The 56,858-nt window shown below is 56.9% G+C and carries 56 protein-coding genes (2 of these 56 only partly in view); 34 read left to right on the forward strand and 22 right to left on the reverse strand.

Going from position 1 to position 56,858, the window contains the following annotated elements; translation table 11 throughout:
• The 4 genes from IFT53_RS12125 to IFT53_RS12140 all read right to left on the reverse strand — a co-directional run.
• Positions 1–171, reverse strand: the beginning of a protein-coding gene (locus tag IFT53_RS12125; protein ID WP_042618893.1) for an ABC transporter permease. It extends 825 nt beyond the left edge of the window; the window shows 171 of its 996 coding nt (coding positions 1–171); it begins with the start codon at positions 169–171; its stop codon lies beyond the left edge, outside the window.
• Positions 171–1,184, reverse strand: coding sequence for an ABC transporter permease (locus IFT53_RS12130; protein ID WP_042618892.1), 1,014 nt, complete (start codon positions 1,182–1,184; stop codon positions 171–173). The genes IFT53_RS12125 and IFT53_RS12130 overlap by 1 nt, the downstream gene beginning before the upstream one ends.
• Positions 1,177–2,667, reverse strand: a complete 1,491-nt coding sequence (locus IFT53_RS12135) for a sugar ABC transporter ATP-binding protein (protein ID WP_192064907.1) — start codon at positions 2,665–2,667, stop codon at positions 1,177–1,179. The genes IFT53_RS12130 and IFT53_RS12135 overlap by 8 nt, the downstream gene beginning before the upstream one ends.
• 118 nt (positions 2,668–2,785) lie before the next feature.
• A complete protein-coding gene (locus tag IFT53_RS12140) occupies positions 2,786–3,760 on the reverse strand; it encodes a substrate-binding domain-containing protein (protein WP_192064908.1) in 975 nt (324 codons plus the stop codon).
• A gap of 240 nt (positions 3,761–4,000) precedes the next feature.
• On the opposite strand from IFT53_RS12140, the gene IFT53_RS12145 reads away from it, so the two are divergent.
• Complete coding sequence (locus IFT53_RS12145; protein WP_192064909.1) at positions 4,001–5,080, forward strand: LacI family DNA-binding transcriptional regulator; 1,080 nt, start codon at positions 4,001–4,003, stop codon at positions 5,078–5,080.
• Between the two features lie 188 nt (positions 5,081–5,268).
• Here the strand turns inward: IFT53_RS12145 and IFT53_RS12150 are convergent, their stop codons facing one another.
• The 9 genes from IFT53_RS12150 to IFT53_RS12190 form a co-directional block, all read right to left on the reverse strand.
• On the reverse strand, positions 5,269–6,243 hold the full coding sequence (locus IFT53_RS12150) for a FecR family protein (RefSeq protein ID WP_244656295.1): 975 nt from the start codon (positions 6,241–6,243) through the stop codon (positions 5,269–5,271).
• Between the two features lie 103 nt (positions 6,244–6,346).
• A complete protein-coding gene (locus IFT53_RS12155; protein ID WP_192064910.1) occupies positions 6,347–6,889 on the reverse strand; it encodes an RNA polymerase sigma factor in 543 nt (180 codons plus the stop codon).
• Positions 6,890–7,169: 280 nt separating this feature from the next.
• Positions 7,170–7,964 (reverse strand): ABC transporter ATP-binding protein, encoded by a 795-nt coding sequence (locus IFT53_RS12160; protein WP_192064911.1) that lies wholly within the window; start codon positions 7,962–7,964, stop codon positions 7,170–7,172.
• Positions 7,951–8,937 (reverse strand): FecCD family ABC transporter permease, encoded by a 987-nt coding sequence (locus IFT53_RS12165; protein ID WP_192064912.1) that lies wholly within the window; start codon positions 8,935–8,937, stop codon positions 7,951–7,953. Before IFT53_RS12165 ends, IFT53_RS12160 begins: the two co-directional genes overlap by 14 nt.
• Positions 8,934–9,962 (reverse strand): FecCD family ABC transporter permease, encoded by a 1,029-nt coding sequence (locus tag IFT53_RS12170; protein ID WP_192064913.1) that lies wholly within the window; start codon positions 9,960–9,962, stop codon positions 8,934–8,936. Before IFT53_RS12170 ends, IFT53_RS12165 begins: the two co-directional genes overlap by 4 nt.
• The gene (locus IFT53_RS12175) at positions 9,962–10,849 is read right to left on the reverse strand and encodes an iron-siderophore ABC transporter substrate-binding protein (RefSeq protein WP_244656296.1); all 888 of its coding nucleotides are present in this window, start codon (positions 10,847–10,849) and stop codon (positions 9,962–9,964) included. The genes IFT53_RS12170 and IFT53_RS12175 overlap by 1 nt, the downstream gene beginning before the upstream one ends.
• A 152-nt stretch (positions 10,850–11,001) precedes the next feature.
• Entirely contained in the window at positions 11,002–13,308 is a 2,307-nt protein-coding gene (locus IFT53_RS12180) for a TonB-dependent receptor domain-containing protein (RefSeq protein ID WP_244656297.1), read from the reverse strand.
• Positions 13,309–13,864: 556 nt separating this feature from the next.
• Positions 13,865–14,014 carry a DUF2256 domain-containing protein gene (locus IFT53_RS12185; RefSeq protein ID WP_082249930.1) on the reverse strand — a complete coding sequence of 50 codons (150 nt, stop codon included), beginning with the start codon at positions 14,012–14,014 and terminating at the stop codon, positions 13,865–13,867.
• A 164-nt stretch (positions 14,015–14,178) separates the two neighbouring features.
• Positions 14,179–15,282: an aldo/keto reductase gene (locus IFT53_RS12190; RefSeq protein ID WP_192064916.1), complete on the reverse strand. Its 1,104-nt coding sequence runs from the start codon at positions 15,280–15,282 to the stop codon at positions 14,179–14,181.
• 96 nt (positions 15,283–15,378) lie between these two features.
• Here IFT53_RS12190 and IFT53_RS12195 point away from each other — a divergent pair, with 96 nt between their 5' ends.
• The 3 genes from IFT53_RS12195 to dinB all read left to right on the forward strand — a co-directional run bounded on the left by IFT53_RS12195 (position 15,379) and on the right by dinB (position 19,646).
• Positions 15,379–16,269, forward strand: coding sequence for a LysR family transcriptional regulator (locus tag IFT53_RS12195; protein ID WP_192064917.1), 891 nt, complete (start codon positions 15,379–15,381; stop codon positions 16,267–16,269).
• Positions 16,270–16,432: 163 nt separating this feature from the next.
• Positions 16,433–18,499: an ATP-dependent helicase gene (locus tag IFT53_RS12200; protein ID WP_192064918.1), complete on the forward strand. Its 2,067-nt coding sequence runs from the start codon at positions 16,433–16,435 to the stop codon at positions 18,497–18,499.
• A 73-nt stretch (positions 18,500–18,572) separates the two neighbouring features.
• The gene (dinB, locus tag IFT53_RS12205; protein ID WP_192064919.1) at positions 18,573–19,646 is read left to right on the forward strand and encodes a DNA polymerase IV; all 1,074 of its coding nucleotides are present in this window, start codon (positions 18,573–18,575) and stop codon (positions 19,644–19,646) included.
• Between the two features lie 124 nt (positions 19,647–19,770).
• On the opposite strand, the gene IFT53_RS12210 is transcribed toward dinB, so the two are convergent.
• Positions 19,771–19,917, reverse strand: coding sequence for a DUF1127 domain-containing protein (locus IFT53_RS12210; RefSeq protein ID WP_082249934.1), 147 nt, complete (start codon positions 19,915–19,917; stop codon positions 19,771–19,773).
• A gap of 406 nt (positions 19,918–20,323) precedes the next feature.
• Here IFT53_RS12210 and IFT53_RS12215 point away from each other — a divergent pair, with 406 nt between their 5' ends.
• The 6 genes from IFT53_RS12215 to IFT53_RS12240 all read left to right on the forward strand — a co-directional run bounded on the left by IFT53_RS12215 (position 20,324) and on the right by IFT53_RS12240 (position 26,685).
• Positions 20,324–21,016, forward strand: a complete 693-nt coding sequence (locus IFT53_RS12215) for a hydrolase (RefSeq protein WP_192064920.1) — start codon at positions 20,324–20,326, stop codon at positions 21,014–21,016.
• 61 nt (positions 21,017–21,077) lie between these two features.
• Positions 21,078–21,365, forward strand: coding sequence for a XapX domain-containing protein (locus tag IFT53_RS12220; protein ID WP_192064921.1), 288 nt, complete (start codon positions 21,078–21,080; stop codon positions 21,363–21,365).
• Positions 21,365–23,347, forward strand: coding sequence for an amidohydrolase (locus tag IFT53_RS12225; RefSeq protein WP_192064922.1), 1,983 nt, complete (start codon positions 21,365–21,367; stop codon positions 23,345–23,347). Before IFT53_RS12220 ends, IFT53_RS12225 begins: the two co-directional genes overlap by 1 nt.
• Positions 23,348–23,512: 165 nt before the next feature.
• Positions 23,513–23,953, forward strand: a complete 441-nt coding sequence (locus IFT53_RS12230; RefSeq protein ID WP_192064923.1) for a DoxX family protein — start codon at positions 23,513–23,515, stop codon at positions 23,951–23,953.
• Complete coding sequence (locus IFT53_RS12235; RefSeq protein ID WP_192064924.1) at positions 23,953–25,554, forward strand: MFS transporter; 1,602 nt, start codon at positions 23,953–23,955, stop codon at positions 25,552–25,554. The genes IFT53_RS12230 and IFT53_RS12235 overlap by 1 nt, the downstream gene beginning before the upstream one ends.
• 294 nt (positions 25,555–25,848) lie before the next feature.
• Entirely contained in the window at positions 25,849–26,685 is an 837-nt protein-coding gene (locus tag IFT53_RS12240) for an alpha/beta fold hydrolase (RefSeq protein ID WP_192065028.1), read from the forward strand.
• Between the two features lie 67 nt (positions 26,686–26,752).
• On the opposite strand, the gene IFT53_RS12245 is transcribed toward IFT53_RS12240, so the two are convergent.
• A complete protein-coding gene (locus tag IFT53_RS12245; RefSeq protein WP_192064925.1) occupies positions 26,753–27,646 on the reverse strand; it encodes a helix-turn-helix transcriptional regulator in 894 nt (297 codons plus the stop codon).
• 286 nt (positions 27,647–27,932) lie between these two features.
• On the opposite strand from IFT53_RS12245, the gene IFT53_RS12250 reads away from it, so the two are divergent.
• Positions 27,933–28,766 carry a helix-turn-helix domain-containing protein gene (locus IFT53_RS12250; protein ID WP_192065029.1) on the forward strand — a complete coding sequence of 278 codons (834 nt, stop codon included), beginning with the start codon at positions 27,933–27,935 and terminating at the stop codon, positions 28,764–28,766.
• Between the two features lie 138 nt (positions 28,767–28,904).
• Here the strand turns inward: IFT53_RS12250 and IFT53_RS12255 are convergent, their stop codons facing one another.
• Together IFT53_RS12255 and IFT53_RS12260 are read right to left on the reverse strand one after the other, a co-directional pair.
• The gene (locus IFT53_RS12255; RefSeq protein ID WP_192064926.1) at positions 28,905–29,609 is read right to left on the reverse strand and encodes an alpha/beta fold hydrolase; all 705 of its coding nucleotides are present in this window, start codon (positions 29,607–29,609) and stop codon (positions 28,905–28,907) included.
• Between the two features lie 87 nt (positions 29,610–29,696).
• The gene (locus IFT53_RS12260; protein WP_192064927.1) at positions 29,697–30,629 is read right to left on the reverse strand and encodes a VOC family protein; all 933 of its coding nucleotides are present in this window, start codon (positions 30,627–30,629) and stop codon (positions 29,697–29,699) included.
• Between the two features lie 120 nt (positions 30,630–30,749).
• On the opposite strand from IFT53_RS12260, the gene IFT53_RS12265 reads away from it, so the two are divergent.
• The gene (locus tag IFT53_RS12265) at positions 30,750–31,649 is read left to right on the forward strand and encodes a LysR family transcriptional regulator (protein ID WP_192064928.1); all 900 of its coding nucleotides are present in this window, start codon (positions 30,750–30,752) and stop codon (positions 31,647–31,649) included.
• 18 nt (positions 31,650–31,667) lie between these two features.
• Here the strand turns inward: IFT53_RS12265 and phnF are convergent, their stop codons facing one another.
• Positions 31,668–32,402, reverse strand: coding sequence for a phosphonate metabolism transcriptional regulator PhnF (phnF, locus tag IFT53_RS12270; RefSeq protein WP_192064929.1), 735 nt, complete (start codon positions 32,400–32,402; stop codon positions 31,668–31,670).
• A 97-nt stretch (positions 32,403–32,499) separates the two neighbouring features.
• Between phnF and phnG the strand changes: the two genes are divergently transcribed.
• The 12 genes from phnG (at position 32,500) to IFT53_RS23600 (ending at position 42,163) form a co-directional block, all read left to right on the forward strand.
• Positions 32,500–32,964 carry a phosphonate C-P lyase system protein PhnG gene (gene phnG / locus IFT53_RS12275; protein ID WP_192064930.1) on the forward strand — a complete coding sequence of 155 codons (465 nt, stop codon included), beginning with the start codon at positions 32,500–32,502 and terminating at the stop codon, positions 32,962–32,964.
• The gene (gene phnH / locus IFT53_RS12280) at positions 32,964–33,560 is read left to right on the forward strand and encodes a phosphonate C-P lyase system protein PhnH (RefSeq protein ID WP_192064931.1); all 597 of its coding nucleotides are present in this window, start codon (positions 32,964–32,966) and stop codon (positions 33,558–33,560) included. The genes phnG and phnH overlap by 1 nt, the downstream gene beginning before the upstream one ends.
• A gap of 3 nt (positions 33,561–33,563) precedes the next feature.
• The gene (locus IFT53_RS12285) at positions 33,564–34,652 is read left to right on the forward strand and encodes a carbon-phosphorus lyase complex subunit PhnI (protein ID WP_192064932.1); all 1,089 of its coding nucleotides are present in this window, start codon (positions 33,564–33,566) and stop codon (positions 34,650–34,652) included.
• Positions 34,649–35,530 (forward strand): alpha-D-ribose 1-methylphosphonate 5-phosphate C-P-lyase PhnJ, encoded by an 882-nt coding sequence (locus tag IFT53_RS12290; RefSeq protein ID WP_192064933.1) that lies wholly within the window; start codon positions 34,649–34,651, stop codon positions 35,528–35,530. The genes IFT53_RS12285 and IFT53_RS12290 overlap by 4 nt, the downstream gene beginning before the upstream one ends.
• Positions 35,527–36,300 (forward strand): phosphonate C-P lyase system protein PhnK, encoded by a 774-nt coding sequence (gene phnK / locus IFT53_RS12295; protein ID WP_192064934.1) that lies wholly within the window; start codon positions 35,527–35,529, stop codon positions 36,298–36,300. Before IFT53_RS12290 ends, phnK begins: the two co-directional genes overlap by 4 nt.
• A gap of 1 nt (position 36,301) precedes the next feature.
• Positions 36,302–37,048, forward strand: coding sequence for a phosphonate C-P lyase system protein PhnL (gene phnL / locus IFT53_RS12300; protein WP_192064935.1), 747 nt, complete (start codon positions 36,302–36,304; stop codon positions 37,046–37,048).
• Positions 37,045–37,659 carry a DapH/DapD/GlmU-related protein gene (locus tag IFT53_RS12305; RefSeq protein WP_192064936.1) on the forward strand — a complete coding sequence of 205 codons (615 nt, stop codon included), beginning with the start codon at positions 37,045–37,047 and terminating at the stop codon, positions 37,657–37,659. Before phnL ends, IFT53_RS12305 begins: the two co-directional genes overlap by 4 nt.
• Positions 37,660–37,743: 84 nt before the next feature.
• Positions 37,744–38,586 (forward strand): phosphonate ABC transporter ATP-binding protein, encoded by an 843-nt coding sequence (gene phnC / locus IFT53_RS12310; protein WP_192064937.1) that lies wholly within the window; start codon positions 37,744–37,746, stop codon positions 38,584–38,586.
• A gap of 24 nt (positions 38,587–38,610) precedes the next feature.
• Positions 38,611–39,609, forward strand: a complete 999-nt coding sequence (phnD, locus tag IFT53_RS12315) for a phosphonate ABC transporter substrate-binding protein (protein WP_192064938.1) — start codon at positions 38,611–38,613, stop codon at positions 39,607–39,609.
• Positions 39,610–39,672: 63 nt separating this feature from the next.
• Positions 39,673–40,491, forward strand: a complete 819-nt coding sequence (phnE, locus tag IFT53_RS12320) for a phosphonate ABC transporter, permease protein PhnE (protein WP_192064939.1) — start codon at positions 39,673–39,675, stop codon at positions 40,489–40,491.
• 48 nt (positions 40,492–40,539) lie between these two features.
• A complete protein-coding gene (locus IFT53_RS12325; RefSeq protein ID WP_192064940.1) occupies positions 40,540–41,679 on the forward strand; it encodes an alpha-D-ribose 1-methylphosphonate 5-triphosphate diphosphatase in 1,140 nt (379 codons plus the stop codon).
• Between the two features lie 184 nt (positions 41,680–41,863).
• Positions 41,864–42,163 (forward strand): hypothetical protein, encoded by a 300-nt coding sequence (locus IFT53_RS23600; RefSeq protein WP_192064941.1) that lies wholly within the window; start codon positions 41,864–41,866, stop codon positions 42,161–42,163.
• 98 nt (positions 42,164–42,261) lie between these two features.
• Here the strand turns inward: IFT53_RS23600 and IFT53_RS12330 are convergent, their stop codons facing one another.
• Entirely contained in the window at positions 42,262–42,957 is a 696-nt protein-coding gene (locus IFT53_RS12330) for a FadR/GntR family transcriptional regulator (protein WP_192064942.1), read from the reverse strand.
• Positions 42,958–43,111: 154 nt separating this feature from the next.
• On the opposite strand from IFT53_RS12330, the gene IFT53_RS12335 reads away from it, so the two are divergent.
• The 5 genes from IFT53_RS12335 (at position 43,112) to hydA (ending at position 48,141) form a co-directional block, all read left to right on the forward strand.
• Positions 43,112–43,909, forward strand: coding sequence for an ABC transporter substrate-binding protein (locus tag IFT53_RS12335; protein ID WP_192064943.1), 798 nt, complete (start codon positions 43,112–43,114; stop codon positions 43,907–43,909).
• Positions 43,910–43,973: 64 nt separating this feature from the next.
• On the forward strand, positions 43,974–44,645 hold the full coding sequence (locus IFT53_RS12340; RefSeq protein ID WP_192064944.1) for an amino acid ABC transporter permease: 672 nt from the start codon (positions 43,974–43,976) through the stop codon (positions 44,643–44,645).
• A complete protein-coding gene (locus IFT53_RS12345) occupies positions 44,645–45,394 on the forward strand; it encodes an amino acid ABC transporter ATP-binding protein (protein ID WP_192064945.1) in 750 nt (249 codons plus the stop codon). The genes IFT53_RS12340 and IFT53_RS12345 overlap by 1 nt, the downstream gene beginning before the upstream one ends.
• A 27-nt stretch (positions 45,395–45,421) precedes the next feature.
• Positions 45,422–46,687, forward strand: a complete 1,266-nt coding sequence (locus IFT53_RS12350; RefSeq protein ID WP_192064946.1) for a cysteine desulfurase-like protein — start codon at positions 45,422–45,424, stop codon at positions 46,685–46,687.
• Positions 46,688–46,716: 29 nt separating this feature from the next.
• On the forward strand, positions 46,717–48,141 hold the full coding sequence (hydA, locus tag IFT53_RS12355) for a dihydropyrimidinase (protein WP_192065030.1): 1,425 nt from the start codon (positions 46,717–46,719) through the stop codon (positions 48,139–48,141).
• Between the two features lie 66 nt (positions 48,142–48,207).
• Here hydA and IFT53_RS12360 read toward each other — a convergent pair whose 3' ends face one another.
• Genes IFT53_RS12360 through IFT53_RS12370 form a run of 3 tightly spaced genes read right to left on the reverse strand, consistent with a single transcriptional unit; the run spans position 48,208 to position 51,715 of the window.
• Positions 48,208–49,443, reverse strand: coding sequence for an amidohydrolase family protein (locus IFT53_RS12360; protein ID WP_192064947.1), 1,236 nt, complete (start codon positions 49,441–49,443; stop codon positions 48,208–48,210).
• Between the two features lie 8 nt (positions 49,444–49,451).
• Entirely contained in the window at positions 49,452–51,017 is a 1,566-nt protein-coding gene (locus IFT53_RS12365; RefSeq protein ID WP_244656298.1) for a gamma-glutamyltransferase family protein, read from the reverse strand.
• Positions 51,018–51,025: 8 nt separating this feature from the next.
• Positions 51,026–51,715 carry a GntR family transcriptional regulator gene (locus IFT53_RS12370; protein WP_042618851.1) on the reverse strand — a complete coding sequence of 230 codons (690 nt, stop codon included), beginning with the start codon at positions 51,713–51,715 and terminating at the stop codon, positions 51,026–51,028.
• Positions 51,716–51,953: 238 nt separating this feature from the next.
• On the opposite strand from IFT53_RS12370, the gene IFT53_RS12375 reads away from it, so the two are divergent.
• The 5 genes from IFT53_RS12375 to IFT53_RS12395 all read left to right on the forward strand — a co-directional run.
• A complete protein-coding gene (locus IFT53_RS12375; protein ID WP_192064948.1) occupies positions 51,954–53,510 on the forward strand; it encodes an ABC transporter substrate-binding protein in 1,557 nt (518 codons plus the stop codon).
• 66 nt (positions 53,511–53,576) lie between these two features.
• Positions 53,577–54,542 (forward strand): ABC transporter permease, encoded by a 966-nt coding sequence (locus tag IFT53_RS12380; protein WP_192064949.1) that lies wholly within the window; start codon positions 53,577–53,579, stop codon positions 54,540–54,542.
• Positions 54,543–54,555: 13 nt separating this feature from the next.
• Complete coding sequence (locus IFT53_RS12385) at positions 54,556–55,503, forward strand: ABC transporter permease (RefSeq protein ID WP_192064950.1); 948 nt, start codon at positions 54,556–54,558, stop codon at positions 55,501–55,503.
• A gap of 8 nt (positions 55,504–55,511) precedes the next feature.
• Entirely contained in the window at positions 55,512–56,705 is a 1,194-nt protein-coding gene (locus tag IFT53_RS12390; RefSeq protein WP_192064951.1) for an amidohydrolase family protein, read from the forward strand.
• On the forward strand, positions 56,702–56,858 hold the 5' portion of the coding sequence (locus tag IFT53_RS12395) for an amidohydrolase family protein (protein ID WP_192064952.1). 1,340 nt of this gene lie beyond the right edge of the window; only the first 157 of its 1,497 coding nucleotides appear in the window; the start codon lies at positions 56,702–56,704; its stop codon lies off the right edge, out of view. Before IFT53_RS12390 ends, IFT53_RS12395 begins: the two co-directional genes overlap by 4 nt.

Consider the following 56,858-nt stretch of genomic DNA (forward strand, 5'->3'; position numbering starts at 1 on the left):
CGTTAAAAGGCCAAGCTCGGGAAGTTGGAAGGCAACCGAACCAAACGTGCCAAGCGATAAAAAGTTATCCGCCAGCAAACCGAAAATAAGCATGACCGCAACGAAAGCGATGCAAGGGCCTGCCATATCGGCCCCGAAAATGGCGTTGAATTTTTGAACGAAGGACTTCATCAACGCTTGCTCCCTTTTCTGGAAGAACCCTTCAAGCTGGCTGGTAAAAGCTTGTCCAACCGTGTGGAAGAAAGCGTAATTGCAACCAGAATGATCGCGCCGACAATCATCTTGAAGGCGAAGGGCGAAACACCCATCAGGTTGAGACCGTTTTGCGTGATCGAGACCATCAGCACGCCGAGAACGCAGCCCAGGACAGAGCCCTTGCCACCGCCCAGCCGCGCGCCGCCAAGCACGGTTGCCGCAAGGACATCAAGTTCACGTCCATACAGAGCGTTGGGCACCACTTCCTGAGCGTAATGCGCCTGCATCAGACCGGCAATTCCGGCCATCAACCCCAGCCAGCCAAAGGAAATGTAGTGCATGGCACCGATATTGATACCGAAGCGGCGCGCACCTTCCGGATTATCGCCGAAAGCGTAGAGTTGCCGCCCGATGGTGGTGCGCGAGATCATGAACCATGTGGCCAAGCAGCAGAGGATCATCACCACGACGGGCAAGGTTAGCTCCACCCAGGAGCCGTCCGGCATCTCGCGCTCATAGAAGACGACACGATTGGAAAGCCAGTCCGGGAGATTGTAGATCGACACCCCCTTGGTGAAAAACATCAACAGGCCGAAGAAGATGTTGAATGTCGAGATGGTGGCGACGATCGAGATAATGCGGAAACGCCACACCAGGAGAGCGTTGATCAGCCCCAGCCCGATGCCAACGGCACCGGCAATGATGAAGCCCTCTGCCCAGTTACCGCCGCCCAGAGCAGTGAGCGCCAGAACCGTGACATACTGCACAACGGAAGCCGCAACCGCAAAGGAGATGTCGATACCACCGGATATGAGCACGACCAGTAGCCCGACAGCAAAGATGATGTTGACTGCCGAGACGTTCAGCACGTCGAACGCGTTCGCTACCGTCAAGAACCGGTCCGTGCCGAGCGAAAGCCCGGCGCATAGAAGGATCATCACCATGAGAAGTGTGAATTCGGTGGTATTTCCAAGAATTAGCCTACGCATAGATGGCAGACTCCAAGTTGGTCAGCGACACCTCACGCGGATCGTATGTCGCGTGGAACCGGCCCTCCACCATGTGGATGACCCGGTCGGTGTTGAAATAGACTTCCGGCGGCTCATCGGAAATTACGATGATGGAAAGGCCATCTGCTGCGAGTTTTCGAACGATCTCGAAGATACCGGCACGGGCGCCGACATCGACCCCCACTGTCGGCGCATCGAGGATGAGGATCTTCGGTCCAATCGCGAGCCATTTGGCAATGGCAATGCGCTGCTGGTTTCCGCCTGATAGCGTTCTAATGGGATCTTCCGGCAGGCCGATCTTGACGCCGAGCGCGGAAATCCAATTCGAGACGACGCTTTCCTTTTTTGACGGCGAGATAAGCCCGTTGTTCAGCAACCGGTCGAGCGACGCCATGACCAGATTATCGGCAATGGATTGCGGCTGGTTCAAACCGAGCGACAGGCGGTCTTCGGACAGATAGGCAACCCCTGCACGGATCGCGTCCCGGTTCGACCTGAAATGCGTTTTTTCCCCTTCGATGCGTATCTCACCCGACTGCGGCTGGAGCATGCCGAACAGCGTCAGGGCAAGCTCAGTGCGGCCTGCGCCCAGAAGGCCGGTTATGCCAAGCGTCTCGCCTCGACGCAGATCAAACGAGACATCCTGAAACTCACCTTCGCGGGTCAGCCCACGGACAGACAGCACGACAGGCTGATCGTCGTGATCACCCGCGATGACGGCGTTATCGAAATTGCGGCCAGTCATCAGTTCAGTCACGCGCGATTGGGTCATGCCTTCAACGGGAAAAACACCGACCAGCGCGCCGTCGCGCAGCACGGTAATGCGGTGTGAAATTTCCAGCACTTCGGCCAGTCGATGCGACACGAACACCACGGCGATGCCAGAGGCCGAGAGATTGCGAACGATATCTATCAGGTAATCTGCTTCCGATTGCGTCAAGGAAGCGGTCGGTTCGTCCATGAAAACGATGCGGGCATCGCCGACCAGAGCGCGGGCAATGGCCACGATCTGGCGTTGCGCGATGGGCAATTCCTTCAGCGGCCTGTGAATGTCGATCTCGACACCAAGGCGCGCCAGTGCGGCCTCGGCGGACTTCTCGATGGCGCGCTTATCGACCAGCCCGTATTTGCCTTTCACGGCATGCTGGAAGCCAATGTTCTCGGCGACCGTCATTTCGTCGAACAGTGCCAGATCCTGCCAGATCACCTGAATGCCAAGCGATTGGGCAAGAGCTGGCGTCATCGCAGCAATCGGCTCGCCAGCAAAGGAAAGTTCAGCACCGGATTCCGGCGTATATACACCCGTGATCACTTTGATCAGCGTGCTTTTGCCACAGCCGTTTTCTCCAGCAAGGCAATGCACCTCTCCGGGGTTAACCTCAAAGGACACGCCTTTCAGTGCGCGTACGCCGCCGAAAGTGACTTTGATATTCTTGAGGGACAGGAGCGGTTTTTCGCTCATAATCGCACATCTCTCCGGTCGCCACGCCTGGATTGCGGACGCCATAAAACTAGCATTTCAAGTGTGAATGGCGTCGCGTGACATTGGCGAACACGCGACGCCGCGGCCTTGGGGAGGATTAGAGGCCCATGGAGACGAGCTTGTCGATGCTGTCCTTGTCGATCTTCAGGAGTTGGTCGACGACAATCGTGTTTCCTTCGGGTGTGATGGTGCCGAGACCTTCGATCGTATCACCGGCTTTCGGAACCTGACCCTTGGCGATGTGGTCTGCAAGCGTGATGAAGACCTCGCCTGCCAGCTTCGGGTTCCACATGAACCCGCCTGTCAGCGCGCCGGATTTGATCAGCTTGGCGCCCTGTCCCGGTGAGAAAGGCCCAATGACGAAGACCTTGCCGTCCTTACGGCGTTCCTCGACTGCGCGTCCAGCGCCAATCGGTCCTTGCGAACCAAAGGCCAGAAAGCCATGCAGATCAGGGTTTGCCGACATCAGATCCAGAGCCGTAGAGCGGCTCTTGTCGAGATCTTCTGCAACGCCGTAGCGGTCGCCGACGAGTTTCATATCCGGATAATTTGCCTTGATATAGGCGATGGCTGCATCGGCCCAGGCGTTGTGCAGTGGCACGGTCAGAGAGCCGACAAATACGGCATACGAGCCCTTGCCGCCCATCTTCTCGCCCAAAAGCTTGCCGTGGGCCTCACCAAAACCCTTTGCGGATGCAAGCTCGAAATCCCAGTCTGCGCCGAGTTGCCTGGGCGATTCATGGGTAATGACCTTGATGCCAGCGGCTTGGGCCTTCTTCAAAACCGGCTCCAGCACTTTCGCGTCGTTCGGCACGACACCGATGAACTCGACTTTCTGCGCGATCAGATCTTCGATGGCGCGCACCTGCAACGCAGGGTCTGCGCTCGTCGGACCGACCATGAAGCCATTGACGCCGAGCTTGGCGCTCTGCTCCTTGATGCCCGCTTCCATGGCATTGAACCAGGGAATACCACCAATCTTAACAACGACGCCCACCTTCGGCCCCTCGGCAAATGCCGTCGATGAAAGCAATACAAGCGACAAACCAAGGGCTGCAATTATTTTATTCATGGATGTTCCTCCTCCAAACACTCGGCAATCGGTTCTGTCGCAGCGGTTCTCTATACCCCGCGCGCAAAATCTTTCATCTCGCTTATTCGAGATGCTCCCCTGCCACTCCCATAGCAACCACCGTAGCACAATCGATATTGCACAAATGCACAATCGATGGTGCACTAAACATAACATGACACGCTCTTTCGTCAAGAGGACAACTGCATCTATAGTGGGAATCAGTAGGGGGGAATAAAATTGACGCAGCCGATTTCCAAGAAAGCCACCATCTACGACCTGTCGGTTCTATCAGGCGCATCGGCGTCAACTGTGAGCGCTGTCTTGAACGGCTCGTGGCGCAAACGGCGAATTTCGGAAGAAACCGCCGACAAGATACTTTCGTTGGCCAAGGCGCACCGCTACACGACCAACCTCCAGGCGCGGGGTCTGAGAAGCTCCAAATCAGGCCTCGTCGGTTTGCTGCTACCGATTTATGACAACAGGTTCTTTTCCTCCATGGCGCAAACTTTCGAGGCTCAGGCGCGTCTGCGTGGCCTCTCCCCCATGGTTGTATCCGGTCGGCGCGATCCCGAAGAGGAACGTCGGACCGTGGAGACGCTGATCTCTTACTCCATCGACGCCTTGTTCATCGCTGGTGCGACCGACCCTGATGGGGTCCATCACGTCTGTGCCCGCGCCGCGTTACCGCATGTCAACATTGACTTGCCCGGCAAACTGGCGTCGTCGGTCATTTCAGACAACAGGCATGGCGCAGAAGTTCTGACATCTGCAATCCTCGCCCATGCTGCACGCAACGATGCTTTGAGCCCGGAAGATGTCATTCTTTTCGGCGGCCATGACGACCATGCCAGCCGAGACCGCATCGCCGGCTTCCATGCGGCGAAAAACAGATATTTCGGAATTGAAAGCAGTGACGATATCGAGATCACAGGTTATTCGCCACGCATGACGGAACTCGCCTTCGAACGTTTCTTTGATCGCAAAGGCCGTTTGCCACGCTGCTTTTTCGTCAACTCCTCTATCAATTTCGAAGGCTTGCTTCGCTTCATGGGACGCCACGACGGAAAGACATTTGGCGACATCGTCGTCGGCTGTTTTGACTACGATCCCTTCGCCTCGTTTCTGCCCTTCCCGGTCTACATGATTAAACCCGACATCTCCAAAATGCTCGAGCGAGGATTTGACCTGCTAAAAGAAGCCCCGGCACACCCGACAGTCACGATCATCGATCCGCAACTGGTGCCTCCACGCACAGCCCTGGAAGGCCCCCTGGACGATATCAAAGATCCCGCGCCGGTGGTTGGCGGCGCGCGATAACCCGACGTCAGCGACGCTTTTATCGGAGCCAGCCGTTGGACGGGATGTGGAGGCGATGCCTCCAGGACGCAAGGGGTCGCCTGACCTTGTCTGCTATCCGTCGAGCCGTCACCAGACCCATGATGACAATCCGATGTCCCACCCTGCATAGGGCAAATTCTGACCGCAGACTCTAAGTGCTAGCGCCGTTATTGGTGGATGACGATCAGCGGCCCGAGCTGTGTCGCTTTCACGCCGATAGCCTTAGTCAGGTATGCGAGTGCTCCTTGGGTCTCGCTAACCTTCATCGTGCCGCTGACACGGCGATCGGCCAGTGTCGAACCAGCAATTACGATCCGGCCATGGAAATGCCGGTTCATCTCTTCGACCACGTGGGAAAGCGGCGCATTGTCCAGCGCAATCTGGCCGCGCTTCCAGGCAAGCGCGACCCTATCATCAACCGCTAAGACGGCAGTCTCCTTTTTCTCATTGTCATAAATCGCCTGCTCGCCCTGTTGGACGCGGACTGACTTGGTGTGGTCGCCGTCGAATTCAAGCTGGACCGCGTTTTCGGTAACGGTCACCTCCGTATCATCATCCCCGTACCGAACGTCGAATGCTGTGCCCAAAGCCGTCACGCTTGTTTCACCTGCCATGACTGTGAAGGGTCGCTCCTTCGCATGAGCGACCTGGAAGAATGCCTGCCCTTTGAGAAGGTGGATGACGCGTCGCTCCGAGGTGAAATCCACGGCGATCGCGGATGATGCATTGAGTTGCACCACCGAGCCGTCATCCAATGTGCGAGAAGGCATCTCATCTGTCCCGGCGATCATGTCCGCCTTCAGACGCAACGGACCATCCAGCGCAAAGAAGGTGCCGGTCGCAATCGCGATCATGAACAGGGTAATAGCAATCGGCTTTGCCTTGCTCCGGGGCCTGATGTCGATGCTGGTCAGGGCAGGATCGGATTGAATCGCCTGCCTTGCTTCACCCATCAGACGTTCGGCCGCGGTGTAGGTCCGACAGTTATCGGGATCTTGTTCAAGCCATTCCTTGAAGCGCGCTCGATCCGTCGGTGACTGCTTTGGGTTGCTATTGCGCAAGATCCAGTCGGCCGCCTCGCGGTTCCGCATTCTTTGAGCCTTATTCGCTCCTTTGATTGGCATAGGCATCTCCAGACGCATCCTTTGACCTCTAAACGTTCTGCGTCGTCGGTTTGGGACTCTTATATCAATTTAAGCCCGTATATGGAGCATTTTACGCCCGCACGGAGGTTTCCTTGGCGCTCTAGAGAATACGGTCGAGGCAATGAGCGAAAGCACGGCGCAGGTGCCGGTCCACCATGTTCCTTGAAATTTTGAGCTTCTCGCTGATCTGGTCCGGCGTCATATGGTGAAGTCGGTGCAGAATGAAAACAACACGACGCCTTTCCGGCAATTCCCCGATAGCCTCGCGCAGTGTCGCAATCCGGGCTTCTATTTCCAAAGCGTGGTCCGGAGCGGCCCCGCCGCTTGCCACCAAAAGGGCTTCCCGCTCAGAGCCTGAGAAAAGTCGCGCTTCCTTCGTTTCCCGGCGTTGGTGGTCGATGCCGAGGTTAATGGCAGCGCGGCAAAGAAACGCCTTGATGGAACGCTTGTTCTGGAGAACCTCAGGCCTGGAGGCGAGCTTTATGTAGAGATCGTGCACCACATCGCGAGCGGTCGAGCTCGGATGACCCCGCCGACGTACTGCGCTGGTAATCTCAGCATAGTGCGCCTCCATGGCACGGTTCAGCAGCTCGCTGCTGTCAACAGTATCCCAGACAAGGGGCGCGGGGGAGGAGCTCGACATTGGCACACGGTTCCCAAACCAAAATCAGGTTCAAGGCGAGACATTGAACCATCGTGAAAAATGGCTAGCCAATCTCGAAAAGTCTCGCAAGTGCAATAGGTTAGAATAATTCCAAACGATTATTCGTGCTTTTCATAAATCAAGACAAAATAACTCACCTTTATGTATGATTTCCTTGCCAGATTCTGGTTTGCATGTTTGCGCTGGAAAAAATGGGACGCGCCAGCGTCTTATCCGAAAGGTGGGAGCTGTGGTATTTTTGTGACGTGCGTTAGCGGCCTCACAGCGGGATGCAAAGCGGCGTGCCTGCAACCGGATCGCGGATAACCACTGTTCTCACATTGAAAACATCAAAAATGGTATCGGCGGAAATAACCTCATCGGGCGTTCCGGCCGCCGTAATCCTTCCGCCTTTCAACATGACGATGTGCTGCGCAAAGCGTGCCGCCTGATTGATGTCGTGCAAAACTGCGACAACGGTCTTCCCGTGCTGTTCAACGAGCATTGTGATGAGCTTCATCAGTTCTATCTGATGCTCAAGATCGAGATAGGTGGTGGGTTCGTCGAGCAGGATTGCCTCACCCTGCTGCGCAAGCGTCATAGCAATCCAGGCGCGCTGGCGTTGACCGCCAGACAGGCTGTCGAGCGCGCGGTTGGAAAGGTCGCTCATGCCTGTCAGCGTGAGAGCCTCGTCACAGGCTTGCTGGTCATGACCAGACCACCGGCTAAAGAACTGTTGATGCGGATAGCGGCCCTGTCGCACGAGATCGGCAACCGTTAGACCTTCTGGCGCGACGGGACCCTGTAACAGGACGCCCACCTTTCGCGCGATGTCTCGGGTCGATAGCTCCGTCAAGTCGCGGCCATCCAGTCGTATGCTGCCGCCAGAAGGCTTCATGAGTGCCGCAAAGGTGCGAAGGATCGTGGACTTTCCGCTGCCATTCGGGCCGATGAGCGCCGTGAAACATCGTTCTGGGATGGCGAGATTCAGATCTTTTACGATGCGGCGTTGCCCATAATCGATGTTGACGGCCACGCCTTCGATCTTGCCATAGCGCTTCTTATCCATGGTCATGGCGGCGTACCCAAAGGAGATAGGCGAAGAATGGAGCTCCCAGGAGCCCTGTGATAATGCCTGCCGGAAGCTGCGCTGGTGGCAGGATGGTGCGGCCTGCAAGGTCTGCGGCGACAACAAGGCAGGCGCCGGTGAGAGCGGCGACAGGAATTATCCGGCCATGCGAGCCCCCTACCAGGCGCCGTGCGATGTGGGGCGCGATCAGGCCAACGAAGCCAATGAGGCCAGAGACGGCAACTGCTGCGCCCGAAAGCAAGATGACAATGACGATCATCAGGCCCCGCACGAGATCAACCGGCTGCCCGAGGCTCTTTGCGGAGTTGTCTCCAAAGCGAATAAGATCGAGTTCTCGGGCGGCAAGGAAAGCAAGCGTGACGGGAACAATGAGCCAGAGAGCGAGCAGGCGAACCTTGGTCATGCTGGCATCGTAGACACTGCCCGCCAGCCAGATCATCGCCCGCTGCACATCGCCAATGTCGCCAAAAGTTGAGAGAAAGGTGGTGAAGGCCGTGGCGATCGCGGAAAGGCCGATGCCAATCAGGATGATGCGAAGCGAGGATGAGCCGTTGCGCCAGGCGAGCGCGTAAACAGCAAGCGCCATGGCCGCTGCACCCAAAAAGCCAGCCGCTTGCAGGAGTAGAACGGGCGGATCCTGAACCAGGACAATAACTGCCATCGCCGCTGCCGCCGCACCACTGTTGATGCCGAGAACACCTGGCTCCGCAAGCGGGTTACGCATGATGGCAAGCGTTATTGTGCCAGCGATCGCGAGTGCAACTCCGACGAGGAGCGCGAGAAGGACGCGCGGCATCCGAAGGTCGAAGACAATCATAGCACTCTGCGGATCGGGGTCGCCCGTGCCCGTTAGCGCCTGGAAAAGATCCTTCCATGTCAGCGAGACGTCGCCAAAGGCCAGGCTCGCGGCAACGAGAAAGGCGAGCAGAAGCGTAAGAGCGCCGCAAGTTCGGATCATGCCTCGTTCCTCAACCGCGTGATGGCGAGGTAGAGGAAGAACGGTGCACCAATGAGCGCGACCGTCACGCCAACCGGAAAACTCTGGCTTCCGAAAACCACCCTCCCGAACATATCTGCGAGGAGGACGAGCAGCGCCCCGCCAACCGCTGCGAAAGGAATAATCCAACGGTAATCGACACCAATGCACATCCGCACGATATGCGGGACAACAAGGCCAACAAAGCCAATCGGTCCGGTAAGCGCGACAGCGCCGCCCGCAAGCAAGATGACGATGGCAATCGAAACACCGCGCCAGACGATCTGGTTCTGTCCGAGGGATCGCGAAGCATCTGCCCCAAGGCTGAGCGTCGTCAGATGACGGCCAAGAAGGAGTGCTGCGACAAGGCCGGCGAGGATGGAAGGTGCGACCATTCGAGCCTGCGCCATGGTTCGTCCCGTCACCGAGCCAGCGGTCCAGAGCCGTACCGCATCGAGCGTGCTCTCGTCAAAAATCAGCACGGCGGTGGTGAGCGACGTGAGAAAGGTGGCGACGACGACACCCGCGAGCACAAGCCCGAGTGTTGAGTGCCTAACCCCACCCAGGGAGCTTACGGCGTATACGGTGATCGCCGCGGTTGCGGCACCGAGAAATGAGAACCAGACATAGATATCCCCGACGCTGGCGCCAAAGAGGCTTATCACCGTGACGACTGCAAATGCTGCCCCGGCGTTGATGCCGAGAAGGTCGGGCGAGGCAAGTGGATTGTTCGTGACGGCCTGCATGATGGAGCCGGAGACGGCGAGCGCGCTACCGGCAAGGAGTGCCGCGATGGCGCGAGGCAGCCGGATAGTCATCACCAGCAAGTGGTCGCGCGAGCCATCGAACTGAAAGATCGCGGATGTAATTCGGGAAAACGCTATGGGTACCGAACCGGTCGCGACGGAGCTCATTGTGGCAAAGACGAGGAGACAGAGGAGTGCTGAGAGCGCAAGCATCCGCGCGCCATCGGCAGCAGCAAGACGAGCGCCTCTTCGACCTGTCATCAGTCCACCAGAAGATAGCGCTCGACGTCGTCGAGAATGCGATTTGCCGAACCGATGCCGTGGAAGCTCTGCCATGGGCCCCTATTGACCCGGTGGGTACGTCCAGCCTGGACGGCAGGCAGCATTTGCCATAGCGGGTTTTCAGTTACCTGCTTTTCCAACGCGTCGTCTGGACCGCTCTCGAAGCCGCTGGCGGAAACGTAGAGCAGCACGTCTCCGTCGAGATTACCAAGCTCCTCCCAGTCCGGCCGCTTGACGATGGTGTCGTCGGTCACGGTCTCGTAAGGTGATCGCTTCACACCTGCCTCATGCAGCACGGCGAAAGGGGCGTAGGCTTTGGGTCCATCGACGAAAACGACAAATCGATCAGGCGCCAACCGAACGGATGATACCGTGAGCTTCTTGCCCTTCATTCGTTCGCGGATCTCAGCGACGCGGGTATGGTAGGCATCCAGCGAAGTCTTCGCGACGCCTTCTCGACCGGTCACCTGAGAAAGGCGCTCCAGGTAGATTTTCCAGTCCATATGCTTGAACAGCACCGTGGGTGCAATTTTTGCAACCTGTTCATAAATGCCGGAATGAACTTCCGCCGACCCGATGATGAGATCTGGTTTGAGAGCGGCAACCCGCTCGAGGCTGGGCTCCTTCGGATTGCCGAGATCGACCATCTTTTTGGCCTTCACCACATCGAGAACAGCCTCATCGGTGATCGCCATATAAGGCGTGGCTATAACAGGCGCCTCCAATTCGATCAGCATTCCAAGCGTGATCAATGGATCAAGCGTGACGACTCTCTTGGGGGCTTGCGGAATGCAGAATGGCGGATTGTAGACCTCGTCGACCAGCATATCGCCCTGACAGGCGGCCTGCGCCAGCGAGCCAGCCAACAAAAATGCTAGGAGACAGAGAGAGAAGCGCAAGGGAGAACCACTTCATTGCTGGAAATTGAAGAGCGATTGCGGAGATAAGCCCCGCAACCGATGGGGTTAAAGCGCGCTGCGGAGCATAGTGTCACGCAGCGCAGATGTGCGACCATACGCTAGAACTTCGCTCGCACATTGAGGCCGAAGGAGCGGCCCTTGCCAGCCTGCCCATAGGGTAGCGCTGCATATGGATCGATCTGCGTAAAGTATTTTTCATCCGTCAGATTTTCCGCCAGGAGAGTGACCTGCCAGTTGTCGACTTTGAAACCGACCTGCGTGTTCAGGATGAAGCGCGAGTCGATGTCGTACATGCCTTTTGAGCCGAAACGGGAATTGTACTCGCTGGTATATTTCGCATCGGCCCCCACGAATATCCCGCTTTCGAATTCGTAGCGTCCGCCAAAGCCCAGGCTCCATTCGGGTGCCTCTGGGAAGGATTTTCCGTTCTGCGATTCAGCCAGCGATGCAAGGTTGAATTCTATGAACTTTGTGTTGAGATAACCGAGCGAAGCAAATGCAGTGAATTGATCCGTCACCTCCATGCTGGGCTCGATTTCGAAGCCCCATGCGCGTGAATTGGCGGCGTTCGAAATGACGCGGTAGCCCGCATTATTGGGGTCAGGACGGATTTCCACCTGCTGATCATCATACTTGGTATAGAAAAGATTGGCATTCAGTGTCATGCGTCCGTCGAGAAGCGTACCCTTGTATGACAGTTCCACGTTCTGCGAGTATTCGGGGTCATATTTGCCGAGGGTATCTTTCACCCGATCGTAATAGGATGCGCCCGAGCGGAACCCCTGCGTATAGGTAAGACCGACAGTCTGATTGTCTGCGAACTCATTCGAAATACCCACTTTCGGTATGAAGTTGATTTCGTTGAGCGATGAGGGATCGCCGGTCAGAACCGCCGCCGGATCAATGAGGCCCAGGTAGTTTTTCTGGTGATCCTTGTCCTTTACATAGTCCAGACGTCCGCCAGCGGTGGCAAACCACGTCGGTGCAAACTCGTAGGTGGCTTCACCAAAAACGGCGAGGTTGGATGTGCGGCGGTGCTGAGTGTCGCTCTGCTGATAGGGAGCGATAAAAAAGTCGGTTGCCCCGTCCCATTTTTCGTAGCTGCCGTAAACGCCGGAGACCCATTTCCAGCGGTCACCTTCGTAATTCAGGCGAAACTCGTGCGTAAAGATCGAGTTGTCATCTTCGCCCGTGCTGCCATCTGTAATGCCAGCCGTGCCGTAATCGACAGAACGTCTGTTGTTGATGCCATATTGGAAACCCGTTTGCGAAGTGAAGCGCAGGGTGTCAGAAATGTCATGCGTGACTTCCAGCCCGAGATTGTGGGTCTCCGTCCAGCGGAGTTCAGTATATGTGATGGGTTTGTTGTTGAAATCGCCGCGCCCCGAATAAAGCCCCACCAGCGCATCGTTGGGTCGATCTTTCGAATATGAGTAGGTCAGTACCGCGCGAGTATCTGGCATTTCCGATGGGGTCAGCAGCAGCTTGCCACGCAGCACGCCGCTCATGTCAGTGATGAGATCGTCGTAATAGTTGTACGTGCTTAAGTTCGAGTAATCCGGTTGGGCGCGCGAACGCTCGAAAGCGCCGGAAATTCTGAGTGCGACCTGATCGTCGACAACAGGCGTATTGTACATGAAGGCGCTACCGACAAGATGGTCGGTGCCCACGGTGCTGGAAAGCTCCAGTTCCTTTTCGAAGGTTGGGTCCTTTGATTTGATGTAGACGGCACCGGTCATGGCTGCGCGGCCGGAAAGCGTGGATTGCGGCCCGCGATAAACCTCGACCTGCTCGACGTCCCAGAGATTGCGTGCGCCAAAACGGGCGTTGTAGCGTGTTTGCAGGATGCCATCGACATAGATGGAGCCGGCAGCGTTACCGGAAGCCACAAGACCTTCGGAACTCATGCCACGGATAACGAAACCAGAATTGACGGTTGCGCTATCCATCACGTTCGCCATGCGGCGATATGCTTCCTGGGTGGTGCGAATCTGGCTATTTTCCAAGCTTTGAGCACTGAGAACGGCGACACCACTTGTCGTGCTGGCGAGGGTGGTCGCATTGCGGGCACCGTAGATCACGATGGGTTCGAGCACGGTCCCGACCTGCTCCGGGTTTCCTGGGGAAGAAGGCGTACTCTGCAACGTGACCCGATTTTCTCCGGCAAAGCGCGCATCAACGCCGGTTCCGGCGAGTAGGGCCTTCAATGCCTGTTCGGGTGTCAGCATCCCATTCAAGCCGCGGGTTGATTTGCTTTGGGCAACCGACGCGTCGAACAGAATCTGCAAGCCGGTCTGGGCGGCAAGGCTGTTAAGCGCCGGGGTAAGCGGACCTGCTGGTACTGAGATCGCCTGCTGTGCTGCCTGAACCTCTCGCGCCATTGCAGGCAGCGTTGGTGTCAACATTATAAGCGCTGATCCTGCAAAAAGGACAGCTCTGAGGCTCGCTCGCGCCTCGCCTGTAGCGGAATAAGTATTTATCATAGAATCCCCAAACTCTCCGGTATTCAAGGCTTTGCGGCCTACCGCTAGGAGCAACTCCACATTGTGCTCGAGGGATAGACGATTGATCCATCCGGTTTGGGACTCTGGCTGCAAAAAAATGATTAGGTTTTTAGTCTGCGACGCCGAGATGTCGCCGCATGGCGCGGCTTTTCGTGGCATCATTGCCGCATGAGAGAGGCATGGGGTTATACCCTTCGCCCATGTGCAGGGCCAAACGCACCACTGACGGCGTCCAAAAGACCCAAACGGCGGACGCGCAGCCAATGCGTCGTGTTTTTAACGAAATCAGCGCGGTCGGGCCATGAACGTTACAGTTTCGGAACGGACTATAGCGCTTGGTCAGTGTGAGTGGAAAACAGCGCCTACTGTTGTATCGGGAATCTCGATCAGACAGGCGGACAACGGTGAAATTGGCAGCCGGATGGCTGCTCGCCTTCTCCTCGGCATCACAATCGCCTCACGATCTTCCTTTTGTCTCACGACATCGTTGCGAACAAAACTTAACGCTGTCCCAGTTCTTCTCCCACTTCTTTCGCCATGAAAACGGCCTGCCGCAAACCGGGCAAATCTTCGTAGGCAGGTTTGATTTTTCGCGATGTTTTGCCATCCGTTATTCCAGAATCTTCTATCGTTAAAACAACCTACGCCTAGGATGACGAGAGCAGTTCGGCGACGACGTGCGCGCGGTCAGCTTTGCGGCCGTCGGCGGTTTCCGGGACCATATTTAGTGCTGCCTTTGGGGATGTAAACAAGTCTGCCTTGATTGGCCGTTCAGTTGACACTCCATCCACGCACCTGCTGCCCACCGAATATCATTTCAGTCGGCATCTGGAAGATGAAATAAGGATTGAGCATCGGCAACGCGCTTGCCACTTCCAGTCGTTGCAGATGTTCATCCTCCAGTACAATGTCGAGAGAGGCAATGTTTTGGGTGAGTTGCTCTACCCGACTTGCACCGATCAGCACTGAGGAGACGCCGGGGCGTTTCGTTACCCAGGCCAACGCTACTTCTGCAGGCGAACGGCCAACCTCCATTGCTACCGCTTTCAGAACATCAACAATATCGAAGTTGCGATCCGTAAACAGCATGCCACCAAACGGGTTGTCACCATTGAGGCGCCCATCGCTTTGGCCTTCACTCACGGTTCCGGCCTTGTCTGGCAGGGCGGCTGCCCGGTTGGCGTCGCTGATCTTGTCGCGACCGTATTTTCCTGTCAGCAGACCAGCGCCAAGCGGGCTCCACGGTACCATGCCCAAACCAAATTCGGCACCTGCGGGAATGAGATCCAGTTCCACGCCACGGTCGATCAGCGAATAGGCATATTGCAAGCCGATCGGCTTTGGCAGACCATGCGCTTCTGCAAGCGTTGCGACCTTTGCCACATACCAGGCAGGTGTGTTGGAAAAACCATAATGCAGGATCTTGCCAGCGCGAACCGCATCGGACAGCGTTTGCAAAACCTCTTCTGCTGGCGTCGTGCGGTCCCACACATGCATCCAGTACATGTCGATGTAATCGGTTTTCAGCCGCTTTAGCGAGCCTTCCATCCCCATACGAATATTCTTGCCACCGTTGCCACCCCACAAAGGTGTGCCCTGCCCGCGCGGAAAACCGGATTTGGTCCCGATCACCAACCGATCACGCATGCCGCTGTCGGAAACAAAAGTCCCGAGCATGTCCTCGCTGCGGCCGGCGGAATAGACATCCGCAGTATCGATGAAATTGCCACCGGCTTCGACATAGGCATCGAAGAGAGCGCGCGCAGTTGTGTCGCCAGCGCCCCAGCGCTCTGCGCCGAAGGTCATGGTGCCCAGCGCCAACGGGCTGACGATGAGGCCGGACTTGCCAAGCGTGCGGTAACTGGTGAGATCCATCGGTGTTCTCCATCATTGTTGTGCAGAGGTGTAACGACCGGTGTCTGAGAAGATAAGCCATTGTTAGCGGCATGAACTTATGAGCACAGTGCATGAATGGAACGAAATGAACTCAATGATCTCCTCGCCTTTGCTGCCGTTGCCCGCGAGCGCAGCTTTACCCGTGCTGCTGCAATTCTCGGCATGTCACCCTCAGCGCTGAGCCACGCGATGCGCGGACTTGAGGAACGGCTGGGCGTCCGTCTTCTATCGCGCACCACACGCAGCGTGGCACCGACTGAACCGGGTGAACGGCTGCTGCAATCACTCAACCCGGCGCTTGCCGATATTGAAAACGGGCTGGAAGCATTGGCGGAGTGGCGCGGCAACCCGTCCGGCACGGTCAGGATCACCACTTTCGCCTATGCATCCCGCATGGTGCTTCTGCCAAAACTGCCCGAGTTTCTGCTGGCCAATCCGGATGTGCGGATTGAGGTGAATATCGATGATGGACTGAGGGATATCGTGGCCGCAGGTTTCGATGCCGGCATTCGGCTGGGAGAGGCCGTCGCCAAGGATATGGTCGCGGTGAAGGTGGGCCCGGATTTAAGGACGGTGGTGGTTGGAACGCCGTGCTATTTCGAGCGCTACCCTGCACCGTTGACCCCATATGACCTCGAACGTCATGCCTGTATCGGCTACCGACTGACGACATCAGGCGGATTGCTCCCCTGGGAATTTGAGAAAGACGGCAAAGAGATCAATATCCGCACCAGCGGCCCCCTGGTGGCCAATGATGGCGATCTGCCCGCGGCTGCCGTTCGTGCCGGCGCGGGGCTCGGTTACATCAATGAGCATGATGTGGCTGACGAGATCGCAGCGGGAACCCTTATCCAGGTTCTGGAGGACTGGTGTCCAAGCTATCCTGGCTTTTTCCTGTATCACCCCAGCCGCAGGCAATCGCCACCAGCTTTGAGGGCTCTGATCGCTGCTCTAAAGGTGGCATGAAATGCGCCACGCTTTGAGCCCGCTATGTATAAGCAGACCATCCCTAGATGGATGATTGTTTAGAGATATAAAAAACAACCTTCCAAATCATCCAACGACCATATATGTTCCGCATTTGTTCGTGAGGCTATCCAACTTCACTCTCGGCATCAAGTGAGCTCTTATGGCAGTTGCGTATCTGGAAAAATTGAACGAGCAACAGCGCCGGGCTGTCGAGCATGGCGTCGGGTTGGCGGAGGGCAACACGGCGGGGCCACTGCTGATCATCGCTGGCGCTGGCTCTGGCAAAACCAATACGCTGGCGCATCGTGTGGCTCACCTCATCGTCAATGGTGCGGACCCGCGCCGCATTCTGCTGATGACCTTTTCGCGCAGAGCCGCCTCGGAAATGGCTCGTCGCGTGGAGCGCATCTGCCGTAATGTGCTGGGTGCCAATGCTGGTATCCTCACAGACGCGCTTGCGTGGTCCGGTACGTTTCATGGGATCGGTGCGAGACTGCTCAGGATGTATGCCGAGCAGATCGGTCTCAACCTCGATTTCACCATTCATGATCGTGAGGACAGCGCCGACCTCATGAACCTCGTGCGGCACGAGCTTGGCTTCTCCAAGACGGAAAGTCGCTTTCCCACCAAGGGCACCTGTCTCGCGATTTATTCCCGGGCCGTCAACTCCGAAACGCCGTTAAACGAAATCCTGCGCCAGCACTATCCATGGGTCGCCACATGGGAAGAACAGTTGAAGGAATTGTTCGGAGCTTATGTGGAGGCAAAGCAGGCGCAGAACGTGCTCGATTATGACGATCTCCTGCTTTATTGGGCGCAAATGGTCAGCGATCCCGATCTCGCCAACGATATTGGCAATCGCTTCGACCATGTCATGGTCGACGAATATCAGGATACGAACAAGCTGCAGGCGTCCGTCCTCATGGCGCTCAAGCCGGGTGGGCGGGGACTGACCGTTGTCGGTGATGATGCGCAATCAATCTATTCGTTCCGGGCCGCGACGGTTCGCAACATTCTGGACTTCCCGGCGTCCTTCAGTCCGGCGGCAGACGTTATCACGTTGGACCGGAACTACCGTTCGACCCAGCCTATCCTCGCAGCAGCCAATGGCGTGATCGAACTGGCGCGGGAGCGTTTCACCAAGAACCTGTGGACCGAACGGGAATCGCTTGAGCGACCCAAACTCGTGACCGTCAAGGATGAGACCGAACAGGCGAATTTCATTGTCGAGCAGGTGCTGGCAAACCGCGAAACCGGGATGACGTTGAAACAGCAGGCCGTCTTGTTTCGCACATCCAGCCACAGCGGCACGCTCGAAGTCGAACTGACGCGCAGAAACATTCCCTTCGTGAAGTTCGGCGGATTGAAATTTCTCGACAGTGCCCATGTGAAGGACATGCTGGCGGTGCTGCGTTTCGCCCAGAACCCGCGTGACCGAGTGGCCGGTTTCCGGCTCCTGCAAATGCTGCCAGGCATCGGCCCCAAGAAAGCCGGCACCATTCTAGACACGATCGCCACCGACCCTGAACCGCTATTGGCCCTTGCCGAAATCCCGCCACCGCCCAAGACGGGTGCGGACTGGACCTCCTTCGTTCAACTGCTGGGCGGCCTTCGGAAAAACCATGACGGCTGGCCGTCGGATATCGCGCAGGCCAGGCAATGGTACGAACCACATCTCGATCGCATCCATGAAGATGCTGACACCCGCAAGGCCGACCTGCTGCAACTCGAACAGATTGCCAGCGGCTACCCCTCACGCGAACGGTTCCTCACAGAGCTGACGCTTGATCCGCCCGATGCCACGAGCGATCAGGCGGGCGTGCCGTTGCTTGATGAAGACTATCTGATCCTATCGACCATCCACTCGGCCAAGGGACAGGAATGGCGCTCGGTCTTCATGCTCAACGTTGTCGATGGCTGCATACCGTCAGACCTCGGGACAGGCACGACGCAGGAAATCGAGGAGGAGCGGCGCCTGCTCTATGTCGGCATGACGCGCGCAAAAGACAGTCTGGCGCTGATCACGCCGCAGCGGTTTTTCACGCACAGCCAGAACTCGCAGGGTGATCGGCATGTTTACGCTTCGCGTTCTCGGTTCATCCCGGCGACACTGCTTCAATATTTCGAGTCGGTTGCATGGCCGAAAGTCTCAGCCGCAGCATCCGAACGCAGCGCCCAGCAGATCCGCATCGATGTCGGCGCACGCATGCGCGGCATGTGGAAATAGGAGCGTCCGCGTTGTAGAGGATGGGCATACAGACCGATCCAGCAAGCACAAGGGCAATCGGTAAGGACCAGACATGCACCCGGTTCGCAAAATCATTCATGTGGATATGGATGCGTTCTACGCTTCTGTCGAGCAACGTGACAACCCTGAGCTCCGGGGCAAGCCGCTGGCCGTCGGGGGATCGGCTGCCCGAGGGGTTGTGGCCGCCGCGAGTTATGAGGCAAGAGCCTTCGGCGTCTATTCGGCCATGCCGTCGATCACCGCGAAACGGAAATGCCCGGACCTGATATTCGTGCCACCTCGTTTCGAGGTCTATCGTCAGGTCTCACAGCAAATCCGCGAGATCTTTGCCCAGTACACACCCGTTATCGAACCGCTTTCACTTGATGAGGCGTATCTCGATGTTACCGAGAACCTGAAAGGCATGGAGATTGCAACTGATATAGCGCTCGAAATCCGCGCAAAGATAAAGGATGTCACGGGCCTCAACGCATCTGCGGGAATCTCATACAACAAGTTTCTGGCGAAGATGGCGAGTGACCTGAACAAGCCCAATGGCCAGGCGGTGATCACGCCGAAGAACGGGCCGGCCTTTGTCGAGGCCCTCCCCGTCAAGAAATTCCATGGAGTGGGTCCCGCCACAGCCGAGCGGATGAAACGACACGGGATCGAAACGGGTCTGGATCTGAAAAACAAACCGCTTGGCTTCCTGCAACAGCACTTCGGCAAATCAGGCCCATATTTTTACGGCATTGCCCGCGGCATTGATGAGCGGCAGGTCAAGCCCAATCGCATCCGAAAATCCGTCGGCGCGGAAGACACGTTTGTCGAGGACATCGAAAATCTCGACGTCGCCAAGGCCGAATTGAGACCCTTGGCCGAAAAGGTCTGGCGGTACTGCGAGGCACACGACATCACCGGAAAAACAGTGACGGTCAAAATCAAATATTCAGATTTCACCCAGGCGACACGAAGCAAGACCGTAGGGGCAGATGTCTCAGGCATCGACATGATCCTGGACATAGCGGAGCCCCTGCTCTCTTCGGTGTTTCCGTTTAAAGGCCCGGTACGGCTGCTTGGGGTAACCCTGTCATCACTGAACACCGAAGAAAACGGCCATAAACAGCAGCTCGCGCTTGAGCTGTGACCCGGTAGCCGTCACTTCAAAAAAAGATGTAACACAGCAGGAGTGATGCCGCTGTTGCCGACATAGAGAGGCCCGCGTTATCGGTGGGCGTGGTGGCCGTTGGGATGTGCAGGCAAGCGCCTGCTTAACGTGCGAGCGACTGGCGGGCAACGCTCTGGATGTCAGCGCGATTGATACCCAGATCTTCGAGTTCGCGCGAGCTCATACGGCCAAGTTCGCTAACGGTCTGACGGTACTTGCGCCAGTTGTTGAAAGTGCGTGCTACGTTCATGATGATCCCCTTTCGTGAGGTCTCTTGACGCCAGCAACCTTGCTTCGGTTCCAACGTCGTTTCGATGAGCTTGATATAGGCGCCTCGCCGTTGGCCGATAAGGCACAAGGTCTCAGGCCCGCTATGCGTTCAAAGCATGTGTCTGACCGCAGATTGCCGCCTCATATAGCTAGGCGCCTATCAACACACCTCTATTATTTCATCTAAAGCAATTCACTCTCAATTTTTATTGCAATTCTACAGCATCATCCGCTGGCTTAAGTTCTCAACTGTAACCAAGAGATGAACGCACAGAGGCAAGGCAAGCAACATGATGTCACTTTCAGACAATCGTTCGGCATAACCTTCAAGACTTGCCGCCTCCCCTCCTCCATTCCCTTACGCAACCCATCAAAGGAAATACGACATGTCCAACAAGCTTCAGGTCCTCACACCCCAGAACAGCCAGATCATCTTCATCGACCAACAGCCGCAGATGGCCTTCGGCGTTCAGTCCATCGACCGTCAGGTGTTGAAGAATAATGTCGTCGGTCTTGCCAAGGCTGCGCAGATTTTCAACATTCCGACCACCATCACCACCGTTGAAACAGACAGCTTCTCGGGCAACACCTTCCCTGAATTGCTGGCCGTCGTTCCCAACAATGACATCCTCGAGCGTACATCAATGAATTCCTGGGACGACCAGAATGTTCGCGATGCGCTTGGCAAACACGCAGCCGAAGGCCGCAAGAAGATCGTTGTTTCCGGCCTGTGGACCGAAGTCTGCAACACGACCTTCGCGCTGTCTTGCATGCATGACACAGATTATGAAATCTACATGGTTGCCGACGCCTCCGGCGGCACGTCCGTGGATGCGCACAAATATGCCATGGATCGTATGGTTCAGGCTGGTGTGGTTCCCGTCACCTGGCAGCAGGTTCTTCTGGAATGGCAGCGTGATTGGGCGCGCAAAGAAACTTACGACGCCGTTACCACCTTGGTCAAAGAGCATTCCGGCGCTTACGGCATGGGCATCGATTATGCCGTTACGCACGTTCACGGCGGTTCCGAGCGCGTCAGCCACGGCAAGCGCATCGGCCCTAACCCGGCCGCTATCTGATCTGAAGCAGCCCCGCCTGAATTACCGGGCGGGGCAATCATTTTGGAAAAGGAACGCTTCGATGAAAATCTACCTCCTTTCGCTCGCCGTCGGACTTCTCGTCGGGATGATTTACGGGCTTCTCAATGTGCGGTCACCGGCACCCCCTGTCATCGCTTTGGTCGGCTTGCTTGGCATTCTCGTCGGCGAACAGATCGTGCCGCTGGCAAAGACCATATGGGCGAAAGAGCCCGCCGCCGTTTCGTGGCTCACACACATCAAGCCACATATGTTTGGCCATATGCCGAAGGGCGGGCAAGCCCCGGTTGCTGTCGTCTCTCGAGATGACGCTACAGATGGGCAAGTCTGATGGCGACGCGCCGCACGTTCCTCGGCGGGGCGTCAAGTCTAGCTCTGTCCAATCTTTTCTCCACGGCCAAAGCCGCAGATCCAAACAAGACCGGAGCAGACACGATGCATCCCGATATCATCCTGCACAACGGACGCGTCACAACGCTTGACCGCGCCAACCCCGAGGCGGGGGCAATCGCCATCAAGGACGGCATTTTCACTGACGTGGGCAGCGATGCCGATGTGATGGCGCTGGCTGGACCGGAAACGAAGATCATCAATCTCAAAGGTAAGCGCGTTCTGCCCGGCCTGATCGACAACCATACCCACGTCGTGCGTGGTGGGTTGAATTTCAACATGGAACTGCGCTGGGACGGCGTTCGCTCGCTGGCCGATGCCATGGATATGCTCAAACGGCAGGTGGCGATAACACCTGCCCCGCAGTGGGTGCGTGTCGTCGGCGGCTTCACCGAGCACCAGTTTGCAGAAAAACGCCTGCCGACAATCGAAGAAATCAACGCTGTCGCGCCCGATACACCCGTCTTCCTGCTGCACCTCTATGACAGGGCGCTTCTCAATGGCGCGGCTCTTCGCGCCGTTGGCTACACCAAGGATACACCTGAGCCGCACGGTGGTGAGATTACGCGCGATCTCAATGGCAATCCGACCGGGTTGCTGCTGGCCAAGCCAAATGCAGCCATTCTCTATTCCACCCTTGCCAAGGGGCCGAAACTGCCGCTGGATTATCAGGTCAATTCGACCCGTCATTTCATGCGGGAACTGAACCGATTGGGCGTTACCGGTGTGATTGATGCCGGCGGCGGTTTTCAGAACTACCCGGACGATTACGAAGTCATCCAAAAGCTTTCCGACGAAAACCAGATGACGGTTCGTCTCGCATACAACCTGTTCACGCAAAAGCCGAAGGAGGAGAAAGAAGACTTTCTCAAATGGACGCAGTCGGTCAAATACAAGCAGGGCAATGATTATTTCCGGCACAACGGCGCGGGCGAGATGCTCGTCTTCTCCGCAGCCGATTTCGAGGACTTCCGCCAGCCGAGGCCCGAAATGGCATCGGAAATGGAAGGTGAACTGGAAGAAGTGGTGCGGGTTCTGGCCGAGAACCGCTGGCCATGGCGTCTACACGCCACCTATGACGAGACGATCACCCGTGCGCTCGACGTGTTCGAAAAGGTCAACAAGGATATCCCGCTCGAAGGTCTGAACTGGTTCTTCGACCATGCCGAGACGATTTCGGATCGCTCTATCGACCGTATCGCGGCGCTTGGTGGTGGCATCGCCACCCAGCACCGAATGGCCTATCAGGGCGAATATTTCGTCGAACGCTACGGTCACGGCATAGCCGAGGCCACACCGCCCATCGCCAAGATGCTGGAGAAGGGCGTCCATGTTTCAGCCGGTACCGATGCCACCCGTGTCGCCTCCTATAATCCTTGGGTATCACTCTCGTGGATGGTGACCGGCAAGACCGTTGGCGGCATGCAGCTTTATCCCCGTGCCAACTGCCTTGACCGTGAAACGGCACTGCGCATGTGGACGGAAAAGGTCACGTGGTTCTCCAACGAGGAGGGCAAGAAGGGCCGCATCGAAAAGGGCCAGTTCGCCGACCTCATCGTGCCAGACAAGGACTTCTTCTCCTGCTCTGAAGACGAAATTTCCTTCCTGACCTCGGAGCTCACCATGGTCGGTGGCAAGATCGTCTACGGTTCGGATGACTTCAAGGCGCTGGATGAAAACGACGTGCCGCCTGCCATGCCGGATTGGTCTCCCGTTCGAAAGTTCGGCGGTTACGCTGCATGGGGCGAGCCGGAGGGTGCAGGTGCACGTTCCTTGCGCCGCACCGCGATTTCCAACTGCGGCTGCGCCAGCGATTGCGGTGTTCACGGTCACGACCATGCGGGCGCATGGACGTCGAAACTGCCGATTGCCGATCTTAAAGGCTTCTTTGGCGCGCTGGGTTGCTCGTGCTGGGCGGTGTGAGTGCATCTCCTCTGACGGACGGGCCTTGTGGCCCGTCCGCATATAACTATTGTAAAAATTGCAATTAAATGGAAACTATTGATGCAATTGTTAGCGGCAATGTTTCGGCCCAAAATCACTCCATCGCAACAGCTCATCAACATGGGCAAACCTGCAGGAGCAGCCATGACCTACAATTCATCGACCACCACTAAACTGAAAACAGGTCTGGCGGGCATTATCGCAACCCCAGCGGTCCGGACAGTTTCTCTGCTTGCGCTGTGCGCAGCCTATATTCAGGGTCCACTGACCAAGATCTTCGATTTCAACGGTGCGATGGCAGAGATGGACCATTTCGGTCTGCATCCAGCTGCCCTCTTTGCGGTGATCGTCATTGTTTTCGAGCTGACGGCGTCTGCCATGGTGATTTCAGGGTTTCTTCGCTGGGCTGGTGCGCTGGCCCTTGCAGGCTTCACAGTCATGGCGACGCTCATCGCTCTCCGGTTCTGGGAAATGGCTCCCGGCATGGACCGTATGATGGCGACCAACGCTTTCTTCGAACATCTTGGCCTTGCCGGAGCATTCGTCTTCGTTGCCGCCTTCGATCTCAGCAAGGGAGCGAAGTGATGAGCGCCCGCACATCCACAAGCGGAAGCTTCGCCCCGCTGCGCCAGCCGGTCTTTGCGGTCCTGTGGGCGGCAACGGTTCTGGGCAACACGGGCAGTTTCATGCGCGATGTCGCCAGTTCCTGGTTGATGACCGATCTTTCCGCCGCACCCACGGCCGTTGCCCTTGTGCAAGCCGCAGGTACATTGCCGATCTTCCTTCTGGCGAGCCCGGCGGGCGTTCTCTCTGACATTCTCGACCGTCGCAAATTCCTGATCGCCATTCAGCTTCTGCTGGCCAGCGTCAGCATATCGCTGATGACCCTGTCCTATTTCGGCATGCTGTCCGTCAGCGCCTTGATTGGCCTGACATTTCTAGGCGGCATAGGAGCTGCTCTGATGGGGCCGACATGGCAGGCGATCGTGCCGGAACTGGTGCCGCGCGAAGATGTGAAAGGCGCGGTCGCGCTGAACTCGTTGGGTATAAACATTGCCCGCTCGATTGGCCCTGCGGCAGGCGGGCTTTTGCTCGCGGCTTTCGGAGCGGCTGTCACCTATGGGGCTGATGTTGCCAGCTACATACTCGTCATCGCAGCACTCATCTGGTGGCCACGCGCCAAAAATGCCGACGACGCCTTGTCTGAAAATTTCCTCGGCGCGTTTCGTGCTGGGCTGAGATATGCCCGCGCCAGCAAGCCATTGCATGTCGTGCTGTTGCGAGCGGCCATTTTCTTTGCCTTTGCCAGCGCCGTCTGGGCGCTTCTGCCGCTCGTCGCCCGCCAGCTTCTTGGCGGTGACGCCAGCTTCTACGGCCTTTTGCTGGGCTCGGTCGGCGCTGGCGCCATCGGTGGGGCGCTGGTCATGCCGAAACTGAGAAAGCGTTTTGATGCGGATGCTCTTCTGCTGGGCTCTGCCATCATCACAGCCCTGGTTATGGGCGCACTCTCCTTTGCCCCTCCGCAATGGCTGGCCATCATCATCCTGCTGTTTCTCGGAGCATCGTGGATAACCGCACTAACGACGTTGAATGGCGCGGCGCAGGCTGTTCTACCCAATTGGGTAAGAGGTCGCGGACTTGCAGTTTATCTGACGGTGTTCAATGGCGCGATGACGGCAGGCAGCCTTGGGTGGGGTGCGGTGGGCGAAGCCGTGGGCGTACCTGCAACGCTGCTCATCGGAGCAGCCGGATTGCTGGTCGCGGGCTTTATCATGCACCGTGTCAAGCTTCCAGCAGGCGAAGCGGACCTGGTCTCGTCCAACCATTGGCCAGAGCCGCTGGTCGCAGAGCCGGTTGCACATGATCGCGGCCCAGTATTGATCCTGATCGACTACCACGTCGAGAAGCACAACCGCACCAAGTTCCTGCACGCTCTCGATGATATGTCGTCCGAACGACGCCGCGATGGTGCCTATGGTTGGGGTGTGACAGAGGATTCAGCAGACCCTGAGAAAATCACCGAGTGGTTCATGGTGGAATCCTGGGCGGAACATTTGCGCCAGCATAAGCGCGTGTCGAATGCGGATGCGGATATGCAGAGCAAGGTCATCACCTTCCATACTGGTCCAGACAAGCCCGTAGTCCGGCACCTTCTGACCATCAACAAACCCGGCAAGGTAAGGTGAGGTGAGGTGAGGTGAGGTAAGGTAATTATTGCAACAATCGAAACTTATTAGAGACTTTTATTGCAATTGTTGACGGGCTTTTCTCGGCGCATTCTCTCCATACCGACAGACGCATTGCACGAAAATTCCTCGAACGAACAAGGAGCCGTCATGGCCAACCACAATCTTTCCCTCAGCCGCCGTGATGCACTTCTTGCCGGGGCTGTGTTGACGGCAGGGATGCTGCTTCCAACCCGCCCGGTTCATGCTGCACAGGCTACCAACCATCCAAACCCAACGACAGGAGACGATACAATGAGCTTCGTTAAAACCACAGACGGCGTCGACATTTTCTACAAGGATTGGGGTCCGAAGGACGCACAGCCAATCGTATTCCACCATGGCTGGCCGCTGTCGTCAGACGATTGGGATGCACAGATGCTGTTCTTCGTTTCAAAGGGTTATCGGGTGGTTGCCCATGACCGTCGCGGTCATGGACGCTCGGCCCAGGTATCCGAAGGGCACGACATGGACCATTACGCTGCTGACGCCTTTGCAGTAGCTGAGCATCTGAACCTCAGAAATGCCGTTCACATCGGCCATTCCACAGGTGGCGGTGAAGTTGCCCGTTATGTTGCCAAGCACGGCGAACCCGCTGGCCGCGTTGCCAAGGCTGTTCTCGTATCCGCCGTTCCTCCGCTGATGCTGAAGACCGAAAGCAACCCCGAGGGCCTGCCCATGGAAGTCTTTGATGGTTTCCGCTCGGCACTTGCCGCGAACCGCGCACAGTTCTTCCGCGATGTTCCCGCTGGCCCGTTCTACGGCTTTAACCGGGATGGCGCGACGGTGCATGAAGGTGTCATCCAGAATTGGTGGCGTCAGGGCATGATGGGCAGCGCGAAAGCCCATTATGATGGCATCAAGGCGTTTTCGGAAACCGACCAGACCGAGGATCTGAAGGCCATCAGCGTTCCAACGCTGGTTCTGCATGGCGAAGACGACCAGATCGTTCCGATTGCCGATGCAGCCCACAAGGCCATCAAGCTTTTGAAGAACGGCACGATCAAGACCTACCCCGGCTTCTCCCACGGCATGCTGACGGTCAATGCCGACGTGCTGAATGCTGATCTCCTGGCCTTCATTAAGGGCTGAAACGTCCACGTTGACCGACTAAAAAATGCTGATGCCGATGGCCAACCCGCTGTCGGCATCACGCCTGCTAGTGCCGGTTACGCAAGCGCCATTCGCTTGGCGCAACACCGGTTGCCCGTGTGAAGCTTTCAACAAATGCAATCTGATCTTTAAAACCGCAAACCTGCGCCACCGCGCCAATGGTTTCTGCCGTTTTGACAAGATAGGACTTGGCCCTTGCGATCCGGGTTTCCAGCAACCACTCGCCAACAGGGTGACCAGTCGTTTGTTGAAAACCGTATGCCAAATCCTCCACCGAAAAGCCGCTTGCCATCGATATGTCCGCGAGGCTGATCTCGCGGGACAGGTTGGTGTTGATATAGGTCTTGATACGTTTTTCCTGCAGAGGTGTAAGCCGACCGGACGCAGACAGGTTTTGCGCAGGCGACCGTCCGTATCTGTGGGCAAGGTGAGCCATAAATGCGAGGCCGATGTGGGGAACAAGCATGTCTCGTGCCTGATCCGGCATGTCGAACAATGGCATCAACGCCGCACCCATGTTGTGGATGACCTGATCGTGCAGACCCCGACAGATCATAAAATCATCGATCCGTGGTTCACCCGCTTCCTCTGCAAGCTCGGCAAGATGCGGTGCAGGGATGTGGAAAATCAATACATCAAGTCTGCCGTCTATGGAAATAGCCGCACCCTTCGCCAAACTCACCAGACAGATCGAGCCGTTTGAATAGGACTTGATCGGACCCATGCTACCATCAGACGCAATGTCGCAATGTCGGGCATCTCCAAGATAGAGCATAACCAGGAACGCATCATCAGGTGCGAGGACCACCCGGCTGTTGCCGTGTTCGTAGCAATTCACAATATGCACGATGGTGAGCTGCGCTCCTCCCAGCGGCTTGACTACGAATGCCCTTGCTGCATCGACACCAAAGCTTGCTGCGATTTTTTCATTGACTTTCAACCATTTACTCACATCTGTATAGTGCTGGCATTAATTGCGCTGTAGACGTAATCGGGAACCATATATTGCAGTTTCCTACACGCTAATTTTCACGCTATATTGTACAAAAGCGCTTTTTCAAGATCGATTGGTCGCTAAACTTTACGACAAGCGACCAGCATAATTTATGAGTAAACTGCGTTTGTCGCAGATAAGGGAGCTAGGTTTCATGATGACTGGTCCCGGAAATGCAAGCCTTTACACCCCAGTCAAAGCTGCGGACAAATTCGGCTGCACGTTGACCCAATTGGCGACGAACCAAAACCTGTCATCGCCGGACATGGACATTTTCCGCAAGGCAACGCGCTCCTCCCAACTCGATCAGGTCAGCACATCTGGAAGCGATCAGGGGTTTCTGGTCGGCGTGTCGTTACGCGCAGGTCATCAGTGGCGTATTTTTCAAGAGCACCACGCGACCAGCCACGACTTTTTCGAAAACACATTTTATATCCGTAACCTAGCGGATGACTACAAAGCTGATCTTTGCACGCCGTTCGATTTCATGCTGTTTCAGATATCGCCTTCTTCTCTGGCAAAGATCGCTGATGATGCTGACGTGGGCGGAGTGAATATGCTGCTACCGGCGACGGCTGGCAAGGATATCGTTCTGACAAATCTGGCGCGCGCGTTGATCCCTGCCCTCCAGCGACCGGAAGAGGCCAACGCTCTTTTCGTTGATCAGATGACGACAGCGATTGGCACCTATCTGGTTCAGCGTTACGGCGGGCGGCCTGTACCGGCCCCTGTGCGAACGCCGGTGCTTTCACGCGCGCAAGAGCAACTGGCAAAATCCATTCTGCTCGAGCATCTTGAAGGAGATGTTTCGATTGCTGACGTTGCGCAGGCCTGCAACCTGTCGCGCGGCTATTTCATCCGTGCTTTCCGCGAAGCCACAGGCGTGACGCCCTATCAATGGCTCCTGAACCAACGCGTAGATCGCGCCCGGCACCTGATAAAGACGTCCAATGCGCCTCTCGCGGAGATTGCCGTGGCCTGTGGATTTGCGGATCAGAGCCACTTCACACGCGTGTTCTCGGCTCTCGTCGGGACAACACCCGGCACTTGGCGACGCAGTATTTGATTTTTTCCTACAATGAAGTTTTGCCCCACCGCGACCGCCGCATACGACTAGACATGTGCGACGGTGCAGAGGGGGCCGTCCTGATATTGATCTCTGCCTGGTAAAGCCATCAGGTAACGTTGACGTCGCACATTGCGGCTAAACGGACGCCGCAATCACCGCGCCGTAAATGACCTCGGCCACATCAGCGGGTGCTGACAGCAACGACATGTGGCTAGCCTCAAGCTCCGTTGTCTTTGCCTTCATTTTCGCGGCGAGTTCACGTCGCAACTCGACATTCACCGCACGGTCTTCACTGGAAACGAGGTAATACGTGGGTCTGTCTAACCAAGCCGCTTGGCTCACTGTGTCACTGAACGTTGAAACTCCAAGCGGCGTCTGCACAGCGGCAAGGAGCCTTGCCTCGCTCTCAGGAAGATCTTGGGCGACGTTGCCGATCCAGCTTTCCACACTCATCATAAGCTTGCCGTTTCCAATGTCGGTCACACCGCTCAAACCTGGAGGTGCTTCATGCGCGTCCACTTGATCGCCGGTCGACTGCCCCACGTCGGGGGCGAACGCCGCAACATAGACCAAGGCTTTGACGTTCGGACTGTTACCTGCTTGCGTAATAACCGTTCCACCCCAGCTATGACCGACAAGGACTACCGGTCCCTTGATTGCATCGAGCACGAGTTGCGTGGCAGCAACGTCATCGGCCAGCGAGGTGGTCGGGTTCTGGACCGCGACAACGTCGATCCCCTTTTCCAGAAGCAACCTGATGACGCGCCGCCAGCTGGAGCCGTCGGCCCAGGCACCGTTAACAAGCACTGCGGTGGCATTACGAGATGAATGCAATTCCATGATCGATCTCCTTGATCGTTTGAATGCGGTGTGTCTCGTCCCTTAAGCCTGGGAGCAAGCTCCTGACAGCTTGGGCAGATGCGCTGTTTATGCCGTGAGTGGCGCGAGATTAGCCTCGATCTCATGGCGGAAGTCCTCATAGCGGCTGGGCAGTTTCAGTGCCTCACCGAGGTGAGCCGTGTCTTCATCCCGATTGAATCCCGGTTCGTTGGTGGCGATCTCGAAGAGGATGCCGCCCGGAGTTCGGAAATAGATTGCCCAGAAGTAATCGCGGTCGATGACCGGGGTCACCTGATAACCGGTATCCATCAGCGCCTTGCGCACCTGGAGCTGCTTTTCCCTGTTATCAACGGCAAAGGCGATGTGATGAACAGAGCCAGCACCCTGCCGAGCAAATGGCTTCTTCCCAAGCGCGGCGAGATCGATCGTATTCGCCCCATTACCGCCGGGAATGATGAACCGGGTAACATTGCCTTCAGTCTCGGCCCGCTCATACCCCATAAAGCCTAGAAGCTCTTGGGTGGCGGCCGTTTCGTGGAGGTTGAAGCGCGCTCCGGAAAAGCCTCTGATAGCAACATCGTCGGGCACGCCCTCGCCGACCCAGGCCGCACGGTCGTCATTTGTCGTTTCGACCAGGGCGAACCCGTCACCATCAGGACCATTGAACCGCAAGCGGTTCGCTCCAAACACGGTGTCGGTAGAAAGCCCGCCAACACCTTGGGCAACAAAGCGATCCGCCCAGAAGGAAAGAGCACCTTTGGGAACGGCGAATTGCGTTTCACCAACTTCGCCAACACCCGGACGTTTGGGCATCATGTTCGGAAAGGGAAAATAGGTCATAACCGTGCCAGGCGTGCCGTTCTCATCACCATAATAGAGATGATAGACGCTTGGATCGTCAAAATTGACGGTTTTTTTCACTCGGCGAAGTCCGAGCGTATCGGTGAAAAACCTGTTATTTTGCCGCGCATCAGATGCCATGGAAGTGATGTGATGCAGCCCTTTAATATCCTTGATCATCGTCCTTGTCCTTCTGCATGATGACTGTCTGTTCCTGTGAACAAAGATCTACCCGGCTTGATCGCAACACGGAATTGCAATATTACTGTCGAATGAATTGCTCTTTTTGAAATAATCGAGATGAATGATTACAAGGTCCTGAAAACGTTTCTGCTGGCTGCCGAGAAGCGTAATTTTGCGCAGGTTGCTCGCGAGCTCAACATGACGGCTGCTGCCGTCACACGGGCAATTGCAGCCCTTGAGGACGACCTCGGCGTCCAGCTTTTCGTGCGAACGACCCGGCAGGTATCGCTCACAACGGATGGCGCGGTTTTTGCGGCACAGATTCAGCCAGCCGTCGAGGCCCTTGAAAGCGCCCGCAAGGATATCCGCAATGCCCACAAGGCTGATCAAGGCCGCCTGCGGATCAGCGCGCCGACCTGGTTCGGCAAAGCTGTGTTACAACCGATCCTGTCCGGTTTCAGAGAGCTTCACCCGAAAATCAGTTTCGAGATATCGCTGTCCGATGGGCTCGTGGATATCGTTGATGACGATTATGATCTGGCCATCCGTATCTCATCCCAACCGTCGGACAAGTTCACGATCTGGCGCAAGATCCGCGTTGTGCCGCGCATTCTGGTGGCAGCACCGGGAAGCCGGTTCGTCGATATGCAGCATCCGAGCGAACTGACGCCCGACGATTGCCTTGCCTATAGTGGTGAAAGCCGCCGGGAAAACTGGGTTCTGTCAGACGGCGGCGCAAGCATGACAATCCCTGCCGGGCGGGCATTCAGCGCCAATAGTGGTGAGGTTCTGGCCGATATGGCCGCCGATGGCGCCGGTGTCGCATTGCTGCCGGGCTTTCACATCTCGGAACATCTGAAGACCGGACGCCTGGTGCACATTCTACCGGGCTGGTCGCCACCAGATCTCTGGCTGACGCTCTATTATCCGCCATACCAGGCCCTGCCGCCCCGCATCGCCTCGTTCTCAAAATTCTTCGAAGAACAGGTGGCCTCGCATATGGTCATGCTGAACTGAGGCAGCCTGATCCAAGGATCAAGACAGCACTGGCGCATTCGAGAAAACCAGTTCCATTCGGTCAGCGAGAAACCGCGTCACAATGCTCTGCACCGGCCTGTCTTCCAGATCGACATCCACGGCCTGACTGACGAGGATGATGCTATCCGATGCGCAGTTTAGAAAATCCTCGTCCCGCGCAGAGGCACGCTCCGCGGTTAGTCGTGTTTCGCGTCGCCGGTAGTCGGCCAGCCCTTCACGCAGCAAAGCTTTGGTGATCGACCCTGTCTCTGCATAGGCCGCGATAATTCCCGGAAAACGGTCGGCTGAGAAAAACGAAGTCGAACGCGACATCGGCACTCCATCGACCACCGCCAGATGTTCGAGGCGATGCAGAGGCATGCCGACACTACAGTCCAGAAGCCGCGCCTGAACTGCATCCGCAGATACTCTTTGCGCGTTGATAAGTCGGCCCGATGGTTCCAGCGACTGGCGCATCATGTTCTCGGAAAAGCGCGCTCTGGCTCCAATCGGGTAGACGATCCGCTTCTGGACCGCGTTGACAAAAGTGCCGCGTCCGCGCTCGGCGCGCAGCAAACCCTCGCTCGAAAGTGCAGCGATCGCACGCCGCACCGTATGGCGGTTGACGCCATATTGCGCCGCAAGTTCGGTTTCCGGAGGCAGTTGATCGTTGATTGCCCCTTCGCCGATGGCGCTGCGTAACCCGTCTGCAACCCTTCGCCAGCGCGAAATGCCATCATCTGTTCCGTTCATCGCAATATCTTCCAGCTGTCATTCGACCGTCATCGTTCTCAGTATATAAAGTCAACAAGACTAGTTGTCTACACAAATAGACAAATACGGAGCGACAATGATCAGCGATAATAATGTCGATATCTTCTCCAGAAAGAACGCGCTGGGCATCCTGGCCGCGGCATCGGCAGACATTCTTGCCGAACAGTATGAGGCGCTGGAGCCGACGCTGCCGGCTGCAGTTCCAGTTCGCGGCCCGGAAATCGGTGCTGTCATGATCCGCGGCAAGGTTGGTGGCGGCGGCGCTGCTTTCAACCTCGGCGAGGCCAGCGTGACCCGTGCAACGGTCAAGCTTGCAAGCGGAGAGATCGGGCATTCGATCATCCTTGGCAGGGACAAGCGCAAAGCTCGAATCGTCGCTCATCTGGATGCGTTGCGGCAGATACCGGATTGGGTTGGGCAGATCGACAGCAAGATCGTCCGCCCCGCCCTCGAGGCGATGAACGCTGAAAAGTTGCGCCGCGCTGAAGAAACCGAGGCCACCAGAGTCGACTTCTTCACCGTCGCACGAGGAGAAGATTGATGCAGAATGCAGTTTTCGACGGCGGCTTTGCCGATCCGGTGTTTGCCTCACAGGATATTTTCCGCGCCGTGATGGATGCCATGTCTTGTCCGGGCACGATGGTCGATCTCGGCTTACGTGCTACTGGACCTTACCCGCTGAATTCTGCCGCATCGGCAATTCTCTTGACGCTTGCCGATTATGATACGCCCGTCTGGTTCGAGGCCTCGAGTGATGTGCGGGAAGCTGCAGCCTGGCTGACTTTTCAGACCGGCGCGGTGATTGCTCCGGACGCCGGAAAAGCCAGTTTCGTCGTCCTGTCGGAAATGAGCGACACGACGCGGTGGCAGGCTTTTGCCCGTGGAACGATGGCTTATCCCGACCGCTCTGCAACGTTGCTGCTACCCGTGCAATCTCTTATCGGCGGGGCAACTCTCCAACTCTCCGGCCCCGGCATCGAAACCATCTGCGAAATCGCACCGAGTGGTTTGCCGGAAGGGTTCACCGAGGTGATGAAGACCAATGCAGCGTCATATCCGCTCGGCTTCGACGTCATTCTTGTCTGCGATGCAGAGGCAATCGCCTTGCCGCGCACGACGCGCATCCGGGAGGCTTGAGACATGTATGTAGCCGTAAAGGGCGGCGAAGCCGCAATCGACAAGGCTCACAAGCTACTGGCCGACCGCCGCCGCGGAGAACGCGACATCCCGGCCCTGACCCTCGAGCAGATACACGGACAGTTGTCGCTCGCCGTCGACCGGGTGATGGCCGAAGGCTCTCTCTATGATCCTGAGCTTGCCGCCATGGCCGTGCGCCAATCGCGTGGTGATCTGATTGAGGCGATCTTCCTCCTGCGCGCCTATCGTACAACTCTGCCCCGTTTTGGCTATTCCAAACCACTCGATACCGGCGCAATGCAGATCGAACGGCGTGTGTCTGCAACCTACAAGGATGTTCCCGGAGGCCAGTTGCTCGGCCCCACCTTCGACTACACACACCGCCTGATCGATCCGGCCATGGCGGGCGACGAACCGGTGGAACGGCCTGCCAGACGACCGCTCGATAGTGACTTTGCCTATCCCCGCGTCACCGACATCCTCAATGACGAAGGCCTGATCGAACCAGATGTACCCTCGGATAAAGAGCCAGCCGACCTGACCCGCGATCCGACCGCGTTTCCAGTCAGTCGCGATCTGCGCCTGCAGGCGCTGGCGCGCGGCGACGAAGGTTTCCTACTGTCGCTCGGTTATTCGACGCAGCGTGGCTATGGCCGAACCCATCCTTTTGTTGGCGAAGTGCGCATCGGGCTGGTGGAGATCGAGATCGATATTCCAGAGCTTGGCTTCGCGGTCGCGATTGGTTCGATCCGCGTCACGGAATGCCAGATGGTCTCCCAATTCAAGGGATCGGCTCAGGATGGCCAGCGATTTACTCGAGGCTACGGTCTTGTCTTCGGCCAGTCTGAGCGAAAAGCAATGGCGATGAGCCTGGTGGACCGCGCCCTTCGCGCTGACGAGTTCGATGAACAGCGCGTGGCACCTGCGCAGGACGAGGAATTCGTCCTCGCCCATTGCGATAATGTCGAAGCAACGGGCTTCGTGGAGCATTTGAAGCTCCCGCACTACGTGGATTTCCAGGCGGAACTCGGCCTACTGCGCATGTTGCGGCAGGAAAGCAGTGACGCATCGCATAAGGAGGCGGCGGAATGAGCCTTCCCGCTTACAATTTCGCTTATCTCGACGAACAGACCAAGCGGATGATCCGCCGTGCGATTTTGAAAGCAATCGCCATTCCCGGTTATCAGGTACCTTTCGCCTCGCGCGAAATGCCGATGCCCTATGGCTGGGGAACCGGCGGCGTTCAAGTCACTGCCGCCATTCTGGGGCCTGACGACGTGCTGAAAGTCATCGACCAGGGTGCCGACGACACCACCAACGCGGTCTCCATTCGCGCATTCTTCGCCAAGACCGCAAATGTTGCGACCACGACAAAGACGACCGAGGCAAGCGTCATCCAGACCCGCCACCGCATCCCGGAAACGCCTCTCAAGGCAGGCCAGATCCTTGTCTATCAGGTGCCTATTCCTGAGCCGCTGCGGTTTCTCGAACCACGTGAGACCGAAACCCGCATCATGCATGGGTTGGAGGAATACGGCCTGATCCAGGTTAAGCTTTACGAGGACATCGCCCAGCATGGCCATATCGCAACGACCTATGCCTACCCGGTCAAGGTCGAAGGCCGTTATGTGATGGACCCCTCGCCTATCCCGAAATTCGACAATCCGAAAATGCACAATTCCCCGGCATTGCAGCTGTTCGGTGCAGGCCGTGAAAAACGCATCTACGCTTTGCCGCCATTCACCAAGGTCGTTAGCCTGGATTTTGAAGATCATCCATTTGCCGTGCAGACACTCACGTCGACCTGTGCGCTTTGCAATGCCAGAGATGTGTACCTCGATGAAGTGGTCACGGACGACCGCGGTGGTCGTATGTTCGTCTGCTCCGATACCGATCATTGCGAGACACGGCAGACCGAAGGTCATCACGGACCCGGATTGCCGCAGTCATTGACAGGAGATCAGCCATGACCGGCCCCATCCTTTCCGTCCGCGACCTCGAACGGCGCTATGGCGGCTTCATCGGCTGCACGGATATCTCGTTTGACATCTGGCCCGGCGAAGTCGTTGCCATCGTTGGCGAATCCGGTTCCGGGAAAACCACGCTCCTGAATTGTATCTCCGCTCGTCTCGACCGATCGTCCGGAAGCGTACGATATCGCATGCGGGACGGAGAGTTCCCTGACCTCGCCGATCTCTCCGAAGCAGAACGCCGGTTCCTGATGCGCACCGACTGGGGCTTCGTGCACCAGAATCCAGCTGATGGATTGCGGATGCGGGTTTCCGCCGGCGCCAATGTCGGCGAAAGGCTGATGGCAGTCGGCGAACGGCACTACGGCGATATTCGCCGCACCGCTGGCGAATGGCTGTCCCGCGTCGAGATCGCCACCGACCGTATCGACGACCAGCCAGTAGAGTTTTCCGGCGGCATGCGTCAGCGGCTCCAGATTGCCCGCAATCTGGTCACACATCCCCGGCTGATCTTCATGGACGAGCCAACCGGCGGCCTGGATGTCTCGGTTCAGGCCCGCGTACTCGATCTTTTGCGGGGCTTGGTCAACGACCTCGATCTGTCCGTCGTGCTTGTTACCCATGATCTGGCTGTCGCCCGTCTGCTGTCGCAACGGATGATCGTCATGAAGCGTGGCCGGATTGTGGAACAGGGACTGACCGACAGGGTGCTGGACGATCCGCAGCATGCCTACACCCAGCTACTTGTCGCTTCGATCCCGGAGAGCTGAGATGACACTTTACGCCCCGCCCACAACCCTTGACGATACCGTGCTGCTTTCAGTGCGGGACGTCGCCAAATCCTTCACCATGCACTTGCGCGACGGTCTCATCCTGCCGGTCGTCAGGAATGTGAGTTTCGATCTGAACCGCGGCGAATGCGTCGTCCTCGGCGGTCCGTCAGGGGTCGGAAAATCTTCGATCCTGCGCATGGTCTACGGCAACTACGCCATCGACCAGGGCCAGATATTGGTCCGGGACGGCTCGTCTCTGGCAGTACAGGATCTCGGCAGCGGCGATCCGAGACTGGTGTTGGAATTGCGCAAACACAGCATAGGCTATGTCAGCCAGTTCCTGCGTGCTGTTCCTCGTGTTTCAGCTTTGGAAGTCGTCGCGGAACCGCTGACGTCTCGCGGTGTGGCGCGTGACGACGCGCTTGAAACAGCCGGGGCATTGCTCTCACGGCTGAACTTGCCGGAAACCCTGTTCGGCTTGCCGCCCGCCACCTTTTCGGGCGGCGAGAAGCAGCGCGTCAACATCGCCCGTGGGTTTATAACCGATCATCCGATCCTGCTTCTCGATGAACCGACAGCGTCGCTGGATGCGGAAAACCGGGACGTGGTCGTGGCAATGATCGCGGAAAAGCGTGCCAAGGGCACAGCGATCCTTGGGATATTCCACGACCAGCCCGTTCGTGACGCCGTCGCGACACGGATTCTGGATGTTTCTGCATTCTCCGCCCGAAAGGTCGCAGCATGACCAAGCTCTCAATCCAGCCATTGATCCATCCCACGGCTGAGGTCAGTGACTCCACTCTCGGTATCTACACCGAGATCGCCGAATTATGCCGCATCTCCGAGACCGATATTGGCGACTATTCCTACATCGAACGTGGCGGCCAGGTGTGGTGCGCGACAATCGGCAAGTTCGTCAACATTGCCGCTTGCGTGCGCATCAATGCCACCAACCATCCGATGGATCGCGCCAGCCTTCACCACTTTACCTATCGAGCCGGAGACTACTGGCCGGGTGCCGGTGACGAGACGGGCTTCTTCGCGCAACGTCGGGCAAAGCGTGTGTTCATCGGTCACGATGTCTGGCTTGGCCACGGCGTGACACTTCTTCCCGGTATCACAATTGGCAATGGGGCCGTTGTTGGCGCAGGCGCCGTGGTGTCTCGTGATGTCGCACCCTACACCGTCGTCGGCGGTGTCCCGGCCAGGCTGATCAGAGCCAGATTTGCTGATGGTGTAGGTGAGCGCATGGACCACCTTGCATGGTGGGATTGGCCACATGACCAGTTGTTCGAAGCGCTTGAAGACTTCCGCAGACTCTCCGCTGAAGATTTTCTTTCCCGTTACGGCGGTTGACGCAAAAACTTCATCAAAGCGTCACTGCACGATCATCGAAAGCCATCCAATCTCTTCGAACCGACCGAGCCATGGAGACGAGCAATGACTGCGATTACGGTTTCCAATCTTTCTAAAAATTACGGCGCCACACGTGCGCTTGCGGGCGTCAGCCTGACACTGGAACGCGGCGAAATGGTCGCGCTGATTGGCGCGTCCGGTTCCGGCAAGAGCACGCTGATCCGGCATCTTGCGGGTCTCGAAACGGCCGACGGTCAGGGCGGACAGATCGACATTCTTGGCACGGTATCGCAAAAGGCTGGCCGCATGACCGGTCGGGTCAAGCGTGGCGCAGTGTCGGTGATCTTCCAGCAGTTCAACCTTGTTGGCCGGTTGTCGGTGCTGACCAATGTGCTGGTCGGCCATCTCGGCCATGTTCCACGTTGGCGCGGAACGCTTGGTCTGTTTAACCGCGCCGAAAAGGACAGGGCGCGTGCGGCCCTTGCCCGCGTCGGCATTCCGCAGGTCGCTGCGCAGCGCTCATCGACCCTTTCCGGTGGCCAGCAGCAGCGCGCGGCAATCGCACGAACGCTGGTCCAGGGAGCAAAGATCCTGATTGCCGATGAGCCGATTTCGGCGCTCGATCCTTCCTCCGCACGACGCGTCATGGACGTTCTTGCCGATATCAACACGCAGGACGACATCACCATTCTCGTGTCACTGCATCAGGTCGAATACGCCCGGCGCTACTGCAAGCGGACAATCGCAATGCGCGACGGCGAGATTGTCTTCGATGGCCCATCGACGGCCCTTTCCAATGCTTTCCTTGCCGAACTCTATGGGTCGGCCTCGGAAGAACTCGTCCTGCCGGATGCCCCGGCGGAGCAATCGACACCGGTGGTGGCCACCGGGTCAGTCAAACGTCAGCCGGTCCTAACGACTGCCTGATCAACACAGCACCGGAGACCAAACATGAACGCGATACTGAAAAGCATGGCGGCGATGTCTGTCGCCTTTACGATGACCTCCGCGGCCTATGCGCAGGAAAGCACGATCAACTTCGGCATCATTTCCACCGAATCCCAGCAGAACCTCAAGACAAACTGGGATCCACTTCTTGCCGACATGAAGAAGAAGACCGGCCTTAATGTGAAGGCATTCTTTGCTTCGGACTATGCTGGCATCATCGAAGGCATGCGCTTCGACAAGGTTCAGATCGCCTGGTACGGCAACAAGTCTGCAATGGAAGCCGTCGACCGCGCCGATGGCGAGATTTTCGTACAGAGCGTTCCTGCAAGTGGTGAGCCGGGTTACTGGTCGGTTGTTATCGTGCCAACGGACAGCCCGCTGAAGAACATCGATGACCTGCTGAAATGCGACAAGTCGATCAACTTCGGTCTTGGCGACCCCAATTCAACCTCTGGCTACCTTGTTCCGATGACGTTCGTATTTAGCGCGAAGGGCATAGATCCAAAGACGTGCTTCAAGAACGTCACCAATGCCAACCATGAAACCAATGCCATGGCTGTTGCCAACAAGCAGGTCGACGCTGCTGCCAACAACACCGAGAACATGGCGCTGATCAAGCAGAACAAGCCTGATGCTTTCGCAAAAATCCGCGAAATCTGGCGCTCGCCTCTGATCCCATCTGACCCGATTGTATGGCGCAAGAATCTTCCGGATGCTTCCAAGACAAAGATCCGCGACTTCTTCATGACCTACGGCACAGACAAATCGACGGGCGATGTCGCTGCAGAAAAGAAGATTCTCGCAGGACTGAAGTGGGGACCGTTCCGTGCCTCGAGCGACAAGCAGCTTCTGCCGGTCCGCGTCATGGAACTCTCGAAGTCGATCTCGCAGGTTGAGGCCGATGCCACCCTTTCCGCTGAAGCCAAGGCCACCAAAATCAAGGCCTTGACCGAGCAGAAGACCAAGTTCGAAGCCGAACTCGCATTGGCTTCCAAGAGCTGATTGCACCTGTCATCGACGGGCGGATCTTGTATCCGCCCCTTTTCCGAAACTTGGACCGTAACCATGAGCGAAACAATCCTTTCGGCGAATACCCCCGCCAAACCAGCCACGTCCTATGCGAAGCGGCAGGGCGGAATGCGGAACGGGTTACTGACGCTTGGTATCCTGGCGGCGCTGGCTTTCAGCTGGGGACCCGCAGAGATGAGCCGCTGGACTTACCTGTTTACTGACAGCGGCAACATGGCGGACTACGCCAAGGATTTTCTCAGGCCAGATTTCAAGACCTGGCAATATTATCTCGAGGAAATGCTCGTCACCGTCCAGATCGCGCTTTGGGGTACGTTCCTCTCGGTCATCCTGTCTGTCCCGCTTGGCATTCTCTCAGCGCATAACATGGCGCCATGGTGGGTCAATCAGCCCGTCCGCCGACTGATGGACATGTTCCGCGCCATCCATGAAGTCGTGTTCGCCGTCCTGTTCGTTGTCGCTGTCGGTCTTGGACCGTTTGCAGGCGTAATGGCCCTGTTCATCCACACAACTGGCATTCTCGCCAAACTATTTTCCGAAGCGGTGGAGGCGATTGACCCACGTCCAGTCGAGGCTATCCGCACGACGGGCGCATCCCGCATTCAGCAGGTCATCTTTGGCGTCATTCCACAGGTCCTGCCGCTATGGATTTCGTTTTCATTGTATCGGCTTGAATCCAATATTCGATCAGCCACCGTCCTCGGCCTCATCGGCGCCGGTGGCATCGGCCAGATCCTGTTCGAAACGATCCGTGGTTTCTATTACCCGCAGGCCTCGGCAATCATCATTATCATCGTGCTGACGGTGACTGTGATGGATCTCATTTCGCAGCAACTCCGCAAGCTCGTTATCTGACCCTGTTGGCCAAGACGAATCCCTTCCAAAACAAGAATGATCCCACCAATGACATCTGAACTCATCTTCACAAACGGCTCCATCATTCTTCATGACGAGATCGTACAGGGCACGCTTGTTGTCCGTGATGGCAAGATTGCAGACATCGCCACCGGCTCCTCGGTTTCCGGCATCGATCTTGGCGGCGACACCATCATGCCTGGTTGCGTGGAACTTCATACCGACCATCTTGAAACCCATTTCCAACCACGCCCGAAAGTGCGGTGGAACATGGATGCGGCACTTCAGGCTCATGACGGGCAGATCGCCACATCCGGCATCACCACCGTTTTCGATGCGCTGCGCGTCGGAATGGATGGCGATACTGAACTTGGGGCACCCGAAATGTCAGCCATGGCGCAGACAATTTCCACTGCCACCGCTGCGAACAGGCTGCGTGCCGAACATTTCATCCACCTGCGCTGCGAAGTCTCAGTCCCAGATGTGGTCGAACATTTTGACGAGATGAGCAGAAACAACCGCATACGCCTCGCCTCTTTGATGGACCACGCACCCGGCCAGCGCCAATTTGTGAGCCTTGACGCGTATCGCATCTATTATCAGGGCAAGAAGAAGCTCTCTGACGAAGCCTTCAAAGCCTTTAGTGAAAGGCGAATTGCAGAATCCGAGGCCAATTCCGTAAAAAACCGGAAACTGATCGCAGATCGTTGCCACGCGGCCGGCATTTCTATCGCCTCGCATGACGACGCGACCGCCGAGCACGTTGCCGAGGGTATTGAACTCGGCATATCGATGGCAGAATTTCCAACCACGGTCATTGCTGCCGAACTTTCCCGTCAGGCTGGGCTTCAGATCCTGATGGGTGCCCCAAATGTTGTTCGCGGCGGCTCTCACTCCGGCAACGTCTCGGCCCTCGATCTTCTCAGCCATGGTGCGCTGGATATCCTCTCCTCTGATTACGTCCCGTTCAGCCTGGTTCAGGCGGCATTTCTGCTTGCAGAAAAGCAGATCATCGCCCTACCCCACGCCATCCGGCTCATCTCCGCCAACCCGGCCGATGCCGCAAAGCTACATGACCGTGGGCGGATAGAGATTGGACGCCGCGCCGATCTGGTCAGGGTGCGGACCACAACAGGCCTGCCGCCGTTCATCGCTGGTGTGTGGCGGGAAGGAATGCGTGTCGCCTGAAGGAAAAGCATCTTCATCGCCTTGACCATCCCGGAAACACAGCGCGCTTCAATTGATTGCCGTGCGAAGAAACTGCCGGCATCGGGTTTGGCAAAGATAACGTTTTCGCGATAGCAGAGAAAATATCTCGTGCTTAAAAGTAACCGTGCCTATGTAATCTGCTGAGGTTAGAAAAGGAGACGGAATGAGCGAGACGTATGGTCCCCACGCCCAAATGGCAACACTTGCAGAGCGAATGGCGGCTCATTTCCAAACGGATTCAAACCTTGAGCTAGGCCCGCACCTTTCTCATTACATGGAGGAGGTCGAGGTGAACATTGCCGCTCACAGTTTTGACCATGTTGGGTTCATGAGCAAGATTCACGAGCGGCTGGAAATAACACTGGCGGCAACGTCCAACCCCCGGCGGCACGAATTCTTGCAAGCCGTTATTGGAGCACTTGGAGGTCGGATAGACCGATATAAGATGGTGAGCACACGTTAGCATCGGAGCTCGCACCGAGGCGATTGGCCTTTGCGATTTGGCAGCAGGACCCAAACCGTTCGTGATCCCTTTGATCGCCGCCACTGTAGATGAGCAGCCTATGGCTGCAATCCAGCACAGCGCGCCGTGTTTTGGATATGCGCTTCCATTTCACTGCGGGCCAAAGCGCCATCATTTGCTCTCAGGGCGGCGATGATACGGCGGTGTTCTGCAATAGATTGGCGCATTCTTTCCGGATCAGTGATCGGGATTGGCTGGCGCTGGGTTTCGGTTACCTGATCCCGTACGGTCTGGTAAAGCGCTTTCATCATGGTGTTGGAGCAAGCAGAGACGATGGTGCCATGAAACTCCAGATCGGCATCGACATTGGCGAGCAGGTCTTGATTGGCCCAGCAATCCTCCATGGTCTTGGTTGCCTTTTCCATCTTTTCCAATTGCGTTTGTGAAAGACGTCCAGCGGAGAGACGCGCGATCTCACCCTCCAGCAGGATACGGGTCTGGAAAACATCGAACACGGAATAGCTTTCAGAATAACGCCATGGCGCCATGTGCCCCGCCTGTCCTGCGGTTCCATCAGCCTCAGCAACGAATGTCCCGCGTCCGGCTTCCGTTTTCAGCAGGCCTAAAGTTTCCAGGGTGAGCAGCGCTTCTCTCAGAGACGCCCGGCTAATGCCAAATTTTTGGGAGAACTCGCGCTGTGACGGGATCTTTTGCCCAGGTTTCAGTTGCCCGGCCTGTATCATGGCCTGGATTTCGCGGGCTACCGATTGTGGCACTAGCGTCTTGTTGAGCATTCGATCCCTGTTTCCCTAAAGCCACCTCGGCCTTTCGATATATTTTTCAAGACGCATCTTGCAAAGCATAAAAGCACATGCTTGTTTGGTCGGACTGGTCTGACCAGTTAGACCAACGTAGATTGGCTTAAAACATAAAACAAGGGGTTCTCCAATGCATCACGTTTCGCGCATCAAAAGCACACTTCTAGCCGGGCTGGTATCAGCGCTTGGCGTGTTCAACGTTCAGGCCGCCGATTTGACCGTCGGGGCCAATATCGGCAACGTTCCATGGGAATTCGAAGATGCCAGTGGCAAGGTCACCGGCTTCGAAGTCGATCTGGTCAACGAGATTGCCAAGCGCCTCGGCAAGTCGGTTGAGTTCGTCAACACACCGTTCAACGGCCTGTTTCCCGCGGTCCAGTCGGGCCGGATCAACATGGCCATTTCATCGATCACCATCACCGAAAAGCGCCTCGCATCCGTTACCTTCGCGCAGCCCTATTATGACAGCGACCAGTCTTTAACGGTCACAGCCGCCTCCGGCATCACGGGTCTCAAGGGGATGAGCGGCAAGGTCGTCGGCGTCGATACGGGATCGACCGGTGACATGTGGGCCGAAGCCAATAAGGCCGAATACAAGCTTGGCGAAATCCGCAAGTTCGAAGGCTTGCAGCCCGCCATGCTTGATCTCGTTGCAGGGCGTGTCGATGGCTATATTTCTGATATTCCTGCCCTCCTCTACTATGCCAAGGACAAGCCCGAGCTGAAAGTTGTCGAGCGCATTCCGACCGGCGAAAAGTACTCGATCATGTTCAACAAGGGCGATCCTTTAGCCACCGAAGTCAACAAGGTCATCACCACGCTGAAGGGCGAAGGCTTCATCGCCAAGCTGCATGAGACATGGTTTGGCGCAAAGGCCGAGGATACGACATCGACCGTCGCAGTTCTCGACATGCCGAAGGCCAAGTAAGGCTTGAACCGCATCTGGCGGGACCCATCGCGTCCCGCCAGATTTGAAAGGGAGCCTCCTTGGCATGAACCTCATCAATACCTTCTTCAATGTTCCCGTGTTTCTCAACAGCCTGCCGCAGCTGCTTTGGGGTCTGGTTGTCACAATCCAGATCGGCGTCACCAGCATCCTTTGCGGCCTTATCGGCGGTCTGTTTCTGGCGGTGGCACGGCTTTATGCTCCAGCGTTCTTCAAACTGCTGATCCGCATCTACATCGACATTTTCCGGTCGATCCCGCTGCTGGTGCTGTTGATTGTCGTTTACTATGCGCTGCCCTTTGTCGGCATCAGGCTGTCACCATTTCTGTCAGCGGTTACCGCATTGTCGCTTGTTTCTGCGGCCTATACGGCAGAAATCTTTCGCGCGGGCATCGAGGCGGTACCCCATGGGCAGTTCGAGGCATCCGCAGCCCTTGGCCTTTCCAACCGCAACACCATGGTCGATATCATTCTGCCGCAGGCTATCCGCATCGTCATACCACCGCTGACCAACAACTGCATCAACGTCATGAAGGACACAGCCCTTGCCTCGGTCGTTGCCATGCCGGACCTGTTGAAACAGGCAACGCAAGCGCAGGCACTCAATGCAAACCCAACCCCGCTGATCGGCGCTGCACTCATTTATATAGCGCTTCTCTGGCCGATGGTTGCCATCGTGGCACGTCTTGAAAAGCACTTCAGCCGGGGGAAACGTTGATGGAAAAACAGAGTGCCCCCCTCATTTCCATCCGCGGGCTGACGAAGGCCTATGGCACATTCACCGTGCTGCACGGCATTGATCTCGATGTGGCAGAGGGGGAAGTCGTCTGCGTCATCGGCCCCTCCGGTTCCGGCAAGTCGACGCTCATACGCTGCATCAACCATCTGGAAGCCTTTGCGCCTGAAAGCATGATCACGGTCGATGGTATTCGCGTCGCTCCAGGACCAGCGCTCGCCAAGGTGCGCGCAGAGGTCGGCATGGTTTTCCAATCCTTCAACCTCTTCCCGCATATGACTGTTCTGAGAAACGTCATGATTGCGCCCATGCGGGTACGCAAAACCAGTGAAGCCGAAGCAGAGCGCAAGGCACGTGAGCTCCTGGCCCGCGTCGGCATTTCAGAGCAGGCGGAGAAATTTCCCGGCCATCTCTCAGGTGGTCAGCAGCAACGCGTCGCCATTGCCCGTGCTCTTGCCATGGAGCCACGCGTCCTCCTGTTCGATGAGCCAACATCGGCGCTTGACCCGGAGATGGTGGGCGAGGTGCTGGATGTCATGCGCAAGCTGGCTGGCACAGGCGTCACCATGGTGATCGTGACCCACGAAATGGGTTTTGCCCGTCAGGTCGCCGACCGCGTCATTTTCATGGATGGCGGCAGGTTGGTGGAGGAAGCCACGCCGGCGGAGATTTTCGATAACCCACAAGAGGCGAGAACGCGCGGCTTCCTTCGCGCCGTCCTCAATCATTGAATAAAAAACATTCGGGAGACACCAGGAATGACCACCACTTCACCGCTTAACCTCGATTATGTGCGAAGCCAGTTTCCAGGGCTTTCACGCGGCTGGACCTTTTTCGACAATGCGGGCGGATCGCAAATTCTCAAGGGCGCGCTGGAGCGCATCAATACGTTTCTCATCGAAAAGAACGTTCAGATCGGCGGCTCTTATGAGGTCTCACAAAGTGCAGCCAGCGCGCTTTATGAGGCGCGCACAGCCGCCATGCATCTGGTCAATGCATCGAGACCAGAAGAGATCGTGTTTGGCAACTCAACCACCGCCTTGCTGCAAAATCTTGCCCGCGCCATGCAGAGCCAATTGTCAGCAGGCGACGAAATCATCGTCACCGTCAGCGACCACGAATCCAACATCGGACCCTGGGACCGGTTGCAGGACGCGGGCATAGTGCTGACATTCTGGCCACTGAACAAGGAAACCCTGACGCTTGATCTCGCTGACCTTCAGCACCTGATGAGCGAACGGACCAGGATGGTTTGCGTTACCCATGTCTCAAACATTCTTGGCTCTATCAATCCAATCCGCGAGATAGCCGATTTCGTGCATGCGCGCGGGGCAAAGATTTGCGTCGATGCCGTGGCCTATGCGCCCCACCGCGCCGTGGATGTGCAGGCCTTTGATGTCGATTATTATGTCTTCAGTCTCTACAAGACCTACGGTCCGCATTACGCGCTGATGTATGGCAAGTACGACCTGCTGCTCGAGCTTGATACGCTCTACCATTATTTCTACGGCAAGGACAAAGTGCCGGGCAAGCTGGAGCCGGGCAACCCCAATTATGAGCTAGCCTATTCCACCTGCGGTATCGTCGATTACCTGACTGCACTGGGTGAGCAGGCGGGCGAGACCGGCACGGTGCGACAAAAAATTGAAGCCGCGTTTGCAGCCATTACGGCACAGGAAAATCTACTGACCGAACGGCTGCTGAGCTATCTGCGCTCCCGCAACGATTGCCGGATCGTCGGCCAAATATCTAACCTTGGTGATACCCGTGTGCCCACCATTGCGTTCCGTATCGATGGTCGCGAGGCGGGTGAGCTTTGCAAGGCGATGGACGGCGAGCACATCGCCATGCGCTTTGGCGATTTTCATTCGAGACGGCTTGCCGAATATCTCGAACTTACCGACCATGGCGGTATGCTACGGGTGTCGATGGTGCATTACAACACGCTGGAAGAGGTTGATCGCTTTACGGCTGCACTCGACCATATTCTGGCAAGCGATGCGGGATTTGCGAAAGCAAGTTGAGCGGTGAAAAGCATAGGGAACATGGAATGATGCGTTTCGATACGGTAATCAGGCACGGAACCGTGGTGACGGCAAGCGACACCTTCGTCAGCGATGTCGGTATCAAGGATGGGCGGATTGCAGCGCTCGCCGCTGAGCTGACCGATGCCGACGAGGTGATCGATGCCACTGGTCTTTTCGTCCTGCCCGGCGGCATAGATAGCCATGTGCATCTTGACCAGCCGTCTGGCGACGGCATCGTCATGGCCGATGATTTCGACAGCGGCACCCGCTCGGCGGCCATCGGCGGAAACAGTACCGTTCTTGCCTTCTGTATGCAGGAAAAGGGGCAGTCTCTGCGCGAAGCGCTGAAGGTCTATCATGCAAAAGCTGATGGCAAATGCCATGTCGACGTGTCCTTCCACCTTGTCATTACAGATCCGACTGCAGAAGTGCTGGGACAGGAACTTCCAGCACTGGTGGAGGATGGCTACACTTCGCTGAAGGTTTTCATGACCTATGAAGGCTTGCGGCTTCGCGATGACGAGATTCTCGCGACGCTGGATACGGCTCGACGCACCGGCGCTCTGGTGATGGTCCACTGCGAAAACGAGGACGCTATTCGCTACTTGATCGGGCGTCACGAGGAAGACGGCAAGTTCGAGCCGAAATACCACGCCACGACACGTCCCATCGCCGCAGAACGGGAGGCAACGCACCGAGCACTGTCCCTTGCCGAAATCGTCGATGTGCCGATCGTCATCGTTCACGTCTCCAACCGCGAGGCCATGGAAGAAATCCGTCGGGCACGCCAGCGCGGCCAGAAAATTGTCGGAGAAACCTGCCCACAATATCTGATGCTGACGGCCGATGATCTCGATCAGGGCGAGATGGAAGGCGCAAAATATGTCTGCTCACCTCCCCCGCGCGACAAGGCCAGCCAGGACGCCTGCTGGGAAGGCATCGAACAGGGTGTGTTCGATCTGTTCTCATCCGATCACTGCCCGTTTCGTTTCGATGACCCGGAAGGAAAACTGAACGAGAAGGGCAAGCGCCATTTCCGCTGGATTCCGAATGGCATTCCCGGCGTTGCCACACGCCTGCCAATCCTGTTTTCCGAAGGCGTTATGAAAGGACGGATCGACCTCAACCAGTTCGTTGCGATCACCTCGACCAATCACGCCAAACTTTACGGCCTCTATCCACGCAAAGGCACCATCGCTGTCGGTGCAGATGCCGATATCGCATTGTGGGACCCGAACAAACGCGTCACCCTCACCAACGACATGCTGCACCATGGCGCAGATTATACTCCGTATGAAGGGCTCGATATCCGTGGCTGGCCGATACGCATGCTGTTGCGCGGCAAGACGATCGTGGATGACGGGAATTTTATTGGCCCGACCCCAAAGGGGAACTATCTGCCGCGGGAGCGATCATCGCTAACTCGCCAGCGTTCTCAAGCACTGATCTGAGTTCGAAAAAGCACGTGGTCCGAGGATCGCGAATTGCCCGGCATCAAGTCGATGCAAGCAATTCTGCTACCCGGCATTCTTTTCAAAAAGTTGCGGCCTTGGACGGACGAAGGTTTTGCGTCCGGCTTTCCAGCCAGCCAAGGTCTGCGCCCCTGATCGTATGGCGCTGCGGTGGTCCTGGACGTCAAGGATGACGATGTCGGCTTCTGCGCCGACAGCCAATCCGTAGGGTATTCGCTTAATCTTCGCCGCAACCGCGCTAACCATGTGGAAAACGGCGTCCATATCCTCATCGCGGGAAAGCTGCATGACGTTGGCATAGAGATTGGCCATCCGTGCCAACGAGGCATCTCCGAATGGGGTAAAGGGATTGAGAATGTTGTTGGTCGCGATTGCAGCATCCACTCCCTCTTTCAGCAAGAGATGCACAGGCGTAACGCCGCGCGGGATGTTGAACTGCTGATCGCGTCCCATCAGAAAAAGATCCGTGGCCGGCAGCACCGTGACGGCAATTCCGGCAGCGGCAATCTTGCGTGCGATCATTGAACGTGCTGCCGGATCAAGCGCGGACAGATTGGTGGCGTGGCCGATTGTGACTCGGCCACCATAGGCGTTTGCATGTGTGGCCTCGATTACCGCTGGCAGGTCTGTTTTTTTCGGATCGAGGCTGAAATCCAGATGGAGATCCACATCGACATCATGCTTTCGCGCTAGCGCGAATATCCGTTTGATGTGCTCTTCCGGTCGGGGGTCGGTATAGGGGCAACCGCCGATCAGATCGGCCCCGGTGCGCAGCGCCTCGTCCAGCATCTCCTCTGTTTCGGGTTCCTGCGTGAGACCCTCCTGTGCGAAGGCGCAGATCTGGATGTCTATTGCAAACTTGAACCGCTCACGAACTCGCTTGATCGCTTCGAATGAGCGCATGCCAGCGCGCGGATCGATCTCTACAAAGGTGCGCATGCGGGTAGTGCCGTGAAGGATAGCCTGCCGAACGACAGCAGACGCACGTTCAAAAACATCTTCTTCAGAAAATCCTGTCTTGGCTTTTGCCGTTTCGCGTACGGCTTCTTTCAGCGTACCAGCGCAGATCGAACAGCGCTCCAGAATGCAGGCCTTATCGAGATGGACATGACAATCCACAAAGCCGGGGAAAGCGAATTTGCCCTCCACATCTTCCTCGATAATGGCATCGCAGCGGATGTCTGAGCTAATTGCAGCGATGCGACCGTCCTTGACGGCGATATCCACCGGCCCCCGCTGATTTGCCAGTTGCGCGTTTCGAATGACCAGATCGACGTGCATATCTGCCCTCAAATACCGATGGCTAAGCCATCGCTGCGCGGATCATGCGCACCGTCGATCCCGCCTTCACTGTTCATTCGGATAATCCCCGCTTGCCCGGCAAGCGCGCTGAGTGCGGGAATCGCAATGGTTTCGTGGCCCATGGAATGCAGTGCCCCGATAACCTCTTCACCACTAGATGACTCGATCTTGAGATTATCCCGGCTATCGGAAAAGGTTCGCCCGAGCAGAAACCGGGGCGCAGCAAGTGCCGAAAGCGGGTCGAAACCATGGTCGATCAGAAGGCTCAGCAGCAGTGCCAGCGTCTGAGGTTGCCCATCGGCCCCTTGCGTTCCGTAGAGAAGATATGGCTTGCCATGTTTCAGACCGATGCCCGGATTGAGCGTGTAGAATGGTCTTTTACCCGGGGCGAGCTTGTTGGGGCTTGTCGGATCCGTGCTGAAGGCTGCACCGCGATTTTGCCAGAGAATGCCGGTGTCGCCCACCAGCACGCCGCTTCCCCAATCGTAATAGGTGCTTTGGAGCACGCTGGCGCAACGGCCCTCTTGATCGACTGCGGCGAGATAAACCGTGTCACCGGTCTGATGAACTGCGGGCCATGGCTGGGCGACCTGCCGGTCAATTGCCGCAGCCTTGCGCGACAGTGCTGTGTCACTCAACACGTCAGCGCACGCCTGCGCCACGAAATCCGGGTCGGCAATGGCACCACGGTCAAGGAAGGCTTGCTTCACTGCCTCGACGCACAGATGATAAAATTCGGCTGACGACGGCTCGACCTTGCCCATCTCAAAATGTGCGAGGATTCCCATGATGCCGAGCGTGGTTATGCCTTGCGTTGGCGGTGGTGGCGCGAGGAGTTCGACGCCTCGATAGGCCATGGAGATGGGTTCAACCATCTGCGCAGCCGTCTTTCGCATGTCGCTAAGGCGAATAGGGCTGCCTGCAGCCTCAAGACCGCTGACGATGCGACTGGCAAGTTCGCCCTCGTAAAACTCCCGGTGACCATAAAGAGCGATCTGCTCCAGTACGGCAGCCAGTTGCGGTTGCCGCTGAACACCTTCAGCCGGGAAATGGGTGGCGACGCCAGGCCATGTGGAAATTTCGGCTGCACGAAATTCATGCCAGTGTTTCTGCGATTGGCTGACTGGGAACCCTCCTGCGGCCAATTCAATCGCGTCCGCCAGCAATGTGCCCATGCTCTCGGTTCCCTGCCAATTTTCGCAGGAGTACCGCAATGCCTCGCCCCAACTATCGACAAGTGCTGCTGTTGTCAGCGCCGAGAGCGGGCCGCGGCTCGGAATGGTATCCAGCACAGGCAGATGCTCCGCAGCCTGACCGATGCCCATGATTGTCTGCCGACGACCGGAACCATCCGCCACGATCCAGACTGCATCTCCGCCCAGCCCGCAAAAATGCGGGTAGAGGACGGTTAGCGCGGCACCGGCGGCAATCACAGCCTCGATCGCCGTTCCTCCACGGCGCAAGACCTTCGCACCCGCCTCGCTCGCCGTGTGATGCGGCGTTGTGACCATGCCCCTATTCGAGCGGGCCACCGTGTTTTCCGACTGCCGCATGGATGCTCCTAATCGGATACGGAAATGTAACGGCTGAGAATCTCGGTGATGTCGGGACCATCGTCCTTGTCGTCCACCTTGGCACGGTCTTCAACGGCGTGAAGGTGATGATCCATGATGCGGGTGGCGGTCTCGGCATCGAGGTTTTTCAATGCCTCGATCAACTGGACATGCTCATCAATACCGCATTCGGCAGAATGCGGGCGTCCGAAACGCGCGAGAATAAGCGAGGAGCGCGAAACAATCTGGCTGATGAAATCGATCAGCAGTTTCGACCCCGTGAGTTCAGCAAGGAGAATGTGGAACTCACCAGCAAGCCGGATAGACCGTGGAGACGATGCCTGTAGGGCGCGCTCCTCTTCATGCACATGACTGATCAAAGCATCGATGCCATCTCTCGGCATTCGCTTGCACAGACGGCCTATCACTTCCCGCTCAAGGCAGCGCCTCAGCGCAAACACCTCTTCCGCCTCTTCCAATGTCGGCATGGCAACTGCTGCACCGCGATTGGGTTTGATCTCGACCAAGCCATCGGAGGCAAGGCGCAACAAGGCGTTTCGGGCGCTCGTTCGGCTGACGCCGAATGTGTCGCCGATGGAATCCTCTGGCAACTTCGTTCCCGGCTTCAACGCCTGCTCAAGAATGGCGCGGCGAAGAGAGGCGTAGATCGCGTCGCTCCTGCTGAGATTTGTCGACATAAAATGCGCTCTTTGTGTGGATGCAATTTCTTTCCATATCGCATGGGTAATTGCGAAAATCTATACCCATAAATTGCATGCAATTTTCTATTGCTTTTGCATTCTTGCTGAATTAGCGTTGATCATAGTTTGCGAAAAAGAGCTAATAGGCCGTTCGCAGCTACGGGTTTCAACAGTATTCAGTCCGAAACGCGGCAAATTGCCGATAGGATTGAATGCAATCCGAGGGGATCTATAAATGCAATTATCCAGAACTTTGATGGCCGGTGCGGCGCTGCTGGCGCTCGCTATACCATCGTCTGCGGCTACCTTAAAATGGGGCGCTTCTCGCGATATCAGTTCGCTCGATCCATATTCCTACGGCGACAGTTTTGCTCTTGGTGTGCTCAACCACTCCTACGAAGGATTGATGCGCTACGACCGAAACCTGAAGATCGAACCTGCACTTGCAACATCCTATGAAATCATCTCACCCACCACATGGCGATTTAAACTCCGCGAAGGTGTGAAATTCCACAATGGAGCCGATTTCACGGCGGACGATGTGCAGGCATCGCTTTTGCGTGCGACAAACCCGAAATCACCCCTTCGCGGTAACATACCAGCCTATAAGGGCTCCCGCGTCATTGATGCCCACACAATCGAGATCGACGTATCGGCCAACTATCCGTTGCTTCTCAACGACTTGACCACGATCTACATTTTCGATGCGGGCTGGCTAAAGGACAATAATGCTGAAGCGCCGACCGATGTTGGCTCTGGCACTGAAGGATACGCCACCTATCATGAGAACGGCACCGGCCCTTTTAAGGTGGAAAGCCGCCAGCCAGATGCAAAAACCGTTTTCGTGAAATATGACGGCTGGTGGAACAAGCCTGAGCACAACATAGACCGCATCGAGCTTACGCCGATTGCCTCCAGCGCCACCCGCGTAGCCGCACTTCTGTCCGGCGATATCGACTTTACGGATCAGGCACCGGTGCAGGACTTACCGCGGCTCGAAGCTGCCTCCGGGCAGGTGAAGCTTCTGGAAGGAACCGATCTGCGCACCGTCATGATCGGTTTTAGCCAGCGTGATCAGTTGTTATCGGGTGCACCCAACCCGATGAAGGATCTGCGCGTTCGACAGGCCATGCAGCTCGCTATTGATCTGGATCTGATCCAGAAGCGTGTCATGCGCGGCAAGTCGCGCAATGCAGGCGCTCTCGTGGCACCGCAGATACCGGGATACGACGCCGCACTCGACCAACCGGTGAAGGCCGATCCCGAAAAGGCGAAAGCACTTCTCAAAGAGGCTGGTGCCGAAGGTTTCGAGTTTGAATTCAACTGTGCTGACACTTTGGTCAATGAAGAGCAGATGTGCCAGGCAGTCGCGTCCATGTGGTCGCGTGTTGGTCTCAAGCCGAAGCTTGATCAAGGCACGCGTGCCGTTCAGACACCGAAACGATCTGCGGGCAAGGTGGATGTCTATACACTCGGCTGGGCCACGTTGCCCATGCTGGATGCCTATAGCCTGACATCGCAGGTTCTGCACACCAAGGAAGGTTCATTTGGAATTTTCAACTGGGGTGGCTGGTCTGATAAGGAATTCGACAAGGTGACGGAGGCATCAGCAGTCGAGCTCGATACAACCAAGCGCCTTGCTCTGGAGGCACAGTCATTGAAGATCGCAAAGGATCATGCTTTGATGATCCCGCTTCACCAGCAACCGCTGGCCTGGGCCACAAGCGCCAAGATTGCCGACTTCCCGCTGTTTTCGGATAACCTGCCCCGTTTGTGGCTGGTGAAAATGTAAGCCGATCCCCGCCAATATTCTGGCGGGGACCTTCCTTCGCGTGGGCCAGATCAAGGACATTTCACCATGCTTGCTTTCCTCATCAAGCGGATCGGCAATGCCGTTCTCGTGATGCTGACGGTTGCTTTCTTTGCCTTTCTCATCTTCCGGTTCCTGGGAGATCCCGTCGAGATGATGGTGAACGAAAGCGCCACTCAGGTTGACCGCGATGAACTACGCGGACGCCTTGGCCTGAACGATGGCTTCCTCGTGCAATATGTTCGCTTTGTCGCAAACGCCGCGCAGGGTGAATTCGGCCTGTCCTGGCGCAATCAGCAGTCCGTGCTGGGTCTAATTGCAGAGCGATTTCCAGCCACCTTCGAACTTGTCATCATTGCCACCATACTGTCCCTCGTTATCGGCATACCGCTGGGTGTTTTCACCGCCATCGGCCGCGGGAAATGGTGGGCGGAAAGCCTTCAGTTCAGCTCTATCATCGGCGTTTCCCTGCCCAGCTTTCTCGTCGGCATTCTCCTCATCCTCGTCTTTTCCGTCACGCTTGGCTGGTTGCCCGGCTATGGGCGGGGCGATGTGGTGCGCATCGGCTGGTGGTCCACGGGGCTGTTGACGCCTTCTGGCCGCGCCGCTGTCATCCTTCCGTCGCTGTCGCTCTCCCTTTTCCAGATCACGCTCGTCATGCGGCTGGTTCGGGCGGAAATGCTGGAAACTTTAAGAGTAGACTTCATCAAATTTGCCCGTGCACGCGGCGTGAAAAGGCGAGCGCTCTGGTTTCGCCACGCGCTCAAGAACTGCCTGATGCCTGTTGTTACCCTCACCGCCATGCAGGTCGGCAATCTCATTGCTTTTGCGCTCGTTACTGAAACGGTTTTCCAGTGGCCTGGCATGGGAATGCTGTTCATGCAGGCTGTCACCTTCGTCGACATCCCGGTCATGGCGGCCTATCTGTGCATCGTATCCTTCATTTTCGTTACGCTGAATACCTTCGTCGACATCGCCTATGCGGTCATCGACCCGCGTCTGCGCGCCGCGTGACAGGAGCCAACACATGACCGCCATCGAGCCAACACAAACAACGACCAGACCATCGCGCTTTTCACGATTACTGCAATCCGATCTGGGGTGGAGCTTCACCCATCACCCATCCGCGATCATTGCCGCGCTCATGCTTCTGGTGCTGATCGCGTCAGCCTTTCTGGCCCCGTTATTTACGGTGCAGAACCCCTATGATCTGGCATCTCTCGATCTGCTGAACGCCGAGATCCCGCCGATCTGGATGGAAGAGGGTCAGTGGCCATACATTCTCGGTACCGATGTTCAGGGCCGCGATCTCTTGTCGGCCATCCTTTATGGATCGCGGGCATCCATCATCATCGGTGCCGCCTCCGTGGCAGTCTCGCTTGTCGTCGGCTCGACACTCGGCCTGATTGCCGGCTATCACGGCAAATGGGCCGACAGTCTATTGATGCGCGCAGGCGACGTGCTTTTATCCATGCCGACAATGCTCATCGCCATTCTCGTCTCCGCACTCGCCCGGCAGATGCTGCCGCCCTATCTGCGTGAAGCAGGCGCATCTGGCGTCATCGTCTTTGCGATCTCGCTGTCTGCGTGGGTGCAATATGCACGGACAGTGCGGGCGCAGACCATGGTCGAGCGTAACAAGGAATATGTGCAAGCGGCGAGACTGATCCGCGTGCCGACGTGGCGCATCATGCTGAAGCACATCCTTCCCAACACCACGACGCCCCTGCTGGTCACAGCAACGCTGAATTTCGGTCTCGGCATCCTGATCGAGGCGACGCTGTCTTTCCTGGGCGTTGGAATGCCGCCGGAACAGCCATCGCTGGGGACGCTGATCCGTATCGGCAATCAATATCTGTTTTCAGGTCTGTGGTGGATCGTCCTTTTCCCCGGCCTCCAGCTCTGTCTGCTCGTTGTCTCCATCAACGTGCTCGGTGACTGGCTGCGCGACGCCCTTAACCCAAAATTACGCTGAGGCATCTGATGACTGATCTTTTGATTACCAATGCTAGACCCATGGGCGGCGCAAAAACCGATATCCTGATCAAGGATGGCAAAATTGCCGAAATGGGTGAAAATCTCACCGCCGATGGCGTCCCTGTCGAGGATGCAGGTGGCCGCATCGCCATTCCCGGTCTGGTCGATGCCCACACCCATCTCGACAAATCGCTGCTAGGCTATCCATGGTACGTCAACACGGTTGGCCCGCGTTTGATCGACAAGATCGACAATGAGCGCGCAGTGAAGCGTGAGTACGGTCTCGACGCACACGTTCAGTCAATGCGGCAGTCATTGCAGTCTGTCGGTTACGGCACAACGCTGATCCGCACTCATGTCGACATCGATACCGACCAGGGCCTGGTCGCATTGGAAGGCGTCATGGAAACGCGGCGTCAGCTTGCGGGCGTCGTCGAAATCGAAATCGTCGCTTTCCCGCAATCTGGACTGATGCGCAGACCCGGCACCGCCGAGTTCCTGGACAAGGCCATGGCGATGGGAGCCGATCTGGTCGGCGGGCTAGATCCTTGCGGCATGGATCGTGATCCGAAAGGTCATCTCGATACGATCTTCGCGATTGCCGACAAATACGGAAAGGGCATCGATATCCATCTGCATGAAGGCGGAGAACTTGGCGCTTTCTCAATGGAGATGATTTTTGAGCGCATCCGCGCCATGGGCATGCAGGGCAAGGTCGCGGTCAGCCATGCCTTCTGCCTTGGCCTTCCCGACTGGAACGTGTCTCAAGCGCTGATCGACACATGCGCAGAGCTCGACGTCCCGATTTTCACCACGGCACCGCCATCCCGCGAAGTGCCGTCCCTGAAACGCCTGCATGCGGCTGGGGTGCGCTTCGGTGCCGGTGTTGACGGCTTCCGCGACACGTGGGGGCCCTATGGCAACGGAGACATGCTGGAACGCGCCATGCTGCTGGGCATGAAGAACAATCTGCGCCGTGATGATGAGCTTGCAATGGCGCTCGATGTTTGCACCACCGGCGGTGCTTTGGCGATGGACCGCCCGGCACACGCGCTTGAGGTGGGCGGCCGTGGTGACGTCGTCCTTGTCGAAGGTGAAAGCGTCGGCGAAGCAATTGTCACGCATCAGCCGCGCAAACTGGTTGTCACCGCTGGCAATATCGTTGCACGCGATGGCGCAAGCCTGAGAGCACGACCATGATCTCAGAAAACTGGTCCGCTCTGCCTCTCGGTAAACGTCCGCCCGGTCGCTGGGCGCTTGCTGCGCGTCACGTCATTGCCGATCTGCCTGAAGGCAGACGCCTCATCACCGGCGGCGAAGTCGTCATCGAGAATGACCGCATCCTCTGGGTCG

It is taken from the genome of Rhizobium sp. CFBP 13644 (assembly GCF_014842165.1).
GTDB classification, from domain to species: domain Bacteria; phylum Pseudomonadota; class Alphaproteobacteria; order Rhizobiales; family Rhizobiaceae; genus Agrobacterium; species Agrobacterium tumefaciens_C.

Excerpts from the sequence above, each read along its gene's own strand:
- IFT53_RS12130 (WP_042618892.1), bottom strand. The coding sequence starts at position 1,184 with ATGCGTAGGCTAATTCTTGGAAATACCACCGAATTCACACTTCTCATG.
- IFT53_RS12135 (WP_192064907.1), bottom strand. The coding sequence starts at position 2,667 with ATGAGCGAAAAACCGCTCCTGTCCCTCAAGAATATCAAAGTCACTTTC.
- IFT53_RS12140 (WP_192064908.1), bottom strand. The coding sequence starts at position 3,760 with ATGAATAAAATAATTGCAGCCCTTGGTTTGTCGCTTGTATTGCTTTCA.
- IFT53_RS12150 (WP_244656295.1), bottom strand. The coding sequence starts at position 6,243 with ATGCGTCTGGAGATGCCTATGCCAATCAAAGGAGCGAATAAGGCTCAA.
- IFT53_RS12155 (WP_192064910.1), bottom strand. The coding sequence starts at position 6,889 with ATGTCGAGCTCCTCCCCCGCGCCCCTTGTCTGGGATACTGTTGACAGC.
- IFT53_RS12160 (WP_192064911.1), bottom strand. The coding sequence starts at position 7,964 with ATGACCATGGATAAGAAGCGCTATGGCAAGATCGAAGGCGTGGCCGTC.
- IFT53_RS12165 (WP_192064912.1), bottom strand. The coding sequence starts at position 8,937 with ATGATCCGAACTTGCGGCGCTCTTACGCTTCTGCTCGCCTTTCTCGTT.
- IFT53_RS12170 (WP_192064913.1), bottom strand. The coding sequence starts at position 9,962 with ATGACAGGTCGAAGAGGCGCTCGTCTTGCTGCTGCCGATGGCGCGCGG.
- IFT53_RS12180 (WP_244656297.1), bottom strand. The coding sequence starts at position 13,308 with ATGTTGACACCAACGCTGCCTGCAATGGCGCGAGAGGTTCAGGCAGCA.
- IFT53_RS12185 (WP_082249930.1), bottom strand. The coding sequence starts at position 14,014 with ATGGCAAAACATCGCGAAAAATCAAACCTGCCTACGAAGATTTGCCCG.
- IFT53_RS12190 (WP_192064916.1), bottom strand. The coding sequence starts at position 15,282 with ATGGATCTCACCAGTTACCGCACGCTTGGCAAGTCCGGCCTCATCGTC.
- IFT53_RS12195 (WP_192064917.1), top strand. The coding sequence starts at position 15,379 with ATGGAACGAAATGAACTCAATGATCTCCTCGCCTTTGCTGCCGTTGCC.
- IFT53_RS12200 (WP_192064918.1), top strand. The coding sequence starts at position 16,433 with ATGGCAGTTGCGTATCTGGAAAAATTGAACGAGCAACAGCGCCGGGCT.
- dinB (WP_192064919.1), top strand. The coding sequence starts at position 18,573 with ATGCACCCGGTTCGCAAAATCATTCATGTGGATATGGATGCGTTCTAC.
- IFT53_RS12210 (WP_082249934.1), bottom strand. The coding sequence starts at position 19,917 with ATGAACGTAGCACGCACTTTCAACAACTGGCGCAAGTACCGTCAGACC.
- IFT53_RS12215 (WP_192064920.1), top strand. The coding sequence starts at position 20,324 with ATGTCCAACAAGCTTCAGGTCCTCACACCCCAGAACAGCCAGATCATC.
- IFT53_RS12220 (WP_192064921.1), top strand. The coding sequence starts at position 21,078 with ATGAAAATCTACCTCCTTTCGCTCGCCGTCGGACTTCTCGTCGGGATG.
- IFT53_RS12225 (WP_192064922.1), top strand. The coding sequence starts at position 21,365 with ATGGCGACGCGCCGCACGTTCCTCGGCGGGGCGTCAAGTCTAGCTCTG.
- IFT53_RS12230 (WP_192064923.1), top strand. The coding sequence starts at position 23,513 with ATGACCTACAATTCATCGACCACCACTAAACTGAAAACAGGTCTGGCG.
- IFT53_RS12235 (WP_192064924.1), top strand. The coding sequence starts at position 23,953 with ATGAGCGCCCGCACATCCACAAGCGGAAGCTTCGCCCCGCTGCGCCAG.
- IFT53_RS12240 (WP_192065028.1), top strand. The coding sequence starts at position 25,849 with ATGAGCTTCGTTAAAACCACAGACGGCGTCGACATTTTCTACAAGGAT.
- IFT53_RS12255 (WP_192064926.1), bottom strand. The coding sequence starts at position 29,609 with ATGGAATTGCATTCATCTCGTAATGCCACCGCAGTGCTTGTTAACGGT.
- IFT53_RS12260 (WP_192064927.1), bottom strand. The coding sequence starts at position 30,629 with ATGATCAAGGATATTAAAGGGCTGCATCACATCACTTCCATGGCATCT.
- IFT53_RS12265 (WP_192064928.1), top strand. The coding sequence starts at position 30,750 with ATGAATGATTACAAGGTCCTGAAAACGTTTCTGCTGGCTGCCGAGAAG.
- phnF (WP_192064929.1), bottom strand. The coding sequence starts at position 32,402 with ATGAACGGAACAGATGATGGCATTTCGCGCTGGCGAAGGGTTGCAGAC.
- phnG (WP_192064930.1), top strand. The coding sequence starts at position 32,500 with ATGATCAGCGATAATAATGTCGATATCTTCTCCAGAAAGAACGCGCTG.
- phnH (WP_192064931.1), top strand. The coding sequence starts at position 32,964 with ATGCAGAATGCAGTTTTCGACGGCGGCTTTGCCGATCCGGTGTTTGCC.
- IFT53_RS12285 (WP_192064932.1), top strand. The coding sequence starts at position 33,564 with ATGTATGTAGCCGTAAAGGGCGGCGAAGCCGCAATCGACAAGGCTCAC.
- IFT53_RS12290 (WP_192064933.1), top strand. The coding sequence starts at position 34,649 with ATGAGCCTTCCCGCTTACAATTTCGCTTATCTCGACGAACAGACCAAG.
- phnK (WP_192064934.1), top strand. The coding sequence starts at position 35,527 with ATGACCGGCCCCATCCTTTCCGTCCGCGACCTCGAACGGCGCTATGGC.
- phnL (WP_192064935.1), top strand. The coding sequence starts at position 36,302 with ATGACACTTTACGCCCCGCCCACAACCCTTGACGATACCGTGCTGCTT.
- IFT53_RS12305 (WP_192064936.1), top strand. The coding sequence starts at position 37,045 with ATGACCAAGCTCTCAATCCAGCCATTGATCCATCCCACGGCTGAGGTC.
- phnC (WP_192064937.1), top strand. The coding sequence starts at position 37,744 with ATGACTGCGATTACGGTTTCCAATCTTTCTAAAAATTACGGCGCCACA.
- phnD (WP_192064938.1), top strand. The coding sequence starts at position 38,611 with ATGAACGCGATACTGAAAAGCATGGCGGCGATGTCTGTCGCCTTTACG.
- phnE (WP_192064939.1), top strand. The coding sequence starts at position 39,673 with ATGAGCGAAACAATCCTTTCGGCGAATACCCCCGCCAAACCAGCCACG.
- IFT53_RS12325 (WP_192064940.1), top strand. The coding sequence starts at position 40,540 with ATGACATCTGAACTCATCTTCACAAACGGCTCCATCATTCTTCATGAC.
- IFT53_RS23600 (WP_192064941.1), top strand. The coding sequence starts at position 41,864 with ATGAGCGAGACGTATGGTCCCCACGCCCAAATGGCAACACTTGCAGAG.
- IFT53_RS12330 (WP_192064942.1), bottom strand. The coding sequence starts at position 42,957 with ATGCTCAACAAGACGCTAGTGCCACAATCGGTAGCCCGCGAAATCCAG.
- IFT53_RS12335 (WP_192064943.1), top strand. The coding sequence starts at position 43,112 with ATGCATCACGTTTCGCGCATCAAAAGCACACTTCTAGCCGGGCTGGTA.
- IFT53_RS12340 (WP_192064944.1), top strand. The coding sequence starts at position 43,974 with ATGAACCTCATCAATACCTTCTTCAATGTTCCCGTGTTTCTCAACAGC.
- IFT53_RS12345 (WP_192064945.1), top strand. The coding sequence starts at position 44,645 with ATGGAAAAACAGAGTGCCCCCCTCATTTCCATCCGCGGGCTGACGAAG.
- IFT53_RS12350 (WP_192064946.1), top strand. The coding sequence starts at position 45,422 with ATGACCACCACTTCACCGCTTAACCTCGATTATGTGCGAAGCCAGTTT.
- hydA (WP_192065030.1), top strand. The coding sequence starts at position 46,717 with ATGCGTTTCGATACGGTAATCAGGCACGGAACCGTGGTGACGGCAAGC.
- IFT53_RS12360 (WP_192064947.1), bottom strand. The coding sequence starts at position 49,443 with ATGCACGTCGATCTGGTCATTCGAAACGCGCAACTGGCAAATCAGCGG.
- IFT53_RS12365 (WP_244656298.1), bottom strand. The coding sequence starts at position 51,017 with ATGCGGCAGTCGGAAAACACGGTGGCCCGCTCGAATAGGGGCATGGTC.
- IFT53_RS12370 (WP_042618851.1), bottom strand. The coding sequence starts at position 51,715 with ATGTCGACAAATCTCAGCAGGAGCGACGCGATCTACGCCTCTCTTCGC.
- IFT53_RS12375 (WP_192064948.1), top strand. The coding sequence starts at position 51,954 with ATGCAATTATCCAGAACTTTGATGGCCGGTGCGGCGCTGCTGGCGCTC.
- IFT53_RS12380 (WP_192064949.1), top strand. The coding sequence starts at position 53,577 with ATGCTTGCTTTCCTCATCAAGCGGATCGGCAATGCCGTTCTCGTGATG.
- IFT53_RS12385 (WP_192064950.1), top strand. The coding sequence starts at position 54,556 with ATGACCGCCATCGAGCCAACACAAACAACGACCAGACCATCGCGCTTT.
- IFT53_RS12390 (WP_192064951.1), top strand. The coding sequence starts at position 55,512 with ATGACTGATCTTTTGATTACCAATGCTAGACCCATGGGCGGCGCAAAA.